A 57,671-nucleotide genomic window follows, 5' to 3' on the forward strand; every position below is an offset into this window, starting at 1 on the left:
CGTTCCTATGTGCGACAGGGGATGATGCAAAGGGCAACGGGTGATGCCCGTTTGTGGAATCCCGCCCATCCGCGAACCGCATGACATAGTGCGTTAGGGGTTGGGTGGGATCGTCGTCAGTTCCTGTGGAGCTTCTCGTTGAGGGCGATGCCGACTTTTCGGTACCGGGCCTCGATCGCTCCGGTGACCGAATTGCGGATGAACAGGATGTTGTTCTTGCCGCTGAGCTCGGCAGCTTTCACCACGTCAAGAGGTTCACCCGCAGCCACCTTCGATTTGTCATGGATGGTGACCTTGGTGCCGGCGGTGATGTACAGTCCCGCCTCGACGACGCAGTTGTCTCCCAGAGAGATTCCGATCCCGGCGTTCGCCCCGAGAAGACTGTGCTCCCCGATGGAGTTCCGCAGCCTTCCACCACCTGACAGCGTGCCCATGATTGACGATCCTCCGCCGATGTCCGATCCGTCGCCCACAACGACGCCTTGCGACACGCGGCCCTCGACCATCGACACCCCAAGCGTCCCGGCGTTGAAGTTCACGAAGCCCGCGTGCATCACGGTCGTTCCCGACGACAGATAGGCCCCAAGCCTCACCCTGTCCGCGTCTCCGATGCGCACGCCCGTGGGAACGACATAATCGACCATGCGGGGGAACTTGTCGACGCCCAGCACGCAGACGGTCTCGGGGGTGGACCGGTTCTCACCACGGGATGCGGCCTCCATCACGGCGAGTCGTCGAAGAGCGAACCCCTCCACCGGGAACGGGCCGTGATCGGTCCACACAACCGTCGTCAGAGCCGAGAAGATTCCCTCGAGATTGATGGTGTTCGGCTTGACGAGTCGTGTGCTCAGCAGATGAAGGCGAAGGTAGGCATCCGCCGCGTTAGTGATGGGGGACTGCAGATCCACGTCGGTGAACACCGGAACTCGTCGCACGCCCCGGTTGTCGAGGTTGGGAAGGACAAGCGCCCCGAAGCCGTGGTCGGGACGGTCGGCCGCCGTCGGTGCCGCCCCCAGATGGGGGTCGGGATACCACGTGTCCAGCGTCGTTCCCTGATCGTCGATCGACGCCAAACCCCAGCCCCATGCGTGGGTAAGTGTGTCCTCTGCCATGCCGTGATTCCTTTCCGCCGGAGGATCGCGTCCGGCGGCCCACGACAGGCCCCGTCGCACGTCCAATTGAGACCAACTGTACAGCTCCGTCATCGACGCGACGAGGAGAATTCCACGATCGTGCGTACAATGGCCGGCATGAGCGACGGCAGGGATGACAGAGAGCGGCGTGAGCGGCGGCAGAGGTTGGTCGCGCGTGTCGTGTGCGTCGTCGTTGTGGCCTCGATGTTTGTGGCGCTGGTTCTTCCCGCCATCTATTCCGGTCTTTGACGGATTTTCGGCATGATGCGGACGCCCGACGGCCCACGGGGCGATGACCGCTGAGGAGTGTGGGCGTGGTGCGATGTGTGGACAGTGGATATGGTGGGCCGGCGGGAAGTCCGGCACGGACGATGACGGAATATGGTGGTGATGATGGCAGATTTTGATTACGCTCAGGAGCTTGCGCAGATCGATGAGAAAAGTGCGATGATGTCGAAGGCGTTGGATGTCGACGAGCTTCGCGACAGCATCAGGAGCCTGGAGGTCCAGGCGGCGGAGCCCGGCCTGTGGGATGATCCCGAGCACGCGCAGAAGGTGACGACGCATCTGTCGGTAGCCCAGTCGCAGTTGAGGCGGCTGGAGGACCTTGCCCGCCGCATTGAGGATGTCCACACTTTAGTGGAGTTGGGCCGTGAGGAATCCGACAAGGAATCCCTTGAAGAGGCGCGGGCCGAGATCACTTCGATTCGTTCCGATCTGGCGGATCTTGAGGTGCAGACGCTGCTCGATGGAGAATACGACGCGCGCTCCGCCGTCGTTACCCTGCGATCGGGCGCCGGAGGTGTCGATGCCGCTGACTTCACCCAGATGCTTCTGCGTATGTATCTTCGGTGGGCGGAGCGTCATGGATACAAAACGACGATGATGGACACCTCGTACGCCGAGGAGGCTGGGATCAAATCCGCCACCTTCCGCGTCGACGCGCCATACGCGTATGGACGGATGTCTGTCGAGGGAGGAACGCACAGATTGGTCCGCATATCGCCGTTCGACAATCAGGGCAGGAGGCAGACCAGCTTCGCGGCCGTGGAGGTCGTGCCACTCGTCGAGGCGACCGATCACATTGACGTGCCCGATTCCGACATCCGAGTCGACACCTACTGTTCCTCGGGTCCAGGGGGACAGGGGGTCAACACCACGTATTCCGCCGTTCGGATCACGCATTTCCCCACGGGGATCGTGGTGACCATGCAGGACGAACGTAGCCAGATCCAGAACAGGGCGGCGGCGATGGCCGTTCTCCAGTCGCGGCTTCTTGTTCTGCGCCATGAGGAGGAGGCGCGGAAGAAGAAGGAGCTCGCGGGGGACATCAAGGCGAGTTGGGGAGACCAGATGCGGTCCTACGTGCTGCATCCCTATCAGATGGTCAAGGATCTGCGCACCGGCTATGAGACCTCGCAGACCCAAGCGGTCTTCGACGGGGATATCGATGCGTTCATCGAGGCGGGAATCCGATGGCGACATGAGCAACGCAAGGCAGAGCAGGCCGGCTCGGATGCCGCCAACGGTTCGACTGGAAAGTAGATTCCACGTGGGAAACGGGAAGGATGACGCGACATGGCGCTGATCACTTTGGACAAGGTGTCGAAGGTCTATCCCAAGGGCACACGCCCGGCGTTGGACGATATCACGCTCCACATTAATCGTGGTGATTTCGTGTTTCTTGTGGGATCGTCCGGCTCGGGGAAGACCACCTTGCTCAGTCTGCTCCTTCGGGAGGAAGAGGCCACCGATGGGGAGATCCACGTAGCGGGCAACGATTTGAGAAGGCTGCCCAACAGGCAGATTCCGCGCTACCGCCGGTCGTTGGGCTTCGTTTTCCAGGATTACAAGCTTCTCAACAATAAAACCGTTTGGCAGAACGTGGCCTTCGCTTTGGCGGTGATCGGCGAGAGCAGGTCCACCATCAGAACGATGGTCCCCAAGGTTCTCGAAACGGTGGGACTGACGGGCAAGGAGCGCAACTATCCCCATGAGCTGTCGGGCGGCGAGGCCCAGCGTGTGGCCATAGCGCGTGCCTACGTCAACCATCCGCAGATTCTTCTTGCGGATGAACCGACGGGAAACCTCGACCCCACAACATCGCTGGGAATCATGGAGGTGCTTGATTCCATCAATCGTCTGGGAACGACCATCGTGATGGCGACCCACAACGAGGAGATCGTCAATTCCATGAGACGACGCGTGGTCGAGCTCCATGAAGGGGTTATCGTGCGCGACGAGGCCCGTGGGTCGTACGACTCGTCCCTGTATTACGAGAAAGAGTCGGCTGTCGCCGAATCATCCCAACCACGGTCTCTAACCATCGATGGCGAGGATGACGGCATCGCACGACTCGCGACCTCCCTGCACTCGGGCAGGGTCGGACGCTATGGTGAGGCCTTCCAGCCAGTCGAAACGACGATGACCTGGGGCAAGGGAATCGATTTGGAATCGCAGGGGGCGGCGGGATCTCAGGAATCACGAGAACAGGAGGATTCGGAGGAGCGGAATCCTCAGGATGGGGTCCAATCAGGGGCTCTTCCGCCATCTCCACCATCTCCGCCAACACCTCCCGAACCGCCGGTTCCTGTCGAACGGTCAGCAGAGGGAGCCCAACAACAGTCCGATGTCGAGCAGGGTTCTGGTATCCAGCGGCCACAGGACGAGATGGACGGCATCGGGGCCGATTCCGCGCGTGAGGCGCCCGCCAAGGAGAGTGGACGATGAGACCACGATTTGTCGTGTCGGAGATATGGACCAGCTTCACCCGCAACATTCCGATGATTCTGTCGGTGACATTGGTCACGTTCATCTCGTTTCTTTTCATCGGCGCGTCCGGGCTTCTTCAACTGCAGATAGTCAAGGCGAAGGGTGACTGGTACGACAAGGTCGAGGTCGTCGTTTGGCTGTGTCCGGACGGGACGAGCCAGTCGGCGAATTGCACCGGAAGCGCGGCCACCGCCGCCCAGATCACTGATCTGGAGAAGACAATCAGGGATGAGCTGTCATCCGACGTCGCAAAAACCACGTTCATGAGCAAGGGGGAGTTCTACAAGAACTCCTTCCTCAAGCAGTACCCCGACGGCGAGTTTCAGGGACGGACGCTCACTGCCAGCGATATGCAGGACTCCCTGTGGTTGAAGCTGAAGAATCCCGAAAGATACAAGGTCGTCGCCGAAGTCCTGTCCGGCAGGGAGGGGGTCGAGGAGGTCAGCGACCAGCGGCAGATATTCGAACCGGTATTCACCGTGTTGAACAAGGCCACCGTCGTGACCATCGCGCTGGCGGTGGTGATGGTGGTGGTGGCGATTATGCTCACCGGCACCACGATTCGGATGTCCGCGGCATCCCGGCGGCAGGAGACCGAGATCATGCGGCTTGTGGGCGCTTCGAATTGGACGATACGGCTGCCGTTCATCCTCGAGGGGGCCATCGCATCGATTCTCGGATCGGTGCTGTCCTGCGTGACATTGGCTGTGGTTGTCAAAGTGTTCATCACGGATTGGCTGGTGGACAACATCTCATGGATGCCGTTCGTTGACCAGACGACTGTATGGACCATATCTCCTATCATCATCGGTGGCGCGGCGGTTCTGTCAATAGCCACCTCGTCGATCGCGTTGCGGCGGTATCTGCGGGCATGATTCCATTCATCCCGTGTCTTAGGACGGACACCGCCTGCTATCGTGGGTGTCACTGACGCAGCTATGGAAAGGAACCCCATCAATGATGAAGGGACGAACCTTGTCGGCGGCGATCGCCGCGGGAATCGTGTGCCTGGGACTCGTTATCCCACCCCTTGCGATGGATGCGCAGCCGGCCTACGCCATCTCCTATAGCGATCTGCAGAGCGCGAAGAACAGCAAGGCAAGCAGCACCGCGCGTGAGGAGGAGCTTCGTTCCCAGCTGTCGGGTGTGAAATCCGATCTCGCGGACAAGATCGTGGAGCTGGATGACATCACCAACACACAGATTCCGGCTGCGCAAAAGAAGGTGACCGCCGCGAATGAGGCGGCCGCCGCCGCGCAGGCCGAGGCGAAAGCGGCAGCCCAGCGGCTTGCCGCGGCGCAAAAAGACAAGACGAATCTGGAGAAGAGCATCGCCAAGACCGGTGTGGACTACGACGATGCGAAGGCCGCCGTCGCCCAGATGGCACGTCAGGATATGCGCGGATCCGACGCTTCGGACATGATGAGCATCGTCACGGGTTCCACAAGCACCAAGGATTTCATCAGCTCGATGCAATCCAAGGACGCCCTCTCCCGCAATGAGTCCAACGCGGCCAGCGACGCCGCCACCACGCTGAGTGTCTCCATGAACCGTGCCCAGCGCCTCGCCGCCATCGAGAAGCGTATCTCCACCCTGAAAACGGCGGCGGACACCAAGGCCGCGGCGGCGAAAGCGTCCGCGGAGCAGGCGCAGAGCGAAAGGGCCAATCTTGACGTCCTCCGGCAGAAGGGCGAGGCGGCCAGGGCTGAGCTGGAATCCCAACAGAGCCAAATCACAAGCGCAGTAGCGGCTCAGGCCGCCAAGACCCTCATGCTTGAGTCGCAACTTGACTCATACAACCGTCAGTACGCCGCCCAGCAGGCGGCCGCGGCGGCCAAGGTCGATAACGGGAAGCAGGGGTCGACGGATTCGTCGTCAAATGGCTCGTCCAGTGGTGGTTCCTCGGGTGGTGGCTCGTCGAACGGTGGTTCCTCGTCGAACGGTGGTTCCTCGGGTGGTGGCTCGTCGAACGGTGGATCCTCGAGTCAGGGCACATCGAACGGCGATTACGGCAACGCCTATGTCGCGGGGCAATGCACCTGGTGGGCGTATGACCGCCGTCGTCAGATGGGAATATCGACGCCCTCGTATCTGGGCAACGGCGGACAGTGGTGGGCGACTGCGCCGAACTACGGTCTCGTCGTGAACCACACGCCTCAGGTGGGGGCGGCCATATCCTTCCTTCCCGGACAGTTGAACGCGGACAGCACCTATGGACATGTCGGCGTGGTGGAAAGCGTGTCCGGCAACACCATCACGATCTCCGAAATGAACTACAAGGGGCCATTCATCGTCAGCCCCAGGACGATCTCCAACGCGTCCCAGTATTGGTATGTGCACTGACGCGCGCTGAGAATCGGAATCGAGGAAGAGGAAGCAATCATGGCAAGGGAGCGGGGGACGTCGCAGATAGCCCAGAACCGCAAGGCGAGGCATGATTTCGATATCCTCGAACGCCTCGAGGCTGGGCTGAGCCTGACCGGGACGGAGGTGAAGTCGTTGCGTGAGGGACGGGCCTCGCTCGCCGAGTCCTTCGTCTCCATAGACAGGCGTGGCGAGATGTGGCTTGAGGGGGCGAACATCCCCGAGTATCTCAATGGCACGTGGACCAACCACGCTCCACGCAGAAAGAGGAAGCTCCTTCTCCACTCGGCGCAGATCGTCAAGCTTTCCCGACAGGTCGAGGCCAAGGGTGTCACAATTGTCCCCCTCAGTCTGTACTTCAAGGACGGTCTGGTGAAGGTCGAGATCGCGGTGGCGCGGGGTCGGCGCGAATACGACAAGCGGCAGGCCCTTCGTGAGCGTCAGGACAACCGTGAGGCTCAGAGGGCCATGAGGCAGCGCAACCTCGAAGCGTGAAAGCCGTCTTCTCCATATGAGAACCGCGTCGCCAGACCAGACGGTCGTGGAACGTCCGTCGAGTGAGACCGGGGAGCCGCACCGGGTTACCTGGTCGTAGCATAAGCCTTCTAGTGTCCCCACTGCACGGTCGGCGGAGGGACCAGAAGGTTCCGACCGGGTCCGAAGGACTTCGACCGAGGCGTCAGAGGAGAGAGAGGACAATATGAGGTTCACACGAGCGACCAGAACGGCCGCCGCCATCATCAGCTCGGTGGCGCTGGTGTCTTTGGCGGGTTGCGGGACAAGCGATTCATCGACATCGTCCTCCTCGTCATCGGGGACCACTCAGGGCTATGACGTCAGTTCGGTGAGCAAGGACTCGTCCATCGCCGCGCTGTTGCCGAAGTCGGTGACGGAGGACGGCAAACTCACCGTGGGAACGGACACGTCCTACGCGCCTGCCGAATTCCTCGCCGAGGATGGCAAAACCGCGGTCGGCTTCGATGTCGACCTTACCAAGGCCATAGCGGCGGTGTTCGGCCTCAAGGCAGTGACGGTGTCGTCGACCTTCGATTCCATTCTTCCGTCCGTGGGCAGCAAATACGATCTGGGGATATCCTCCTTCACCGTGACGAAGGAGCGGATGGACGCCGTCGATTTCGTCACATACTTCCAGGCCGGATCCACGTATGTGGTGAAGAAGGACAATCCAAGCAAGGTCGACACCGGCGATCTTTGCGGAGTCAAAGTGGCGGTGCAGACCGGCACGACCCAGGAGGGGGAGGCCAACAAGGCCAGCGCCGCATGCAAGAAGGCTGGGAAGACGGCCATCGACGTTCTGTCGTACAAGATGCAGACCGATGTGACCACCGCCGTCGTGACGGGGAAGGCCGCAGTGTTCTATGCCGATTCGCCCGTGGCGGGCTACGCGATCAAACAGACCGACGACCAGCTTGAATCCCTTGGCGACCAGACGGGTGTGGCGCCGGAGGCCGTGGCGGTGAAGAAGGGCGACGACGCCACGGCGAAGGCCGTCCAGAAGGCCGTCCAGAAGCTTATCGACGACGGAACATACAAGAAGATCCTCAGCACGTGGGGCGTTGAATCGGGCGCGATCGCCACGTCCCAGATCAATCCCACGGTGGACTGACAGGCGGCCCGCGGTTATGGGCCCACGAATCGAAAGGTGAGATCATGTCACAGCGCGACGACGATTCCTCCGACATGCCAGAACGAATCGAGGCTCTTCCGGTCAGACGGCCGGGTCCTCTGGTCGCCGGAGTCATCGTCGCGTTGCTTGCGGCCATGCTCATCAAGGGCATGATCACCAATGACCGCCTTGATTGGCCGACCGTCTGGCGGTATCTGTTCAACGAGAACGTTCTCGCGAGCATCGGTTGGACGCTTATCCTCACCGTGGTCTCGATGGTGATCGCCATCATCCTCGCGGTGACCTTGGCGGTGATGCGCAAATCCATCAACCCGGTGCTGCGCGGCGTGAGCTGGTTCTATATCTGGTTCTTCCGTGGGACCCCCGTCTACACCCAGCTGATCTTCTGGGGGCTTTTCGCGGTTCTAGTGCCGCAGATATCCTTTGGCGTTCCCTTCACCGACATCACCTGGTGGTCCTTCTCGACGGATTCTCTCAGCAATGTCATCGAGCAGGGATTCATGGCGGCGGTCGTGGGTCTCGCGCTTAACGAGGCGGCCTATCTCGCGGAGATCGTCCGCGCCGGATTGGAGGCCGTCGACCCAGGCCAGGCCGAGGCCGCGAAGGCCCTGGGCATGCGGCGTTCGCTGATCATGCGTCGCATCATCCTTCCCCAGGCGATGCGGATCATCGTGCCGCCCACAGGAAACGAGACCATCGGCATGCTCAAGACCACCTCACTGGTCATGGCCGTGCCGTTCAGCCTCGAACTGCAGTTCGCGACCAACGCCATAGCCAACCGCATATACAAGCCGATACCCCTGCTCATCGTCGCCTGCATCTGGTACCTCCTGATCACCACTGTGCTGATGGTCGGCCAGGCGTATCTCGAGCGTCATTTCGGTAAGGGATTCGATCAGCGCCCTATCGGGGTACGGGGCAAGAAGACCCCACTCCCAGGGAAAACCGTTGGGGAGCACAAGGATGACACCGGAAAGACCAATCAGGCCACCTTCGTGGGTCTGAATGCGTAAGTGAGGCGAGACGATGACGACACAGGACATAAGCGGCGTCCCCATGGAGAGGATTCCCGCGGTGAAAGCCACGGGCGTGCACAAGGTTTTCGGCGACCTGCACGTTCTCAAGGGCATCGATGTGACCGTCATGCCCGGAAGCGTGACCGTGATACTGGGACCCTCGGGGTCAGGGAAGTCGACGTTTCTGCGCCTCATCAACCAGTTGGAGACGCTCACGGCGGGGCGCATCGAGGTCGACGGCGAGCTTGTCGGATACAGGACCGTGAGCCGCAATGGCCGTGACATGCTCCAGCGTCTGGATGATGGTCAGATCGCCCGCCAGCGGTCGAAGCTGGGCATGGTGTTCCAGCGGTTCAACCTTTTTCCGCATATGACGGCTTTGGAGAATGTGATGGAGGCTCCCGTCCACGTTCTGCGCATGTCCAAGGCGGACGCTCGGAACCGGGCGATCGAGGAGCTGTCGCGGGTGGGACTTGAGGACCGTATCGACCATTACCCCATGCAGCTTTCCGGCGGTCAGCAGCAACGGGTCGCCATCGCGAGGGCTTTGGCGATGAAGCCCGAGATCATGCTTTTCGATGAGCCGACGTCGGCTTTGGATCCCGAATTGGTGGGAGAGGTCCTTTCCGTGATGCGCTCGCTGGCGTCGCAGGGCATGACGATGATCGTCGTCACGCACGAGATCGGATTCGCTCGGGAAGTGGCCGACCAAGTGGTGTTCATGGACGGTGGTCTGGTCGTCGAAAAGGGAGGTTCCGACATCATCGACCACCCATCCGAGCCGAGGTTCCAGGATTTCCTCCATCATGTGCTCTGATGCATGCGTGGACCGGAGCTTGTACGATGTCCGTCGGTGCGCGGAATCTACGCGGGTCGTGTAAAGGTCGGCGCGTCATGGGGTGGTCTGCAATACGCCTCGCATAGACTGTGTGGCTATGTGCGGAATAGTGGGATACGCCGGATCCGGACCGGCCTGTGGCAAGCCGTTGGACGTGTGCATGCAGGGTCTGCGGCGGTTGGAATATCGGGGTTATGATTCGGCCGGCGTGGCGTTGGCTGCCCCAGGCATGGATCAGATCGTCGTGCGCAAAAAGGCCGGACGGCTGTCCAACCTTGAGGCGGCGATCGCGGCTCATCCCCTTCCCGACGCGACGGTGGGGATCGGACACACCCGATGGGCCACCAATGGCGCACCTGTGGATGTCAACGCGCATCCCCATGTGAGCGAGGATGGCCATATCGCCATCATCCACAATGGAATCATCGAGAACGCGAATTCCCTGAAATTTGATTTGCAGACTGAAGGATACGTGTTCTCCTCCGGTACGGACACCGAGGTGGCTGCGAAGCTTCTGGGCAAGATAGCCAACGAGATCATTGAGGAGACCGGCCGTCCGGATCTTTTCGAGGCCTTGAGGAGGCTGGCGCGCATGCTCACCGGCGCTTTCACGATTCTCGCCGAGGATGTGCGCCAGCCGGATATCGTGGTGGGCGCCAGACACGACTCGCCTTTGGTGGTGGGGCTGGGCGAGGGGGAGAACTTCCTCGGATCCGACGTGGCGGCGTTCGTGGCCTACACGAAAAGCGCTCTGGAGCTGGGACAGGATCAGGCGGTCTGCATCAGCGGGGATTCCGTTATGGTGACCGATTTCGACGGCAACGTGGTCAACGACGGCAACCGCTTCACCGTGGATTGGGACGCGTCGGCGGCGGAGAAGGGCGGATGGCCATCGTTCATGGATAAGGAGATCCATGAGGAGCCCGAGGCCGTCTCCAACACACTTCTCGGTCGCTTCGACTCCAAAGGGGACATCGTTCTTGACGAGGTTCGGATCGAGCCGGAGGTGCTGCGTTCCATCGACCGCATCGTGGTCGTCGCCTGTGGCACGGCAAGCTACGCGGGGCTGGTGGCTCGGTACGCGATCGAACATTGGGTCCGCATCCCAGTGGAGGTGGAGCTGGCGCACGAGTTCCGCTACCGCGATCCCATACTGACGCCGAGAACGCTCGTCGTCGCCATCTCGCAGTCGGGCGAGACCATGGACACTCTGATGGCCATACGTCATGCGCGGGAGCAGGGGTCCCGCGTGCTTGCGATCTGCAACACCCAGGGAGCGACGATCCCTCGTGAGTCGGATGCGGTCCTCTACACCCACGCCGGCCCCGAGATCGCCGTAGCCTCGACCAAGGCCTTTGTGGCGCAGATAGTCGCGGCCTATCTACTGGGGTTGTATTTCGCGCAGATCAAGGGAACGATGTTCCGCGATGAGATCCACCACATCGTGCAGCAGCTGCGCTCCATGCCCAAGAAGATCCAATGGGTTCTGGACACCCAGAGCGGGGCTGTGGAACGTACGGCCGAGCATATGGTCAACGCCAAGTCGTTCCTGTTCCTCGGCCGCCACGTCGGCTATCCCGTTGCCTTGGAGGGCGCGCTGAAGCTCAAGGAGATCGCATACACCTTCACCGAGGGTTTCGCAGCGGGCGAGCTCAAGCACGGGCCGATCGCCCTTGTGGACTCGGGTGAGCCGGTCGTGGTGATAGTTCCCTCGTCGCGGGGCCGTTCCGTGCTCCACAACAAAGTGATCTCCGGAATCGAGGAGGTCAAGGCGCGTGGGGCGTACACGATCGTCGTCGCAGAGGAAGGCGACCCCGATGCCGAGAGATATGCCGACGCCGTCTTCTGGAGGCCTGTGTGCACCACTCTTCTCAGTCCTCTGGTGGACGTCGTTCCGTTGCAGCTTTTCGCCATGGATATGGCCATGCTCAAAGGATTCGACGTGGACAAACCCCGGAATCTCGCCAAATCCGTGACAGTCGAATAGCGCCGTGTGATGGTGGAGCGACGTCACCGCTGGGTGGTCTCGGAGCCGGACATCCCCTTTCCGCTGGATGTCGTCTTCGAGGATGAGCGGATCATCGTCGTCGACAAGCCGCATTTCCTCGCCACAACCCCCCGTGGGATGTGGTATTCGCAGACCGCGCTGATCCGTCTCAGGACGGCGTTCGGGGAGCCCCTTATCACCCCGGCCCATCGTCTTGACCGCGCCACTGCGGGAATCGTCGTGTTCGTCCGAGACCCCGCGAGCAGGGGAGCCTACCAGACGCTTTTTCAGAATCACCGCGTGTCCAAGACGTATGAGTGTCTTGCGCCGGCCGGTCCGGTGGGAAGGGTTGAGCATGGGGAGGCGAACAGGTTGAGCGAAGGCGCGGATTTTCCCCTGCTTCGGCGGTCGCATATCGTCAAAACCCGCGGAGTCATACAGGCTTTCGAGGATGATGGCCATCCCGACTGCGAGACGCGCATCGACATCGACGGCGGACGCTCGCCAGTGGCGGGCATGCGGCGCTACCGTCTCAGCCCACATACCGGGAAAACCCATCAGTTGAGGGTTCATATGTGCTCGTTGGGATTGCCGATCATGAACGATGATCTTTACCCGGTCATCCGTGACTGCCCGTATGATGACTTTAGCAATCCTCTCCAACTGGTCGCGCGGTCGCTGTCCTTCGTGGATCCCTTCAGCGGACAGACGCGGTTGTTCGTGTCGCGCATACCATTGGATGGCGTCTCGGCCGCGAGACAGGGATCGTGAGGATTACGGATGATGTCCTGGAGGAGGATGCCCGTGCGATGGTGCCGTGTCGTCATCTCATGCCTCGCGTGCATGGTGTTGCTTGTGGCGGCGGGGTGTGGCTCCACCGACACACGGACGGTCATCACGGTGTGGTCGTGGGAGCCAAGCATGTCCACCGTCGCCCGAAATTTCGAAAAAAGCAATCCCGACATCCGCGTGGTGGTCAAATCCACGAGCGGCTACGAGAATCTCAACACGGCCATACAGAACGGCTATGGTCTGCCGGATGTGGTCCAACTCGAGTATTATGCGCTTCCGCAGTACGCGGTGAGCGGGCAGTTGCTGGACATCACCTCTCGCGTGTCGGGAATGAAGAGCTTCTACACGCCGGGGACCTGGTCATCGGTCACACTCAACCACGAGGTCTATGGGTTGCCCATGGATTCGGGGCCCATGGCCTTCTTCTACAACAAGTCGGTTTTCGAGCAGGCCGGAATTGACGCATCGGCGATCAAAACCTGGGACGAGTACTACCAGGCGGCGAAGAAGCTGAAATCCATTGGTGTCTACATCGCGGCCGACGCAGGCGACGCGAGCTTCTTCAACGCCATGGTCTGGCTGTCCGGAGGGCAGCCCTTCCACACGTCCGACGATGGAAAGACCGTCACGGTTAACCTCACGTCTGATGCGGGGACGCGGACCTTCGCCAAGTTCTGGCAGAAGATGATCGATGAGGGGCTTGTGGACACCAGCGTCAAAACGTGGTCCGACGATTGGAAGAAGGCACTGGGAGATGGGACCGTGGCCTCCGTTTTCGCGGGGGCATGGATGCCATCCCTGCTGCTGGCCGACGTTCCCGGAACGGCTGGATTGTGGAGGGTCACGACGATGCCCACCAAGGATGGCTCCACGGCCAACTCCGAGAACGGCGGGTCGGCGCTGGCCGTTCTTCGATCCACCCGCAAGCCGGATGCCGCCTATCGTTTTGTGGAGTATATCTGCCATAATCGCCAGGGGATTGCCACCAGAGTCGCCGGTGGGGCGTTCCCTGCGGATACCGCCACTTTGGGCAGCTCCGCTTTCCTCGGCAAGACGACGGTGACGGACTCTCGCGGTCTGGAGATCCCGTATTTCGGGGGGCAGGAGTTCAATCGCGTTCTGTCGCAGGCGGCCGACGATGTGTCCGTCCGTTACCAGTACCTGCCCTTCGAGGTCTATGCGCGTGGGGATTTCCGTTCGACTGTGGGGACGGCGTATCAATGGTCGAAGGCCAAAATCGCTTTCGACGAGGCCAGCTCCGACTCATCCGACGGTTCGTCGTCCACCGCAAGCAATCCGGGGAAGAAGGTGACGTTGATGGATGGCGTCGCCTTGTGGGAGAAGGACCTCGTCGAATATGGAACCAATCAGGGATTCACCATGCGCTGACCTCGCCTGCCCTGATTCTCCACGGGTCGTGCGGTTGCGTCGGGGGTATCGGCCTCAGCCGCGGCTCTTGCGAGTCTTCGCGTAAATCACGGCCATTCCCTTGAAGATCAGCTCGGGGTCGTAGACATCGATCGCGTCCGTATCGTTGGCGAAGATCCTGCCAAGTCCACCCGTGGCAACCACACGGAAGTTCTCTGCGATCTCCTCGTGGAACTGCTGGATCGTGCGCTCCACCCCGCCAAGGAACCCGTAATAAAGACCGGCTTGCATGGCCTCCCGCGTGTTGCGGGTCATAACCGTTTTCGGCCGCGTGATTTCGACCTCGGGCAGCTGGGCGGTGGAGCTCCACAGGGCGTTGGCTCCCGTGCGGATTCCCGTGGTGATCAGGCCGCTGACGATCGTCCCCGAAGCGTCCACATAGTTGAATGTCGTCGCCGTTCCGAAATCCGCGACCAGAACCGGTCCTCCGTATAGGTAGTACGCGCCCGCGCAGTCCGCGAGGCAGTCCGCACCCAGGGATTTGGGATCGTCGATCGCGATGCGGATTCCGGATCTCACGCCAGGACCCACAATCATCGGATCGACATCGAGATAGGTCACGATGGAGGCACGGAACGAGTGCATGACTTTGGGGACCACCGACGACACTATGACATCGTCGATATCGGCCGCGCCCAGATTGTGGCGTGCGAGAAGCTCCGTGAGCAGCAGCCCATACTCGTCCGCCGTCCGCGGGGTACCCGTCGATATCCTATGCGTGGCGACGATGTCAGGTCCGTCAAGGAGTCCCAGAACGATGTTGGTGTTGCCGATGTCTACTGCGAGAAGCATGGTGTCCCCCCCTGTGATGGATGCGGGTCGTCGTCGGAAGCCGTCGGCCTGCGCGGACGGCGCCATTGAGTGACCATCGTAGTCGTCTCGTGCGGCTCCGGGTATAGTCTGTAGTCGTGGCGGGCGACCCGGTGGGCGTCCAGCCGGATTCATATTTCATAATGCCATGCCGATGGGTCTCGAATCGTGCGCTGCCGCGATCCGTCACCGACGCGCATGAGGAAGGACGAACCCCGATGGCCAGAGGAGTCGATGCGCGTACGGATCCCGACGCGACGTCGCGGGAGGACGGTCCCACGAAGGACAGCATGGGTGACGCTGGCTCGGCCGTCGCCGATTCGGAGTTGGATGCCCGCATGGTCGATCGGCGGACGCGCCGTCGCCGCCGCGCCCTCCTGTCGGCGCTTGTGGCCGTCATCGTCGTCGTCGCAGGGTGTGGGGCGGTGGCCGCTGTGGTGGCGATGCGCTCATCGACGGGGGGAGGACGGGCGGACACGGTGTCCATCGGACTCAAGCTGGCTCCCACGAATCTTGATATCCGCACGCAGTCGGGGTCGGCGCTCGACCAGCTTCTGATCGGCAACGTCTATGAGGGGCTGGTCGCCCGGAATTCGGACAACAAGGTGGTTCCATCCCTGGCCAAATCGTGGACGGTGTCATCCGATGGCCTCACCTACGATTTCATACTCAACACAGGTGAGACGTTTTCCAACGGCGACCAGCTCGATGCCACGGACGTCGTGTGGTCGATTCGTCAGCTTGTGGACAAATCGTATGTGGGATCGGATCTGATGGTCGGCTTCACATCGATTAGCGCCATCGGATCCCATCATGTTCGGATCACGCTGTCGAAGCCCTATTCGAATTTCCTTTGGGTTCTGTCGGGTCGGTCGGGTCTGGTGTTGGATTCCCAGGCGTCGAATGACCTACGAACAAGCGCCGTGGGCTCTGGGCCCTATACTGTGTCGTCTTTCCATCAATCCAGTTCGGTGACGTTGAAGGCGAACCGATCGTATTGGGGTGGCACGTCGCCCCGAACTTCCACCATAATCGTCCGCTACTTCTCTGATGACAACGCCGCATTGAACGCGCTGAAATCCGGGGACGTCCAGGTTCTTGCGCCGATAAGCCAGAATCTGGTCTCCTCGGTGGAATCCGATTCCCGGTACACGGTGTCGGTGGGGAATGGGACGGATAAGTTCGTGCTGGCGTTCAACTCCTCATCAGGACCGACGTCCGACATCAGGGTCCGTCGGGCCATCCGACACGCGATCGACCACAAGGAGCTCATCGTCTCCCGTGGAGGAGTGGACTCGGAGCTGGGAGGTCCCATACCCAGCCTTGATCCGGGATATGAGGACCTCACCGGGATGTACACGTTGGATCGGGCGTTGTCGAAGAAGCTTCTCAAACAGGCCGGATACGACGAGGACCATCCCCTGACGCTCACGTTGGAGTATGCCAACACGTATGGGACCCAGCTCGGGGAGCAGCTCAAATCCCAGCTCGCCACGGTGGGGATACGGTTGACCGTCCACGTTGTGGAGTTCGCCACATGGCTACGCGATGTCTACACGAACCATGACTACGAGCTCTCCTTGGTGGACCACAACGAGAGCCACGACTTCTACCAATGGGCCAATCCCGATTACTACTACGGATACGACAACGCTAAGGTCCAGGCGCTGTATAACGCGGCTATGCGGGCGAAATCGGACGCCGCCCGGGACAAGGCTTTGTCTCAGGCGGCGAGGATCGTCTCGCGGGATGCCGCGGCGGACTGGCTGTTCAATTATCGGATCACAACAGTATGGGCCTCCGGAGTGTCCGGTTTCCCGGTCAACCTCAATCAGACCCTGATGCCTTTGTCCGATGTTGTCTGGACGAAGTCATAACCCTGGGTCCGACCATCACCGGCCGAACAGTTTGCCGAAAAGTCCCGGGCTTGCGGTGGATGACGACTGGCCCGACCCGTGCCTTGCCGAGGCCCCATGCCCGGGGCGCCACTGATCCTGCGGGATTCCCCGCATGACCTGATCGATATGCATGCCGCATCCGGCCCAGGTCTTCTTTCCGCAGATGGGGCAGGTGACTTCGTAGCACATGATGTGTCTCCTTTTGTATGTGGTTGTTGATTGTGGTTGGTTGTTGGCCAATGTTCCGTACGGAACGGTTGTCTACGACAGCGTGAGAAAAAGCTTCTCAAGCTCGTCGATTGTGGGCTGCGAGTCGCCGGTGGATCCGTCGCCGACGCATTCGCGCATGGATGTGGCGATGATGAGGAATCCGACGCGGTCAAGAGCCTTGCTGACGGCGCTGAGCTGGGTGATGGTGTCGGCGCATGGCCGGCCGTCCTCCACGCTCGAGATGACGCCGTTGAGTTGTCCCGCGGCCCGTCTGAGCCTGTTGAGAACCGCGCGTCGCCTGTCGTCGCCCCGCGCGTCCGCTGATGGCGGTGTGTGTTCCGGCGAGGTGCCCGGCGTCGATTTCGTGGTGGGGTCGATGGTTGTTTTTCCGCCATTGTCGGTCATGTCACAGATGCCTTTCCAATGTGGTCATTCCTCCGGAGAGGACGCTTGACGTGATGTCGTTCTGGGCGAGGATCCGCTGCGCGAGATAAGCCCGTTTCCCCGACGCGCAGACCACGAGCACAGGTCGACCGTCGGCGTCCCGGCGGATGGCCTCGATGTTCTCGCGTATCCGTGTGTGCGGGATGTTGACGGCCTGCGGCAGATGCCATTGGTCGAACTCGGCGGGCGTGCGCACATCAAGCACCATCATCGAGCCGATGGTCTCCGGCAGGTCGGTCGCCCGCGATCTGCGCCCCCAGAATGCGTCCGTCGACGCCGATGTGCAGACGCATGTCGAGCGCGCATGCCCCCGGGAAGTATCCCGCATGCTGTGATGGCTGCAGGTGGATGGTCTGGAAGGGGATACCGGCCCGTTTCAGCGCCGTGGAGTTGGCTCCCGTGGCTCCGATCACGCTGTGGCCAATGCGGATGATCGCGGTCCCGAGCGTGGGAGGAAGTGGACGGGCATGGTCGGGGTCGAGGATCGCGTCGGCGACAAGGCGTCCCTCCCTGTTCGAGGGACCCGCCAGAGCCGCTGGATGGCGCTCGCCGGTGACCCGGTCCACGCGCATGGTCACGTCCCCGGCGGCCCAGATTCCCGGAATGCTGGTCGCGCCGTGCTCGTCCACGGTGATCCATCCACGCTCGTTGCGGATGCCGGTCGTTGTGAAGGGCTCCGAGTTGGGCCTTACGCCTGTGGCGACCAGAACAAGGTCGACATCCAGAACCGCGCCGTCCGAGAAAACGACGCGCAATGGCGCTGTCGGATGGTCGCCGGCCGCTGCGGGATTCTCGATGGCCTTCACGGTCGTTCCCATGCGCATGTCCGCGCCGAGTGCGAGCAGGGATTGGGTGGCGTATGAGGCGATGTCGGCGTCGACGAAGCCCAAGGGGTGGTCCCCCCCATCGATGACGCTGACGGAGGCTCCGGCGTCAAGGAGATTCTCCGCCGCCTCCACTCCGATGAATCCGGCTCCTACCACAGCAACTCGGGCGCGATGGCCGTCGGGAAATTCGTCCAGCATGGTCTTGATGGACACGGCGTCCTCGATGGTGCGCAGCGTGCTTACGCCGTCGTGGTCCAGCCCCGGGATCTGGGGTGTGGCCGAACGCGTTCCCGTGGCGATGACAACCGCGTCGTAGGGAACGTCGGACTCGGTTCCAGCCGTTCGCACGCGCACGGTTGCGAAATCGGGGTCGATGCCGATCGCCTCATGACCGAGGCGGACGTCGATGTTCAGGGAGGCGCGCAATGAGTCCGGTGTCTCGACCTCCAGCGCCGCGCGTGTGGGGATGGTTCCGGACAGATGGTATGGCAGTCCGCAGCTGGCGCTTGACACATGGGCGGTTTTCTCCACCACGGTGATGTCGGCGTTCTCGTCCAGGCGTCGGGCGCGGGCCGCGCAGCTCATTCCGGCGGCCGTTCCGCCGATGATGACCAAGTGCATGGGCTGTCCTTTCGTTCACGGCTGTCGTGCGCGGTCGTATGTCCGCATGTCGACAAAAATACCCCTGGGGGTATATTGCGACACGCCGGATGACGCCCGGATGACCGCTGCGATCAATGTCCGCGGCGGTGTGGCACCGTGCAACTCGGTGCCGTTATGGACGAATTCGACGCGTGTTGCTGGGAGCGCGGTACAGTTGGTGGCGTCATCGTGGGCGTGTGGATCGCCGAGCCGGGATTCCGCGCCACTCACTATGGAATGGCCGCCACCGGATGTCGCTTCCGGGGCGGACCGGAGGTGGTGATTCTATGCGTTATGCCGTGCGTCGAACGGTTGCGCTTATCGTGGCCCTGACCGTGTCGTCTATTGCCGTGTTCGCCGCGTTGCGAATCCTTCCAGGGGATTTGGCGACGGTGATGGCGGGGACCGACGCGAGCGCCGAGCGGGTGGCGCAGCTGAGGGTCCAGTTGGGGCTGAACCACACGCTGCCCGATCAATACGTGTTGTGGCTTGGTGGACTGTTGCATGGAGATCTGGGAACGTCCATGCTCACCGGCGCGACCGTGACCCATCAGATTGGATCGCGTGCGTCGGTGACCCTTCCGCTGGTTCTGCTGTCGATGGCCGTGTCGCTGCTTATCGGTGTTCCCGCGGGATGTCAGGCGGCTCTGGCGCGCGGTAAGCGCTCGCGATCCATCATCCACGCGATATCCCTGCTCGGCGGAGCCGTTCCGGCGATATGGGCGGGAATGCTGCTGATCCTTCTGTTCGGGTCCGGGGTTGGCGTGGTGCCGGTTCTGCCGTCACAGGGTTTTCCTGTCGACGGCTGGTCCGCCCCACTCGACGCTCTGCGATCATTGGCGCTTCCCGCGCTGACGGTCGGAATCATCGAAGGGGCCCAAGTCATGCGGTATGTCCGATCGGGATTGTCGGGAGTTATGGACGACGATGCCGTGATGATGGCGATGGCCGGCGGGATGACCAGACGTGAGGCGGCCATGACCATAGGGATGCGGCTGGCCATGCCGCAGCTGGTGTCCGTTGCCGCGCTGGAGCTGGGAAGCATGATCACCGGGGTGATGGTTGTCGAAAGCCTTTTCGCGCTGCCTGGTCTGGGGGCCGGACTGGTGTCCGACGTGGGCAATCGCGATCTGGTCGTCGTCCAGAGCGAGTTGTTCCTTCTCTCCGCTGTTTTCCTTGTTCTTGGCTTCCTGGTCGACATGGCCCACCGGGCCCTCGATCCCCGTGTGGCGGTGAGGTCATGAGGCGGCGCGAAACCATGGGACGGCGTGGAACCATGGGACGGCGCGATGGCAAGGCGGGTCGCGTCGCGCGTCATGTTCTTTCGACCCCATCGGGGATCTTCGCCAGCGTGATGCTCGCCGTGTGGATCGTCGTGGCGGTGGTCTCCCTGTTCTGGACCCCAGTGCCGGTGGGGGATTCCGACGGCTATCACGTCTGGCTGGCTCCCTCGCCAAGCCATTGGCTGGGAACCGACGGGTCGGGGTTCGATGTGTTCAGCTGGCTTATGGCCGGGTCGGCCGTGGAGCTGAGAATCGTCGTGATGGTTGTGGTGCTCGCCGCGATCGAGGGGGGAATCCTCTCCCTGGCGATGACCATGTCATCACCCTACGTGTCCGATGTCGTGGTGGTGGCCGTGGACGCGATGATATCCATACCGGTGGTGCTTCTAGCGCTGTTGTTCTCTGTGCCGTGGAGCGGATCGATCGGTGTGGTCGTCGCCGCGTGCGGAATCGGATATGGATTGAACTTTGCGCGCGTCGTGCGACCTGTGGCGTTGTCGGTGTCCCGGTCGGCCTTCGTCGAGTCGTCCCGCGTCTCCGGAGGGTCGCGATGGCGCGCGTGGCGTTCGCATGTTCTTCCCCACTGCCTCCCCACGGCCATCGTGCAGTTGTCCATGGCGGCGGGAACCGCGATTTTGGCTGAGTCCGGCCTGACGTATTTGGGGGTGGGCGTTCCATCCGGAACCCCCAGTTGGGGACGCTCCCTGTCCGTGTCCTCCCAGCTGATCGCCATACATCCGTTGACCGCGCTCTGGTCGGGGCTGATTGTCACTCTTATGGTGGCGGCCTGCGGATTGTGGGGCGATGCCCTACGTGACGCCATCGACCCGATGGTCAACGTGTCTCTTCGGCTCGATGATGGGGATGGTGAGTGATGGGTGTGAGTATCGAAGGTCTGACGGTGTCGATCGGCGGCAAGGATGTCGTGCGTGGAGTCGATGTGTCCGTCGGACAGGGTGAACGAGTCGGTCTGGTCGGGGCATCCGGTTCGGGGAAAACGATGATATCGAAGGCCATTATGGGGCTTCTCCCCATTCAGGCAGACGTCTCCGGAAGCATCCGCCTTGGAGGGCGTCAGATCGTGGGATGCGCGGACGGCGACATGGCGGATATCAGGGGTCGTGACATCGCCTTGGTGCCTCAGAATCCCATGACTGCGCTCAACCCGGTTGAGCGGGTCGGATGGCAGGTGGGACGCGCCCTGCGGATACACACCGATCTGGATCGAGGCCGCCGCCGGGCATGCGTGCTGCGCGCCTTGGAGTCGGTGGGATTGGACCCGGAGGTCGCGGGCAGATATCCCCATGAGCTGTCCGGCGGACAATGCCAGCGTGTGTGCATGGCTGCGGCGATTGTCACGTCGCCGCGTCTGATTATCGCGGATGAGCCGACGACGGCGCTGGATTCGCTGGCCCAGCGTGAGGTCATCGAGCTTCTTATCCGCCTTGTGGAGAGGACGGGATCGTCTCTGCTGTTCATCACCCACGATTACGCGGTTCTGTCACGGGTGGTGACGCGGACATATGTGGTGGATGGGGGGTGCGTCGTCGAATCCGCTCCCATTGCGGATCTGATCGCGGCCCCGAAAAGCCCCGCTGGAGTCAGACTGGCGAGTGCGGCGCGATTCCTGACATTGGGTCGCGTGTCGGGTGAGGTGGTCTCGCGCTCGCAGAAGCCGGCTATGCGAAGTTCCGTGGAACCGGTTCTGAGCGCGCGGGGTCTGACGGTTTTCCGTGGTGCCGGGCACGCCAGAGTGAGGATTCTCGAGGATGTCGATCTGGACGTCGCATCGGGAAGGGCCCTGGCTGTCATCGGCGGTTCGGGATCGGGGAAGACCACTCTGGTCCGCGCATTGCTGGGGTTGGAGAACGACAGAGGCGGATCCGTGTCATACCGCGGTTTGGCCGTCGCGGAACCGACGTCGCCGGGGTGTCGGGCCTTAAGACGTGAGGCTTCGATGGTGTCCCAGAGCCCCTTCGCATCGCTCGACCCATGGTGGTCGGTGGAGCGAAGCGTGGCGGAGCCATTGCGGATCGCCGGATGGAAGGATCGCGCGAAGATCCGCGCCCGTGTCGAGTGGGCCTTGACCGTGGTGGGTCTGGAACCGAGCCTGTTCATGCGACGGTATCCCGTCGATCTCTCCGGCGGGCAGGCCCAGCGTGTGGCACTTGCCCGGGCCATGTCCACACGGCCGCATGTGATCGTGGCCGACGAGCCGATGAGCGCCCTTGACGTCGTGTCCAGAACGCAGGTGATCGACGCCTTCGCTGCGATGCGGGAGGCGAGTCCCGACATGGCCCTTGTCATCGTCTCGCATGATCTGGGAGTGGTGCACAGGATTGCCGATGACGTGGTCGCGCTTCATGACGGGCGTGTCGTCGAGCGAAATCGGGTGGGTGACCTCATAGCCAAGCCACGGTCGCAGTATGTCCGTTCCCTGGTCGACGCAGCCACCATGTGACCGATATCCGACAACGGAACCGGTCAGACCACCCTGTTGACGGATGAGCCCGTGAAGAATCCTGCGATCGCGCGCACGACCTGATCGCTGAGAGCTCGATATGCCTCGTCGTCGCGCCACGCCACATGCGGAGTGAGGATGGTTCCGGGTGCGGATCGGAGCGGGTCGTCCTGAGGCAGAGGCTCCTTGTCGAACACGTCGAGTCCGGCCAGAAGATCGCCCCGCAGCAGCCGGTCGGCTAGAGCCCCGGGCCGGATTACCTCGGCGCGGGCGGTGTTGACGATGATCGTCCCCGGACGGAGACGGTTCAGATGCTCGGATGTGATGATTCCCCTTGTTGATGTGGTGAGGGGAAGATGGATGCTCACCACATCGCTGTGGTGAAGAAGATCCCCAAGATCATCGACCGGCGTGACGTGGTGGGACGCGACGGCGTCGGCGTGCAGATGCGAGTTCCATACCAACGTCGGCATTCCGAATCCGGAGGCCATGTCCGACACGGCCTGCGCTATGCCTCCGAATCCCACCAGTCCCAAGGTCTTCCCGTGCAGTCCGATGCCGTCGACGCCCGACCATCCTCCGGATCTGACGATGGAGTCGAGTCTTCCGACCTGACGAGACAGCTCCATGATCAGAGCGAAGGCGTGCTCGGCCACCGCATGATCTCCATAGCGCACCACATTCGTCACCGCGATGCCCTGCTCCCTCGCCCGTGCGAGGTCGATGTAGCTCGCCACTCCGGTCCCCCCGAAGGAGAAGCAGCGCACATGGTCCGCCAGACGGGTGAACATCGATTCGGACACATGGAATCCGATGACCATCACGGCGTCGGCGTCCGCGCAGCGGTCCACTATGACGTTCTCGTCGAGCGTCGCATCGTCATGGATGCTGACGCGGGCGATGTCGTGCAGCACCGGAAGTGCGGCTTTGAAAGGCTCTGTCATGGAAGGGATGATGCTCGGCATAACGACCAGGGGGAGGTCGGTTCTATCCGATTGCGTGACGATGAGGCTCATGAGGCACACCATAGAACAAGCGTCGAACCCTTGGACGCATTCCCTCCGCAGAATCTCTGTGTCGGGTTTCGACACGCCGATGTCCGACGTGGTGTTACTCTGAAAAGCATGTTCCATCTTTCATGTTGTTGTCGTTGACCGACGCCTTCGGGCGAACGGCAGGCAACGCATAATTGGAGATGGATTTCAGCTGGTTCTCAGCGCTGGTCAATTGACTATCACGTCCACGCGCATCACAGACGGATCGCAGGCGCATCACAAGATTCGATTGGACGCATGGCGGAATCGTCGGAAGAGATGCCCACAGGGCATGATGAGCGCAAGACGCGATGAGCATGATGTCGGCGGCGATCTGCCGGAGATCGTAGGTGGTCATCGGTTCGGCGGCGGAATTCCACGGGATGTGATCACATCTTCCCTCCTCATTTCATGATTGCCTCCGTGGCCCGGACGCATGGTTGTCGCACTTCTCGCACCGACCTCATCCCAACCGCCACCGTCCATCGCAATCATCAGAAATCGAGCGATTATGAGCATCCATCAATCAATGACCGAACTAATAGGGAACACCCCTCTCGTGGCCCTTCACCACGTCACGGACGATGTTCGAGCGACCATCGCCGTGAAGGTCGAATACCTCAATCCCGGAGGATCCTCCAAGGACCGCATAGCCGAACGCATCATATCCGCCGCGGAGGAGTCGGGGCAGCTCACGCCCGGAGGGGTGATCGTCGAGCCGACCAGCGGCAACACGGGCGTGGGGCTGGCGTTGGTGGCGCAGCAGCGGGGATATCGCACGGTGTTCGTCCTTCCGGACAAGGTATCGGAGTCCAAAAGGGCGGTCCTGCGCGCGTATGGCGCCGAGGTGGTGGTCACTCCCACCGACGTCGAACCCGACGACCCCCGTTCCTACTACAGCGTCTCGGACCGTCTGGCCGCGTCCATCCCGGGCGCCTTCAAACCCAACCAATACGCGAATCCCAACGGCCCATTGAGCCACTACCAGACCACCGGTCCGGAGATCTGGCGGGACACCGAAGGGAAGATCACGCATCTCGTGGCAGGCATTGGAACCGGAGGGACCATATCCGGCACGGGTCGGTTTCTCAAGGAGGCATCCGATGGACGGGTCGTCGTGGTGGGCGCCGATCCCGAGGGGTCCATCTACTCCGATCCTAGCGACGTGCATCAGTACGACATCGAGGGCGTGGGCGAGGACTTCTACCCCCAGGCGTTCGACAGAACCATCACCGACGACATCGTCCGGGTTTCGGACGCAGATGCCTTCGAGATGACACGCAGGCTCGCGTCTGAGGAGGGGCTGCTCGTCGGCGGCTCGTCCGGTATGGCGGTATCCGCCGCGATCGCGTATGCGCGGCGGCACGATCTTGACGAGAACGAGCTTGTGGTGGTGGTTCTTCCGGACTCGGGACGCGGATACCTTGAGAAGATCTTCGACGACGAATGGATGAGGTCGCATGGGTACGGATCCGTGGTCGACCGGACCACGCGGCCGTCGATCGCCGCGGCGCATCTGTGACGCATCCCACCACCCGATCCACACACATCAATCATCATCGTGCCGCGCTCCATCGGGGAGCATCGCGGCCATACCGAAAGGACCATCATCATGACAACCGACAAAACCTCCAAGACATCAGTCCCCGATCTCTCCGCGGCGGGCCTTGCGACACGGGCCATCCATGCGGGTCAGGAGCCTGACGCGGCCACCGGAGCCGTCGTCCCGCCCATCTACATGACATCGACGTTCAAACAGGACGGAGTCGGAGGCCTGCGGGGCGGATACGACTACAGCCGGTCGGTGAACCCCACCCGCGACGTCTTCGACACCCAGCTCGCCTCCATCGAGGGCGCCCGCCACGCGATCGCGTTCTCATCGGGACTGGCGGCCATAGACGTGCTTCTGCGCTCAACCCTGAAACCCGGCGACCGGATCCTTCTTGGCAACGACGTCTACGGCGGCACGTACAGGCTTCTCTCGCAGGTGTTCGTCCCCTGGGGCGTCGGTCTTGGCGTCGTCGACATGACGGATCTCGAGGCCATCTCCCACGCGCTGGAATCCACCGCGTATTCGTATGTGTGGGTGGAGACTCCCAGCAATCCGCTGTTGGGGATCACCGACATCGCGGCCACGTCGGAGGTCGCCCATAACCATGGCGCCAAAGTCGTGGTCGACAACACCTTCGCGTCCCCGGTGCTTCAGCATCCTCTGGATGAGGGGGCTGACGTCGTCGTGTATTCGACGACCAAATACATAGGTGGCCATTCCGATGTCGTCGGCGGGGCCGTCGTGCTCAACGACGACGCGACCAAGGATCGTGTGGCGTTCCTGCAGAACGCGGCCGGGGCGGTTCCGTCACCCTTCGACTCGTGGCTCGACATCCGTGGTCTGAAGACACTCGAACTGCGTGTGCGCCGGCACAGCGAGAACGCTCTGGCCGTCGCGCAATGGCTGGAATCGCGTCCCGAGGTGGAGCGCGTGTGGTATCCGGGGTTGGAATCGCATCCGGGCCACGCCATCGCCGCGCGGCAAATGCATGGCGGATTCGGGGGCATGGTGTCCATTCAGCTGGCGGGCGGCGGGGATGCCGCCAGGGACTTCGCGGGAGCCACGAGGATCTTCACGCTCGCCGAATCACTGGGAGGGGTGGAGTCGCTGATCGAGCTTCCCGCCGCGATGACCCACGCATCCGTGTCGGGGACCACGCTGGAGGTGCCGGCTAATCTCGTGCGTCTGTCCGTTGGAGTCGAGACGGTCGACGATCTGATCGCCGATCTTGGCGACGCCTTCGCCCACATCGACTGACGGCGGGACATTGAACGCACGGTCGTCTAATCTCGCCAGTATGGGTGATTCGAGAGGCAGGGTGCTCGCGGTGCTGCGCCGGTACTGCGGATATGACTCCTTCAGGCCGGGACAGGCGGATCTGGTCGACGCCATCCTTTCGGGACGCGATGTTCTGGGGGTCATGCCCACCGGAGCTGGGAAATCCGTCTGCTACCAGGTTCCTGCCGTGATTCTGCCGGGATTGACGATTGTGGTCTCGCCTCTGGTATCGCTGATGCGCGATCAGGTCGACGCATTGAACGATTCGGGAATCGCGGCGGCCTTCGTCAACGGCACGCAGGACGCCGCGGCGCAGTCGTTGGTTCTCGACCGCGCGTCGGCGGGATCCCTGAGAATGCTTTATGTGGCGCCTGAGAGGTTGGAGACTCCTCGGTTCCGCGAGTTCGCCTCATGCCATGACATCTCGATGGTTGCCGTGGATGAGGCCCACTGCATTTCCCAGTGGGGGCAGGACTTCCGCTCCGCATATCTGGGCATCGCCGATTTTCTGTCGTGTCTGTCACGGCGTCCCGTGGTCGCCGCTTTCACCGCCACGGCCACGGAACGTGTCCGAAGGGACATCATTGGTCTCCTGCGGCTGGACGATCCCATGGTGACGGTCACGGGATTCGACCGTCCCAATCTGTTCTTCGACGTCATCCCCGCGTCGGCCAAGGCCAAAAAAGAGTGGATGGCCCGGTACATCGGAAACCATCCCGGGGAATCGGGAATAGTGTACTGCTCGACGCGGCGGCAGACCGAGGACGTGGCGGCCATGCTCATCCATCGGGGGATCGGGGCGGTCGCCTATCATGCGGGAATGGACGCCGGAGAAAGGGAACGGGCCCAACGCCGTTTCATCACGGACGAGGTCGATGTCGCGGTCGCCACGAACGCCTTCGGAATGGGCATCGACAAATCGAATGTGCGTTACGTGATTCACCATAACCTTCCGGAGAGTCTTGAGGCGTACTACCAAGAGGCCGGACGAGCTGGCAGGGATGGCGAACCGGGCCGGTGCACGCTGCTGTGGAACGAGTCGGACATCGTCACGCGTCGTCGGCTTCTGGAATCGTCCGAGGACAACGACAGGCTCAGCCCCGAGAGCAGGGAACGGGTCGCGGCGTCGCGGCGTCGTCTGCTGGATTCGATGGTGGGATACTGTCGCACCACCCAGTGCCTCCACCGCTATATCAGGCGCTATTTCGACGATGGCGACCCGCACGTCGAGGGAGCTGATCGGAAGTGCGGGATGTGCGTCAACTGCACATCGACTCGGATGACGACGGATGTGACCGGCATCGCCGTCGCCATCAGCCGATGCGTCCACGATCTGGGACAGCGTTACGGCATGGGGCGGATTGCGGACGTGCTCCGCGGCTCAAAGGCGAGGGACGTGATCGACAGGGGATGGGATTCCCTTCCCAGCTATGGTGCGTTGTCGGAGGTGTCGTCCGCAAAGATCAGAGAAGTGGGATACCAGATGGCCTCGGAGGGACTTCTGGCCATCTCCTCGGGGCGTCTTCCCGTCGTGGGGTTTGGACCTCAGGCGGTGAGAACCGTGGATCCCGCTTTCCATCTGGAGATGTCGCGGCTGGAGAGAAGACATGCCGCCGGTTCGGCGGCGGCGTCATCGGGGGGCGGAGCGTCGTCCGGCGACGTCGATGAGGGACTGGTCGAAAGGCTTCGGGCGCTCCGCCGGTCGCTGGCGGCCGAGGCATCGCTGCCGCCCTATATGGTTTTCTCGGACCGCACCCTGCGTGATATGGCCCATATCAGACCGGTGACGGACTCCCAGTTCCTCGCGGTATCCGGGGTGGGGGAGACGAAGCTTGCGCGGTATGGACCGCGCTTCATGCGGCTGATCCGGGACTATGGGACGGGCCATCGCACTGAAGTTGGTGGCGGGGACAGGTGATGTGGCAACAGCTGTGTGGCACCAAGCAATTCGGCGCAGACAATGACGTGGAACAATAGGCACAGGACTAAGGAGAAACCATGAACAACAATCACGATAATGCGCAGAAGAATGAAAGCGCTCCCGTGGTCGAGAGCTTCCAGCTGGACCACACCAAGGTCAAGGCACCATACGTGCGTTTCATCGACACGGAGAAGGGGCCGCATGGTGATGTCGTCTCGAACTATGACCTGCGTCTTGTTCAGCCGAACGAGAACGCGATCCCCACGGCGGCGCTTCATACGATCGAGCACACTCTGGCCGTGCAGATGCGCAGGCGCGTAAACGGATACATCGACTGCTCGCCGTTTGGATGCCGTACCGGATTCCATCTGCTCACCTGGGGGGAGCACAGCACGGTCGAAATCGCCAAGGCGCTCAAAGAGTCACTGGAGTTCATCGCGTATCAGGCCACGTGGGACGATGTTCCCGCGACGACCATCGAAAGCTGCGGTAATTACCGTGACCACAGTCTTTTCGGCGCCAGACAGTGGAGTAGGGACATCCTGGAAGAGGGCATCAGCTCCGATCCGTTCGAGAGAAAGGTTGTGTGAGCGCGTCGTATCCGACGTGGTATTCTTGCGCCCGGCGTGAATCATGAACGAGGGATGATCCGGCGGGAGGCGCGGGTATGACCATGGTGAGTGATGATGGGTTGTCCGTTGTCGACACGACGATTCCCGATGTCACAACGGCCGACGCCCCTCCCTCCGGAGCGTCCTCTTCCGGAGTGTTTCTTCGCAGGGCGATGCGAGCTGACCTTCCGCGCATGATGGACGTTTATGTGCGCGCCCGCAAGGTGATGATGGAGGTTGGCAATCCCACGCAATGGGGAACCCGGTATCCGCTTGCCGAGGTGGTGGCCGAGGATGTCAGACGCGGCCGAGCGCTGCTGCTGGTCGAGGGCGTCGACGGGGAGGGCGGCTCCGGACCGGAGGGGGTTCATGACCGTATTCTCGCCCAGTTCGCGATCTGTGCGGGATCCGATCCGTCGTACACGTCGATTGACGGCGCTTGGATCGACGACGATCCCTACGTCACCATCCATCGCCTCGCATCGTCGGGGATCAGGCATGGCTCGGCCCGGCACTGTCTGATGTGGGCGGTGCGGCGGTATGGGAACGTGCGTGTGGACACCCATCGAAACAATGGCCCGATGCTTCATGTCCTTGCAGAGTCGGGCTTCACCCGATGCGGTGTCATCACGACGGTCGGAGGCAGAAGGGATCCACGCCGTGTGGCGTTTCAGCGGCATGACGCCATCATCGTTGTGTGAGACTTTTCTGGTGAGTCCTTGCCCGCGCGTGATCGTTTCTACGAAGACTCGTTTCTACGCAAGCTCCGGTTTGAGGATGGGGCCGTTCTCGTCGTGGCCGCTCCCGGGGGCCTCCGGCGTTGTGGTCGTGTTCGCGGGATCAAGTTTTGAGCGCTTCCTGCTGTATGCGAAGTACACAAGCATTCCCAGGGCGAACCAGACGACGAACCGTACCCAGGTCTCCCAATTGAGGCCGGCGATGAGAACCAGACAGAAGGCGATGGAGAGGATGGGGGTGAAGGGCACACCCGGCGCGCGGAATCCACGATGGGCGTCCGGCTGCGTCCGCCGCATGCGCATCACACCCGCCGAGACGATGATGAAGGCCGTCAGCGTGCCGATATTGACCAGCTCGAAGAGGACGTTGATGTTGATGAATCCTCCGGCCAGCGCGGTGAGGATGCCAAAGAACCAGGTGCCTTTGAACGGTGTGCGGTACTTCGGGTTCACCTCGCCGAAGAATTTGGGGAACAGCCCGTCGCGGCTCATCGCGTAGCAGATGCGCGACTGTCCGTAAAGCTGGACGAGCATCACCGTCGTCATGCCGAGAAGCGCCCCGAGATTCACGACCACGGCGAGCCAGTTCAATCCGGTGGCGAGGATGACGCCGGCGACCGGAGCGTTGATGAAGTTGGCGAACTGCTTGTAGGGAACCACGCCCGTCATGATGAGTGTCATGATCACGTAGAGGACGGTGGAGATTCCCAAGGAATACAGAATCCCACGCGGAAGCGTGCGGTTGGGGTCGATGGTCTCCTCGGCGGACGACGAGACGGCATCGAAACCGATGAAGCTGAAGAACACGATGGACGCCGCGGGCAGGATTCCCATAGGTTGGGTCGATCCCGGCTGGAAGGAGTACAGGCCGTAAGGTGAGAAGGGCTTCCAATTCGAGGGATTCACGTACCAGATGACGCACACGATGAACAGGGCGATGATCGCGAGTTTGATGATCACCATCACATCGTTGGTGCGCTTCGTCTGGTTGATGCCAATGGACAGGATCCAGGTGATCAGGAGCACGATGACGAATCCCGGAAGGTTGAAGTACGTCGTGACGCCCTCGGTGGTTCCCCAGGCGGCGGTCAGTTCGACGGGAAGGTGCAGGCCGAACCCGTCAAGAAGTTTGGTGAAATACCCCGACCATCCCGCCGATACCGTGGCGGCCTGAAGCGCGTATTCGAGGATGAGGTCCCATCCGATGATGAAGGCGATGATCTCGCCGAACGCGAGGTACGCGTAGGAATATGCGGATCCCGACACCGGGGCCATGGATGCGAACTCCGCATAGCACAGACCCGCGAAGCCACAGCAGATCGCGGCCAGAATGAAGGAGACGCTGATGGCGGGGCCCGCGGTGAGCGCGCCTTTGCCCGTCAGCACGAATATTCCCGTGCCGATGATCGCGCCGATGCCGAGCATCGTCAGATCGAAGGTTGCCAGAGTCCGGCGTAGTGGTGTGGATTCTTGGACCAGTTGGTCCACGGTCTTCTTGCGCAGCAGGTTCATGGTGCCCTTCGATGTTCAATGGTGGAATGGCATGCGGATGCCCAACGTCGAGACGCATCGCGTGCGTGCCACATCATAGTGGGTCATGAACCGCAACGCCGCTATATGGTCGTCATGCAGACGCGCGACAATGGTCGTATGGCATCTCTATCGGGTTTCGAACCGGATTTCTCCTCACCACAGGGGCGTGAGCGCTACGACGAGGCGTTGCGGTCCTATCCAGGGCAGGCGATCGTCGATCTTCGGACGATGCGTGACAATATGCGCCGTCTGGTCGATCTGTGCGGCGGCGATGGTGGGCACGCCGATGTGATGGGCGTGGTCAAAGCGGACGCGTACGGGCATGGATTGATCCCCTCGGCGTTGGCCGCGCTCGCCGGCGGCGCCACCTGGCTGGGAACCGCGCAGTCGCATGAGGCGCTGCTTCTTCGGCGCGCGGGCATAGGCCCGGACCGCTGCCGTGTTCTCACCTGGGTCTACAACGGCCGCCGGGCGCCTTTCGCCGAACTCATCATGAACGACATCGACATCTCGGTCGGGTCGTTGGATAGCGTGGATGCCGTGGGCGCCGCCGCCCGGAGAACGGGCCGCCGGGCGCGTGTCCACGTCAAGGTAGACACGGGCTTCGGACGTAACGGATTCACCCCCCAGGCCTTCGACGAGGCGCTTCGTCGGCTTCGGCTGCTGGTGGATGAGGGACTGGTCGAGGTCGTGGGACAGTGGAGCCATCTTGCTGTGGCGGACAGTCCCGATGTTCCCGAGTTCGTGGCCTCCACTGATCGCCAGATCGCGTCGTTCCACGAGTTCACGCGGCGCATGTCCCAGGCGGGAATGCCTCCCGTTGTGCGTCATCTGGCCAACACAGCGGGAACCCTGTCGCGTCCGGACATTCGATTCGAACTGACCCGGCCGGGAATCGGGTTGTACGGCTACGAGCCCGATCCGGCTATGGGGGTGCCGTCGACGTACGGCCTGCGCCCCGCGATGAGACTCCAGGCCCAGCTGGCGACGGTCAAGAAGGTGGAGGCCGGTCACGGAATCTCCTACGGGCGAACGTATCTGACGCCCGACGCCACCAGCACCGCGATCGTCCCTCTGGGATACGCCGATGGCATCAACCGGGCGGCCTCCGGATTCGACATGCAGGGCGCGCGGCACATCGATAAGCCCGGAGGCCCTGTCCGTGTCCAGACCACAGCGGGACCTCGGATATTCCACGTGTCGGGCCGCGTGTGCATGGACCAGTTCATCATCGACCTGCATGGCGATGCCGATGCCATGGGAGTCCATGAGGGCGACACCGTCCGGCTTTTCGGTCCGGGGCGGGGGGAGGCGTACGACGAGCCCACCGCCGACGATTGGGCCCGCGCGGGCGAAACTATCAGCTATACGGTGTTCACCTGTCTGAGCAACCGCATTCCCAGACTGTATGAGCATGCCTATGAGGTCCTTTCGGATCGGGACATCGCCCTGCTGGATGAGGGGTCCCTGCTGTAGGTGGCGCTTCCTTCCTGAGTATGTTCCCTATGCGTGCGTGGAAACGCTTGACGCGAAAAGACTTGCGCGTGGTGCTCGGTCGTGGTGTCATGGGCGCATGACTACTTATCAGGGCCATGAGCCCAGCACCATCGCGTACACCGCCACCGCGCAGATCACAGGTGGCCGCAACGGCCATGCGGTCAGCCACGATCCCGACCTCTCCCTTGATCTGGACACCCCGGTCGCGATGGGGGGGAAGGGCGAGGGCACGAACCCCGAGCAGCTTTTCGCCATCGGCTGGGGGGCGTGCTTCCAAGGTGCCCTGGGCCTGGCGGCCAAGGAGCTTCGCATGGCGGCCACGAAGCTTGCCACATCCAAGGTGCGCACCCACATCTCCTTGGGCGATGAGGGCGAGTCCTTCGGGATCAGCGCACGCATCGAGGTCTATCTTCCCGATGTCGACAGGGATCTGGCCATCCGTCTTGTCGAGCGCACGCAGCAGCTGTGCCCCTATTCCAAAGCCACGGCGGGCAACGTCCCCACGAGGGTCGATGTTGTGGATTCCCTCGACTGATTTTGGATCGACGCATTGAAGCAGAACCGGCACCAGGATGATGGGATGCGGACGCCTCCTGACCTGACGGGTGGGCCGCGCCGGCGGCAGGGGCTCTCCGTTGGTCCTCTTCCGGTCGGCTACTCCGCTGAGGATGAGGAACGTTGGATTCCCGAACCTCCGAAGTCGGCATCGCGAACGGCGTTCCAGCGTGACAGGGCTCGTCTGATTCATTCCTCGGCGCTGCGGCGGCTTGGAGCCAAAAGCCAGATTCTTGTGGCCGGCACCGATGATTTCGCGCGCACTCGTCTGACCCATACGCTCGAGGTCGCCCAGATCGGCCGGCAGATCGCAGCCATGCTCGGCTGCGATCCCGATGTCGTCGATTGCGCCTGTTTGGCCCACGATCTGGGGCACCCTCCTTTCGGACACAATGGCGAGCGCGTGCTCTCGGACATCGCCAAGGACATCGGAGGCTTCGAGGGCAACGCGCAGACACTCCGCATCCTCACGCGCCTCGAGCCCAAGGTGATGACCGATGATGGCCGGTCGGCCGGCGTGAACCTCACCAGAGCGGCCCTTGATGCGGCCGTCAAATATCCGTGGCCGCTGTCGCAGGCATACAGGCATCCCAAGGGAGAGAGAAGCGCGAAGTTCTGCGTATATCCGGATGATATGGAGGTTTTCCGCTGGCTCAGACGGGGGGCTCCCGAGGATGTGACCCCCATGGAGTGCCAGGTCATGGATCTGTCCGACGACATCGCCTACAGCGTGCATGACGTCGAGGATGCCATCGCCACCAATGCCTTCAATCCTTTGGCGCTGCGCGACCCCACCGTCATCGATTCCATCGTTGATGTCACGCGTCGCTGGTACGGCTCCTCATGGAACTCCGACCTCCTTCTTCAGGCGTTGGGGCGTCTGCGCTCCAAAGGCGCGTTCCCCGAGCATTTCGACGGATCACGGCGGGCCCTGGCCCATTTGAAGAACATCACGAGCGCGCTCATCGGTCGTTTCGCCGTCTCGGTGGAGAGGGCCACCCGTGAGGCGTATGGGAGCGGGCCGCTGACCCGATATGGAGCTCGCGTGGTCATACCTGCGGACACGTCGTACGAGATCGTGGCGTTGAAGGGAATCGCGGTGTATTTCGTCATGGAGCCCAGGGAACGGGAGCCCCTGCATGATGAGGAGCTGAGAATAGTGCGGGACCTCGTCGACGTTCTGATGGCCGACTCGCCGCGGGCGAGCGACGCGCTTGAACCGGTGTTCCTTCAGGACTGGAACGATGCGGCGAATGACGGCGAGCGTCTGCGTGTCGCGGTGGACCAGGTGGCGAGTCTGACGGACGGATCGGCCATGGCGCTGCACGCCATACTGTGTTGATGGCTGGCCATTCCCTCTCCTGCGCTAGTGTGGGTGCCTATGGCCGGGATGATCGATAAGCAGGATGTGGAGAAGGTTCGCGCCGCGGCGGACCTGTACGACATAGTGTCGTCCTCGGTGACGCTCAAGCCCTCGGGAACCGGGACCTTCGTAGGTCTGTGCCCCTTCCACGACGAGAAGACGCCAAGCTTCAACGTCCGTCCCTCGCTTGGCGTCTGGCACTGTTTTGGATGCGGACAGGGTGGCGATGTGTTCGCGTATGTCCAGCAGCGCGAGAATGTGGATTTCCGGGAGGCCGTCGAACTTCTCGCCGATCGCTACCGTATCGAGCTCCACTACGCGCAAGGCGGCTCGGAACGCGTCGAGGGTCAGGGATCCAAGCGCACCAGGCTGCTGGACGCGAACGAGGAGGCGCAGAGATTCTTCGTCGAGCAGCTGTCCGGGGACGATGCCGCCGCCGCGCGGTCGATGCTGTCGGGAAGGAACTTCTCCCGGGAGGATTGCGGACGCTTCGGATGCGGATACGCCCCCCGTGGCTGGGACAATCTTGTCCGGCATCTCGCGCAGAAGGGCTTCACGCACAAGGAGCTGATCGACGCGGGACTGGCACGACAGGGGCAGCGGGGGATCTACGACTACTTCCGTGGTCGTGTGACGTGGCCCATACGGGACTCTACCGGACGGACTTTGGGTTTCGGCGCGAGACGCCTGTACGACGACGACGTGATCGAAGCGAAGTACATCAACACCCCCGATACCATCCTGTACCGCAAAACTCAGGTGCTCTACGGTCTTGACCTGGCTAAGAGGTCGATAGTTCGCAAGCGGCAGGCGGTCATCGTCGAAGGATACACGGATGTCATGGCCTGCCATCTCGCCGGAGTCGACACCGCCGTGGCGACGTGCGGAACCGCGTTCGGTGCCGAGCATGCGAAGATCGTCCGGCGCCTGATCTCGGACGACTCGCTCGGGGCAGTCCAGTTGGTGGGGCCGCACAAGGTCGACGGTCAGCAGCTCAGCTCACGTATCGTCTTCACTTTCGACGGTGACGCCGCAGGACAGAAGGCGGCCGTCCATGCGTTCGGGCTGGATTCCGCGTTTCTTTCGCAGACTTTCGTCGCAGTCGCCCAGGACAATCTCGATCCGTGCGATCTGCGCATTCGGCAGGGGGACGAGGCCGTGCGGTCACTGGTGGAGACGGCCAAGCCCCTGTACGATTTCGTCATCGATACGGCCATAGAGCGTTTCGATATGGGCTACACCGCGGGGCAGATGGGGGCCGTGAAAGCCGTGGCCCCATTGATCGCGCAGATCCGGGACAAATCCCTTCTCGACATATACACGCGCAAGGTCACGCGCCGCATCGGTGTGGATCTTGATCTGATGCGCGACGAAGTCGGTTCCGCCCGCAGAAGGATGCGCATAATCGCCGATGACGCGTACGCGTCGCCGCGCAGGGGAGAACCCGCGGGACGAGGCGCTGGCGTGCGCGAAGAGGTGGACGAGAGGGTCGAACGTGGAAGGATCCAGCGTCGGGACGCGGCGGAGCAGTCCTACCATCGCATCGATGATGCCGTTTTCATTTGTGAGCAGCAGTTCATGGCCGTGGTGATTCAGCAACCCGATGCGATCGACCCGGAGGCGTTCTCACAGCTCACCTTGATGAATTTCATCACGCCGGTGTTCCGCTCCTTGTTCCAAGCCATCGCCGCTGCCGGTGGGCTTCCGGCTGGAGGGGTCCCACAGGGACTGTGGATGCATGAGATCTCCAAGGCCGCTGGTCCCCTTCTGCAGCCGGTGGTCGATGAGCTGGCCGTCATGCCTCTGCCGCTTCCTCGCACCGCTGAAGGCGACGGTGGCGCCACGTCCGCGGATTCGGGACCCAGCGCGGCGGAAAGGCGCTACGCATCAGAGTTGATGGTGCGTCTTATGGATCTTGGCTATATGAGGAGAATAGGGGCGGCGAAGCGCCGCATGGCGCAGCTTGGGTCCGACAGTCCGCAGGGGATAGGGCTTCTGGGCGACATCGCGGGACTGGAGAAGGCGAGACGCGAGTTGCGCGACCAGATTTTCGGCAACGCGCTATGAGCCTATGTCCGAACGAGACGTCGATGCGAGGATGCTCTAGGCGAGGGACTTCTTAGACAAGGGAGTATCGCGCGGCGCGGGATCGTCCATGCATGGTGATTCGACCATCCTTGGCCAGTCTTCGGAGCACGTGGGCGGTCTGGTTCTTCGTAAGACCAAGCCGCGTCTGTATCTCGGCCCTACTAAGCGTTGTGTTGCTCGCGGCCAGAAGCCGGAGCGTCACATCCTCGAGCGGGGCCAGTGTGGCGGCCATCGGAGTGAGAACGCGTCGCGCATCCCCTGATGGCGCGCCCGGAGGACGAAGAAGGACCACCCTCGGTCCTGCGGTGTCTAATCCTGTGGCATCTGATTGAAGAGGGTCTCCGAAGGTCGTCCTTTCCAGACTTGCGGATGTCTGGAGCGGCATCCGACCGCGACGTTCGCCATGGCCGATCGGCGTGGTGGATTCGTTTGCCGTGTCGTCGGTTGGCGCGGTGGTGGGAATCTGGCTGGGAAAGGCGTAGCGCCGTGCCGTGTGTCCGGAACCGGGCTTCCGGAAGCGCCCGCCACCCGTGCCGTCATGGCCAGGGGAAGCGTTGTGGAGGGGTTCATCCGTCCATGGGATGCGCCGGGGCAGAACAATGGCCACGGACGCGGACGCGGCGCGTAGGTGGGGGCTTCGGGCGCAGTCGGCATAGGATTCCATGATGCGTTGAATGCCCAGACCGGCGTTCTCGCTCAGTCCAAGCGCGCCGAAGGCCCGTGCGAGCTCGGGATTGCGGGGCTGGCATATTCCGTTGAGAACATCGTCGGCGTGGAGCCCCGCGCTGAGCCCGCCCAGGGATATCACCTCAAGACGGTCGTCGAAGCGGTGAATAACCGTTGGCCCGCTGAAATCATAGTCACGGTGCATGTACGCGTTGGCAAGGCTCTCACGCACCGCATCCATCGGCCATATGCTATGCGTGGTGGGTTTGGCGGATTCGGTGGGTTTGACGGATTCTTCGGATTCCGCGGTGGATGTCTCGTCTTTCTCGGCGGCGCCGGGTTGAGCATCGACAGCGTTGTCGGTCCCGAGCAGAATGCGCAGCGATTCATCAAGCTGCTGAAGAATCGATCCGCGTCGGGTGATGACCCGTCGCGGCGAGGATGCGTCGGAGCCGTCCACGAGGACGATTCTGGTGGTGAACGGACAGTCGTCGGACAGTATCAGACCCGTGCGGCTGGGTTCTCCCGAATCGTTCTCGAGATGAAGAAGAGCGCGGGTGGCGTCGTCCCACGCCAGTCCGTGCGATTGGGCCACGTCGCGAAGATAGGTGAATGGCAGAGACGGGTCCGCGTCATGCTTTGGAGTGTTTTCTCCGGTCCCGTCATTCCCTCTCACCATGCCTGCATGGTAACGGCAGCTTGAGACACGGGAGCATCGCATAACATCGCATAACATCGCACTCGAATTCGCTTGGTGCCGGTGACCTGCTATCCGACGATTCTCGCCCCGCTGGGGACATGGTCGAACGTTTTCCCACAAGACACGCATGTGAACATGGTCTTGGTCTTGCCCAGGCCCGCCGCGCCGCCGACCGCGCCGATAGGGCCGAGAAGCAGGCCTCCGATGATGCCCTTGGTGACGGACAGCTTCTTCTTCTGGCCGGCCACGACCACTTCGCGATGATTGCAGAACATGGAACCCCTCCCAGATCGGCGTGTGCACGGGAAATTATAGGCCTCGCGCATCGATTTCCGGGCGGGGCGGGGCATAACAGCCGGTGGTGAGAACCGTGGGATCCGCGAACCCCTCAAACTCCAATGTCTCCTCAGGTTCGGAGTGACCCCGGCCGGATTCGAACCGGCGACCTACAGATTAGAAGTCAGTTGCTCTATCCAGCTGAGCTACGGGGCCAAGACAACGAGACGACATTCTACCAGTGTGGAGGACTTATGTCGCGGTGTGCCGCACTGCTGGTCGGCTATCGTGGGATTGGATCGGACGATCACTTCCGGCGTTGGCCGGCGCATGGTCGTCGGGCGGGATTCCCGCGGCGCACGTTGGCGAGGGAACTTAATCGAACGTAGAAACTCACAGGACGAGAGACACGATGGATAAGAAAACAATGAGGGAACTACGGTCGCAGGCGCAGAGCATGTCTGTGGTCGTATGGATCGGGCGCAACGGTGTCACGGATGCCGTGGTCTCGCAGGTGTCCGAAACCTTGGACTCCCGTGAGCTCATCAAATGCGCAGTGCAGGACGGATGTCCGGTGGATGCGCGGGAGGCGGGGGAGGAGGTCGCCGGTCGCGTGGGTGGCGAACTGGTTCAGGTGATTGGCCGGCGCTTTGTGCTTTTCCGGCCGATTCTCGACGACAAGAAGCAGGCGGCATCCAAGAAGCAGGCGGCCTCTCGGACAAGGTCTTCATCGCGTGCGCAGGCGTCATCAAGGCCGGGAAAGGGAGCTCGGAGGTATTCCGGGAGGTTATGACGTCTCGATGGCGCTACTTCTCGCAGGTAGTGCCACTTCTCGTCGGTGAGGGCCGATTCGCTTCCAGTTCCCGCATAACCCGTGCCGCCAGCGCATCCGCGGTCAAGCCATAGCGCCGCTCAAGTTCGGCGAGTGGCACGCGATTGGCGATTTCCTTGTCGGCGCCCAGGCACACGACGTGTGGCCGGGCGTGGCCATCGTCCGGTGATGAGTCGATTCCCGCCGCCACATGCTCGCCCCACCCGCCGTCGAGCTGGCCGTCCTCCACGGTAAGGATGAGATGGTGGTCGGTGGCGATTCGGCTCAGCGTCGCGCAGTCCACGGTCGAGGCCTGCCTGGGGTCGATGATGGTGGGGTTGACTCTTCCCTCGGACGATTTCTCCACAAGCGTCGCTGCCCGCTCCACCACCGGAAGCATGTCGCCCAGTCCGATCAACGCGACACCATGGCCGCGTTTGGTTATGCGGTATGTCGTGTAAGGGTTCCTTTCCGTGGGTTCGTGGGCGGAACCGGATTCATGCGCGGGAAGAGGGGGTGCCGTCATGGTGGGGGCATCTGCTCCGAACGCGTCTGCGGAGAGCCCGCGCTCCTTGGCGAGCACCCGCTCTCCGGGCACGCGGATGGCGACGGTGCCGTGGGCGCGGGCGCGGGTGGACCAATCGAGCATGTCGAGGAAATCCGCCGAGCTCGACGGCACCAGATATGTCATACCGGGAATGGTGGAGAACATCGCCACGTCCAGACTTCCCGAATGCGTGTGGTCGGTTCCCGATATCCCCGTCGAGAAGACGAGCAGCGTCGAAGGCAGTCCATTAAGCGCCAGCTCCTCGACCAACTGGTCATAGGCGCGCTGGAAGAACGTTGCGCTGGTCACCAGAACAGGGGTTCCGCCGCCGCGTGCTATCCCCGCGGCGAACGCCGCCGCGTGATCCTCGCTGATGGCGGTGTCGACGTAATGGGAGCCGGCACGGGCGCGGAATTCGGGAGTGATCCCATTCGACCGCGCCGTGGCCGGGGATATGACTATCAATCCCGGTTCGGACGCGAACCGCCTCTCGAGTTGCGACATGGCCAACGAGCCGAACGCCTTGCGCGACCCCATCGGACGGCCCTCCGCGCTGAAGGGGTTCTGCCAATGGTTGAACTCGTGCCTGCCTTCGAGAACGCCATGGCGGGCGTCCTCCTCGTCAAGGCCGAGGCCCTTGGTGGTGTGGATGTGCACGACGATGGGATGGTCGATGTCCTTCACGTCGGTGAGGGCGGTTACAAGATCCGACACGTCATTACCGTGTTCCACATAACGGTAGTCCATGCCCAGCGCCGTGAAGATGTTCGGCTGGCCGTGTCCGCCGCTTTCTCGCAGCCGAGCGAGGCCCGTGTAGAGACCTCCGTGGTTTCGGTCGATGGACATCTCGTTGTCATTGACGATGACGATGAGGTTGCCGCCCTGTTCCGCGGCGTCGCTCAGACCCTCCAGCGCCACGCCGGAGCTCAACGCGCCGTCGCCGATGATGGCGATGACGTTGCCCGAGCCGGCTCCGTCCGTGAGATGCCGCATGTCCCGGGCCTTGGCCATGCCGCAGGCTAGGGAGATCGAGGTTCCCGTATGCCCTAGGGCGAAAAGGTCGTGCTCGCTTTCCTCCGGATTGGTGAACCCCGTCACCGAGTCGTACCTGTCGGACTGGATGAAGGCGGGTGCCCGTCCGGTGAGCATCTTGTGCACGTAGCTCTGGTGCGAGACATCGAAGATGATGGCGTCCCTGGGGGAGTCGAAGACGCGATGGAGAGCCACCGTGAGCTCCACCACGGCGAGATTCGATCCGATGTGCCCACCATGGCGCTTGCCGTACTCCACCAGCGTCGACCTCAATTGAGCGCAGAGGGGGACAAGCTCGTTCGGGTCGAGCTCGCGCACGTCGTCGGGGGAGAGGATCCGACCCAGTGGTCCGCTCGTGGTTCTCATGCGCTGTGCCCCTTTCGACATTCCCTCGGGGGATATTACGCGGATTCACGACCAATGGGGAGGGTGCGGAGCCGACTTCCCCAACATCTTCGTATTACGAAGGGCTTTGTGGAAATACGGCGGGCGGCGGGTTGGCGTGGTCTTGGAACGAGGGGCTCTTCCATGCGGCTGCCCTCCGACGGCGTGTTGGAACGCCTTGCGGGGAGGCATGGCGGCCTCGGTGTTTTCGCACGCCGTGCGTAGAGTGGAGACGGTTCCACAAGGGAGGTACATATGGTGGTTGACGCGCCCAAGGTCGCGGTGGTCATGGGGTCGGCAAGCGACTGGGAGACGATGAGGAACGCTTGCGACATTCTTGACCGTTTCGGAGTCTCCTATGTCAAAAAGGTGGTGTCCGCCCACCGCACCCCCGATCTTATGGCCGATTTCGCGCATGAGGCGCGCGGCCGTGGTTTGCGGGTGATCATAGCCGGAGCCGGGGGAGCCGCCCACCTTCCTGGCATGATCGCGGCGCAGACGACGCTTCCCGTCATTGGGGTTCCCGTCCGTTCGCATGCGCTGTCCGGTTGGGACTCGCTGCTGTCCATCGTCCAGATGCCGGCGGGCGTTCCGGTTGCGACGACCGCGGTGGGCAATTCCGGCGCCACCAATGCAGGTCTTCTGGCCGTGAGCATCCTGTCCATCGATGACGGCGATTTAGCGACGGCGTTGGATGAGTATCGGGAGAAGCTGAGGGAGGAGGTCGAGCTTTCCAATGCCAAGCTTGTCTGAGGAGACCCATGGAAAGGTCGACCATCTTCTTCCCGGGGCGACGATGGGCATCGTCGGCGGAGGCCAGCTTGGCAGGATGATGGCGCTTTCGGCGCGGTACCACGGTTTGCGCATCGGGGTGCTTGATCCCACCCCGGATTGCCCCGCGGCCCAGGTGGCCGACTTCCAGATCACGGCCGAGTACGACGACCGCGCCGCCATACGGGAGCTCGCCCGACGGTGTGACGTGCTGACGTACGAGTTCGAGAACGTCGATGCGGATGCGTTGGACGCGGTTCGTGACATTGTTGCCATTCCACAGGGAACCGATCTTCTGCGCGTGACCCAGGACCGGGTGCGGGAGAAGACCTTCATCAACGATCATGGCATCGAGACGGCTCCGTGGCGGCAGGTGGACGGACTGGACGATTTGCGCTCCGCCATCGAGCGAATCGGATATCCCAGCGTCCTCAAAACTCGGTGCGGCGGATACGATGGGCATGGTCAGAAGGTTCTGCGGGGGCCGGAGGATTTTACCGAGGTCGAACGCGCTGTTGGCGCCGGCGATCCGCTTCCTCCCAGCATTCTTGAGGGCTTCGTCGATTTCTCGTTCGAGGCGTCCATACTCGTGAGTGGCAATGGCGTGGATTTCGTCACCTTCCCGATTGTGCGCAATGAGCACCGACACAACATCCTTCATATGACGCTGGCCCCGGCCGATGTCGACGAGGCCGTGGCCGGTAGGGCCGAAAAGCTGGCGGTGAGTCTGGCGAAGGGATTCGAGCTCGCGGGAACGCTCGCCATCGAGCTGTTCGTCATGCCCGATGACGGTCTCATCGTCAATGAGCTGGCTCCGCGGCCGCATAATTCCGGGCATTACACAATAGAGGCGTGCTCCATCGATCAGTTCGATGCGCATGTCCGGGGCATAGCGGGTGTTCCATTGCCGCAGCCACGACTGCTCAGCCCCGCGGTAATGGTCAACGTGCTAGGTCAGCATGTGGCACCCACACGTGCCCTTATCCCCGACCATCCCGAATGGAACGTCCACGACTATGGCAAGGCCGACATCATCAGAAACAGGAAGATGGGACACATCACCGTTCTGACGGACGACCCGGCCGCCGAGGCACGGAGGTTGGATGACACGGGATGCTGGGACGACGTTGAGGAGGCGGGGCATGAGCGGGATCTCTGATTCCCGGGATTCCCGGTCGGCCAAGGAAGAGGATGATTCCATGGATCGTCCCCTGGGTGGCGCGGCCCGTCGCACATGGCAGCGCCGGGCGGTTCTCGAGCAACTGCGGGGATGCGACGATTTCGTCTCGGCCCAAGGGCTCCATCGACTTCTTGAGGCATCGGGAACATCCATAGGACTATCCACGGTCTATCGGCAGCTGAACTCGCTGGCCGAGGCGGGTCTTGCGGACACGATCAGACTCAACGAGCGTCAGATGTTCCGCGTCTGCGAGGACGGGTCGAAGCACCACCATCATCTGGTCTGCGAGCGGTGCGGGAAGACCTTCGAGATCGAGCCGCCCGATCAGGACTGGTTCGCCTCGGTCGCGCGACGCCACGACTTCATCGTCACCTCCCACACGATGGAGGTTTTCGGGCTGTGCAGCGAGTGCCAGGCCGAGCGGACGACGGTCTGACTAGAGTGCGCGCCACATGCAGGGCCTCCGCCGCGTCCAGCGACGGAACATAGGCCTCCATGACGGCGAAGGCCAGCGCCGGCATTCTGGTGACATCCGGGATGCACACGTACACCGGATCCGGAACCGGATGGAATTTGCCTTTGAAGGCGTAGAGCGACCGGAATCCATAGGCTGGTTCGAGCATGTCCGACACGAGGGACAGCGCGTGGGAAACGATGTCGGCGTTCGGATGCGTGGATTCGTCCGTCTTGTCCGACGCAGTCTTGTCCGATTCCCCGTCGTCCAGTCCAGCAAGGGGGGCTGTCGACAGGCTCATGAAGGAGACGGCATTCTCAGGTGAGTCGATTCCCTGATCCCTCAGACGTTCAGCCATCCTCGCGATGAGGAATTCCATGATTCCGTTGGGGCTGTCGGGACGATGACGCATGAAGTCGAGCGTCCATCCCACCACCACGCCGTCGCGGTAGGTCGGCAGCCAGCTTGTGACCCCCTGCACGATTCCCGACGAATCGATCGCGAGAAGAAGAGCGACCCGGGGATCCTCCAACTCGTCGACGCCCCCCAGTGTGAAGCGCATCTCCGGCAGCGATTTGGTCTCTGCCCACTGCTCGGAGATCTCGACTATCTGCCGCCGGACATCCTCGGAGGCCTCGGGGAATGTGGTGAGCACATCGGCGATGCCCAACTTCGCGGCCTTGTTGATGGCCGTGCGGATGTCCTGCCATTTCTTGCCGCGTGTCTGCCATTCGGAGGGACGGACGACCATCTCCGTCCCTATATGGATCGAAGTGCAGCCTTCCTCCTCCATAATCGTCCGTTCGTCGTCATGGACCGCATAGAAAGCGGGAACCCATGAGCGCTCGGCGCAGAACCCCATGAATCCGCGGATGCATTCCCTTCGCTCCGATAGATCCCCGATGGGTCCGGTGACGGTCAGGGCGATGGAATGAAGCACCCTGTAGGCGATGGCCGAGCGTCCGGTGGGGGAGATCCAGTATCCGTTGCCCTCCCAGGTGGTCATGAACGACATCGAGTTGCCTCCCTGCATCACCAGGGAGTTCGCTGTAACTCTGGCGTCCTCGTCAAGTCTCGCCTCGTCCTTGAGAAGCCATAGAAGCACCACGAACAGGGTCACCCATGGCACCAGCGCGGTGATTTGCGTGGCGGCGTTCGACAAAGGGGTCGATGCGACCAGAGGGGATGCGAACAATCCGCCGAGGTTGAGAGGAAGGAGCGCGTGGATCAGCGTCAGGGCCGCCAGAGCGGGGGTCGCCGTCGGAGCGAAGGACTTGGGGAAAAGGGATGTGACGGCGAGGAATCCTATTGCTGCCGCGACGATGCCAGCTCCCACGGCGGCGGCTCCCGTAATCGCCTTCCGGGGGTTGGTGCGTATGGGGAAGCGGCGGAAGTTCAATGCGATGGCCACGGCGATGGACAGGGTGGGTATGGCCGTCGTCAGCAGGGAGGCCGTCATGGATCCCACGGATGCGGGAAGATGGCCGTCCAGTCCGATCGGCGTCAGATAGTAGAGGGCTGCGAAAACCGCCAGGCCCACGTTGATGATGACGCTCAGCGCCGCCGCAAGTCGACGGCCTCGGTGCAGCCCCCAGGCGAGGACGGTCATGACGGCGACGGGGATGAGAAGACGCAGCCACATTCCGGCGGTGATGGCATGCCTCATGCCGATCAGACTGACGCAGCTTTGCATGACATAGCTGGAAAGGCATCTGTCCAGCATCGCTGATCCCTCGTTTGTGGAGAGAAGCAGTCCCAATCGCGTCAGGGGTCCAGCATGGGACGTCGACGTGATGGCCACCAAAGGTCCCAATGCCAGGGATAGTTGCAGATACGAGAGAAGACGTCGGATCTCGTGGTCGGTTCCGCGACGCCATGACGCGCGTGGGGAAGCACGGTGGGGCATGGCCAACCCGCAGAGCTGTCCGACGATCGCAGCCGACAACAGGCAATAGTCGGCGGGATTCCCGGCGAAAAGAAGCGTGGAGAGGATGGCCGTGTATCCGATTGTGAGAATCCGACGTCTGTGCAGCAGCGGCGCCATGTAGGCCGAGGCCATCAATGGGCCGACCGCGAAAATCAGAGGTGAGAGATGCACCGGCATGTTTCGGATCCATTCCCCGGTGGACACATGGTCGGATATGAGCAGGGAGACTCCCAGTCCTGCGGCCGTGCCGCCGACGGACGATATGAGTGCGACGAGCACCGTGCGGATTGACCCCAGGCGGGTCTCCGCCAGCGCGAGGACGGCGATCAGGACGATCGAGACGATCAGAAGACCAACGAATCCATGGACGATGACCATTGAGAGTGCCATTCGGGGCAGCCGCGACGAATGGGTGACGACCTCCTGGGACCACAAGGCCTTGCGCCGCAGCAGGTGGATGATCATAAGGATCAGATTCGTCACCACAAGCAGCACCGTGGCGATGAGGGAGACTGGATGCGAGCGGATCCACCGTGCCCCGTCCTCGGCCAATGGATGCCATCCATGGTCGGCGTCGCCATCGCCGTTCCCGGATCTTGATGGTGAATGGTCTTGTGTCGCGGCTTGTGCTGGTGCTTGCGGCGGTCTCTCCGGCAACGGCGATTCCTCCGGTGTGGTCCCGTGCATGTGTGATGGTCCTTCTGACGTTGGTGTGTGGTTCTGGATTGTGCGTCTGCCGCTCATGGAGGGCCTGTCATTGGCCGGATCCTGTGATGATGGAGATCTGATCGTCGCGGGACGCCGACCATGTCGATGCGCCTAGACCTGTGCGATGTCCGAAATCGTCGACCACGGGGACAAGACCATTGATAACCGTGTGCCAGTCGTGTCCGGATCTGCGGCTGATCATGACTGTCACGCGCATTCCTGCGGCTTTGGCCGCTTTGGCGATTCTCGCCTGGTTGCTTCTCGCATCCGCGTCCCACTCTCCGGACACCATCATCAGCGTCTGCGACGAGGGAGAGTGCCGAGCGATGATCGCTGTGGGCACATGCGCGTCGAACGCCTTCTCATCGCCGTTGAAGAAGCGGTCGATGGTCCGTTTCCGCGATCCGTCGCTGGGGGCGATCTCCGTGGAGGCCGCGAAGATGGACCCGAAGATCTTCGGATGGGCAGGACCTATCTGGACGCTGCATGTCCCGCCCTGAGAGAATCCGCCGATAAGCCACTGGCTGGAGGATGTCGACACCGGAAGTGTGTCGCGTATCCAGCGCGGCACATCCGTTGTCAGATAGGTCTCGGCCTCCCCATACACCGAGGTGTCGGCGCAGAGGGAGTTGTGGGTGAAGGCGCCGTTCTGATCGGGGGAGACGACGATGGGCGCGAGTCCATCATGGTGCGCCGCATACTCGTCCATGATGGCGGCGATCTTTCCGGCCGCCATCAAACGGGTGGGACTTCCCGGTTGTCCGGCAAGAAGAACCATGACAGGAAGCCGGGGAGGAGTGGCCGACAGTGCGGCCGGGGGGAGATAGACGGTTGCCATGCGCGTCTGGAAACCGGACTTGGTGGCGGGTATGTGCACAGTCCTGACTATGCCGTGGGACGCCAGGGCACCATGAAGCTCGTCATGCGCCGCCAGAAGACGCCATTGGCGCACGCTCATCACAGGGCGTGATATCGACGAGGAGTCCAGCATCGGATAGGGGTTGAATCCCAGGGCGGATCCCACGGTCGTGTACTCGCCGTAGACCATATTGATGCTGGTGGCGCAGGTCAACACGACAAGAGGCACCAGCATGATGGCGACCACGCGTCGCGCCGATCTCGACCTGCGGATGGTGATAAGCGCGAAGGCCACCAAGGACACCGTCGCGGCGACCACGGTCATGACCATCCACCCCACGCTGACACCGAAAGCCATCACAACGTCCGACAGGAACCATACGACCGCGTATCCGATGGCTCCTGCGGCGATGGTGGCGGCGGCGATGGTGGCGGCGGACGAGGCGGATCCCTTCCCCGGGGTCGTTCCTGATCGCCGAGGCTCGGGGAGAGCGGCCACAAGCGCCAGACAGACGACCACGGTCGCCGCGAGTAGGGAGGGAAACCATCCCGACAAAAGGGGTATACGCATGAGCACGTCCATCACGGCACCTCTTTCCCTTTTCCCGTTGCGATGTTACGTGGCGCCGAAATGGCTGGACATCGTTCGCGCGGATGAAGTGGGGGGTGCGGGTCATCCCATGGATGGGGTTCCAGCGGGTGGCGTATCATCGACAGGTATGTCGAAACGCCCCTTGCGGATGACGGATGCGCGCCATGCCGTGATTGGCGGGATAGGAATGGTTCATGGATGTTGTGACGAAGGATTCCCAGGGGGATTCCAATAAGGAGAAGATCGACGCCACGGTTGTCGTCGATTCTGCTGCCGTTGCCGCCGATGTCGCTGCCGACCCTGCCAGTATCGACGGCCACGCTGCTGACGCTGTCGATTCAGCGATTGCCGATCCCACCGGGTCCGGGAAATCTGAGACGTCACGGGAGTCTGAGGAGCCTGAGGAGTCTGGGGACTCCGAGGAATCTGGAGGCGCGGCGCAATCCGTGGATGTCGGTGGGGAAGGCGCCGCCAACGGCGATGGCAGTCAGCCAGCGCCCGTGGACGGCTCCCACTCATCGGACACGGTTGACGGTGGCGGCGCGAGTGATTCCGGCGACGAAAATGCGGCGTCAGAAGGTTTTCCGGTATGGGCCTATGTCCTGACCTTCCTTCTCGTGGACGTACTGTGCATTGCCATCATGCAGTGGGGCGTGACGCAGGACAGTTCGACCGCGGATCTCTCCAGTCCGATCGTCGGTTTCTGGGGCATGGTCGCCAAGATGTGGACGAGCCTCAACTTCGTCTTCGTGCTCAACATGATCATGGTGGGCGTCGCCTATCTGGCCATATTGATGATCACCAACAGGATATGGGTGGCCTCCCCGATCGTCATCGTCGTGGCCACCATCATCGGCGTGGTGGAACGTTTCAAAGTGCAGATCCGCTATGAGGTGATTAACCCCGCGGACTTCAGTTTCCTGGGATCCGACGCCGGCAACCTCGTCAGCTTCATGCCGTCCGGTGCCCCTTTGGTGATAGCGGGCGCGGTGGCGGGCTTCGCCGTCCTCACTGTCATATTCGTCGTCATCGCACGGAAGGACGCGCGCGGAGGACGGATGATTCGATGTGAGAACGCCGGATTGGAGGCCGTCATCCGGCTTCTTCTCATCATCCTGCCAATCATGGTCGTCAGCCTGCACACGGCGACTGTCGGCATGGTCGACTCGGTGGCGAACAAGGTGTCGACGGCGATGGGGGACACGCCATCCATGTGGGATTCGGTCTATGACGCCCAGCGCAATGGCGTCGTCGTCTCGTTCCTTCGGCAGCTCAATCCGAAGATTATGGATGAGCCCTCCGGATACAGCGAAAGCACCATGAAGAAGATCGCCGCCAAGTACGCGAAGAAGGCCACGTCCATCAATAAGACGCGCACCAGCGAGCTGTCCAACAGCACGGTAGTCTTAATCCTCTCCGAATCGCTCTCCAATCCCGAACGTGTTCCGGGGCTAAGCCTGAACAAGAAGGTGATTCCCGAGATCGACGAGATCAAAAGCTCGACCACCAGTGGTCTTATGCTTTCGTCGGGGTACGGCGGAGGAACGGCGAATCTGGAGTATATGGGTCTGACGGGCCTGAGCATGGCCAATTTCGCGTCGTCTCTCACCAGCCCATACCAGCAGTTGGTTCCGACCGAGTCGTGGACACCGACGTTCAATCGCATATGGGGGTCGTCGTCGAACTCGATCGCCTTCCATCCCTATGAGCCTTCGATGTACTCGCGTGAGAGCAATTATGTGAAGTTCGGCTTCTCGAAGTTCTACACTTTGGGAAGTCCCCGGATCAAATACACCGCGAAACTGGGCGACTCCCCCTACGTTTCCGATGAATCGGCCTACAAAAGCGCGTTGGAGGAGATATCGTCGACATCCAACAACCAGTTCGTCCAGATCATCACTATGCAGAACCACATGCCATACCACGATTGGTATGCGAACAACGAGTTCACCGTCACCAGCACCGATTCCAGCAAGGAGCTCGGGGACGACGAGACGACGTCCATCGAGACCTACGCCAAAGGGGCGAGCATCACCTCGAAGGCCACGAAGAAGTTCCTCGATCAGTTGGATTCCCTCGACAAGCCCGTCACTGTCGTATTCTATGGGGATCATCTTCCGGGGATCTACTCCACGGCAAGCGAGGACAGCTCGAACTCCCTCGCCCTGCATCTGACGGACTACTTCATCTGGTCGAACAAGGCGTCGACGAGCAGTGGCGTCAAGGACGATGACGCGGCTTACACCTCACCCAACTTCTTCATGGCCCAGACGGCCGAGCATATGAACGCCAGAGTGTCCCCGTACCTCGCGTTCCTCACCACGCTCCACAGCAAAATCGCGGCCATGGAGCCTCCGCTCGTCAACACGATCCAGGGATGGTCGAGAATTCCCGAGGGCCAGTCGCTCTATCTCAACCAGAAGAGCGAGCCGCTGTCGAGCGTGGACTTCGACGAGGGAACGAAGACGCTTCTCAAGGACTACAAGCTGATCCAGTACGACATCACGGCAGGAAAGGGCTATCTGCGGTCGTTGGGCTTCATGACGGTGCCGTAATCGAGGCGGATCAGCGGACGCCTCCCGATGAGGCGTCTGTGCCGGCTATACGTGTCAACGCTGATACGTATAAAACTCAGTGAAGGGCCTTCGAGCCGATGTCGTGCCGGTAGAAGAGTCCCGGCATCTCCATGCGGTCCAATATGCCATACGCGCGATTCTGCGCATGCGCTATATCCGCGTCGTTTACGGTGAGAACGGCGACTCTGCCTGACGACGAGACAAGCCCGCCCTCCGTGCCGGTCGCCACGCCCGCGTAATACACATGGTCGTCCTCAGTGGCCGGAATCGGCGGAACCGTGGCCCCGGTCACGGTGTTCTGCGGATACCCGTCCGACGCGACCACCACCGCCAGTGTGGATCCTGTGGTCCTCCAGGTGAATTCCGGTTCCTCTCCGTGCAGGATGGCCGCTATGGCCTGTCCCAGATCACTGGTCAGGCGCGGAAGGACGACCTCGGTCTCGGGGTCTCCGAAGCGCGCGTTGAATTCGATCACACGGGGACCGTCCGCGGTGGCGATCAGTCCCGCATACAGGATTCCGGTGAATGGAGTGCCCTCGTCGGCCATGGCCCGCACTGTGGGACGGACGATGGAGTCGATCGCGGCGAGCACCACGTCATCGCCGATCTGTGGAACCGGACTGTAGGCCCCCATGCCTCCGGTGTTCGGACCCCGATCGCCGTCATACGCTCGCTTGTGGTCCTGCGAAATGGGCATGGGCCAGAAGTCCGTTCCGTTGACGAAGCTCATGAGGGAGAACTCCTGGCCTTCGAGATAATCCTCGATGACAACCTTGGCGCCGGCGTTCCCAAAACGATGGTCGATGAAAATGTCGTCCAGAGCCGCGATGGCGGTGTCCAGATCCATCGCGACGGTCACGCCCTTTCCCGCGGCGAGTCCGTCCGCCTTCACCACGATGGGTGCTCCATGGTCGTGGACATAGCGGGAGGCCTGATCGAGGTCGTCGAAGGTGCGGTATCCGGCGGTGGGGATGTTGTGGCGGATCATGAGCTGCTTGGCGAAATCCTTGGACCCCTCGATCTGGGCGGCGGCCTTCGTCGGACCGAACGCCGGGATACCGGCATCGGCGAAGTCGTCGACCAGTCCCTCGATGAGGGGGACCTCGGGGCCGACGATGACCCAGTCGTAGGAGTTGTCCTTGACGAAGTCGATAAGCGCGGCGTGGTTGGACGGGTTCAGCTGCGTGGTGAGTATGCCGTCACCGCGCATGCCAGGGTTGCCGGGGGCCGCCGTGACCTCATCCACGCTTTCGCCCCTGAGAAGGGTCTGCGCGATGGTGTGCTCGCGCGCGCCTGATCCTATGACCAGAACCTTCATGCCCATATCCATGTCCTTCCGTTGCCTGTCATGAGAATGCCGACGTTCATCGCAGCTCGACGTCTGCGTCCGTGCGGGTGACCACATCGCCGATCACGAATCCGGCGACGCCGCTGCCGTGGAGAAGCGCGAGGGTCTCGTCGGTCCGTGCCGCGTCCACGGCAAGGACCATCCCCACACCCATGTTGAAGACGTTGAACATCTCCGCGTGTGGAATCGAACCGGCGCCCTCGATAACCGAGAAGATCGGCGGCACATTCCATGATGATGTGTCGATCCGCGCGGCGAGCGAGGATGGCAGCATGCGTGGGATGTTCTCGATGAATCCGCCGCCGGTGATGTGTGCCACGCCTTTGACCAGACGGGCTTTGAACAGTGGCGCCAGCGCCTTCACGTAGATGGTCGTCGGGGTGAGGAGAACGTCTCCCAGGGTGCGGCCGTCCAATGCGTCCAGTCTGGTGGAGGCGTTGTACCCGGCGACGTCGAAGAGCGCGTGGCGGACCAGGGAGAATCCGTTGGAATGCACTCCTGATGACGGCAGCGCGATAAGGGCGTCGCCGTTGGCGATGGCGGAGCCGTCGACAATGGACGACCGCTCGGCTACGCCCACGGAGAATCCCGCGAGATCGTACTCGTCGGGCGAGTACATTCCCGGCATCTCCGCCGTCTCACCGCCGATCAGGGCGCATCCCGCCTCGACACATCCGTCGGCCACGCCCGAGACCACCTGTTCGAGAAGACGAGGATTGTTCTTCCCGCAGGCGATGTAGTCGAGGAAGAACAGCGGCTGCGCCCCCTGCGCGGCGATGTCGTTCACGCACATGGCGACGCAGTCGATTCCGATCGTGTCGTGCCGGCCCACCATCGAGGCGAGCATAAGCTTCGTCCCGACGCCATCGGTGCCGGAGATGAGGATGGGGTCCGAATATCCTAGGGACGCGAGGTCGAAAAGACCTCCGAACCCTCCGATACCGCCCATCACTCCGGGGCGACCGGTGCGCTCCACGTGGGATTTGATGCGTCGGACGACCTCATAGCCCGCTTCGACGCTCACTCCGGCTTCCTCATAGGCCTGTGGCATGGCACGCTACCTTTCGCTTGTGGTTGATGATGGGCGGACGGGACAGGAGTCCGTCGGATGGTGTGAACCCGCTGTCATGCGTTGGCATGGGCGGGGGAGTCGACGTGCGCCGTCATGAACTCGTTGCCTTGGTACAAGCTCGACTCGCTGGCGAAACGTGGTATGCGGACCTGATCCTCGGGCGTGAGCGACTTGAGGAAGTCCTCCTCGTAATCGTCGAGCGCCGTTGGGTAGTCGCCGTTGAAATACGCCACGCACAGGCCGCCGTACGGAGCGTCGGCATGAAGTCCGATGGCCTGGATGAGGCCGTCGAGCGAGAGAAAAGCCAACGAGTCGGCTCCGATGTACTGCCGGATCTCCTCGACGGATTTCTTCGCTGCTATCAGCTCCTTCGTCGTTTGGATGTCGATTCCGTAGAAGCAGGGGTATTTTAGGGGTGGCGACGAGATGCGCATGTGCACTTCGCGGGCACCGGACTCGCGCAGAAGCTTGACTATGCGTCGGGAGGTCGTGCCACGGACTATGGAATCGTCCACCACGACGACGCTTTTCCCTTCCACGACGCCGCGGACGGCCGAGAGCTTCATCCTCACGCCCTGCTCGCGAAGCTCCTGGGTGGGTTGGATGAACGTTCTGGCCACATACTGGTTCTTGATCAGACCCATCTCGTTGGGAAGACCGCTGGCCTCCGCATAACCCGACGCGGCCGACAGCGAGGAGTTGGGAACGGCGATCACCATGTCGGCGTCCGCCGGCGACTCCTTGGCAAGCAGCGATCCCATCCGTTTGCGCGCGGAGTGAACGTTCACGCCATAGATGTTCGAATCAGGACGTGCGAAATAGATGAACTCCATCGAACAGATGGCCAGCTGGGTGTTGTCGGTGTAGCGCTCGATCCGGTATCCGGAGTCGTCGACCACAACGATCTCGCCGGGGCGGATATCACGCACGAGACGGGCTCCGACGATGTCCAGAGCGCAAGTCTCCGACGCGAGGACATACGATCCGTTCCTCATACGACCCAGGGACAGAGGACGGAATCCATTGGGGTCGAGCGCGCCGATCATCTCCGTGGATGTCATCAGGAGATACGCGAAGCCGCCGTGGACGATGTTGAGGGCTTCCTTAAGACGGTCCATGAACGTGGATTTGGTCGAGCGCCGAATCAGGTGCATCAGGACCTCGGTGTCGGAATTGGAGTGAAAGATCGCTCCCTCGTCCTCGAGTTTCTCCCTGAGGCTCACGCAGTTCGTGAGATTGCCGTTGTGGCTCAGCGCCACGTCGCCATCATGGAATCGGAACAGGAACGGCTGGATGTTGTCCACGGAGCTTGACCCGGAGGTCGCGTAGCGGACGTGTCCGATGGCGCGGTCGCCTTTTAGCCTGGCGATTTCCGACTCATCGGAAAAAACCTGGGTGAGAAGCCCCAGACCCCGGTGGCCATAGAGCCTTCCGTGGTCGTTCGAGACTATGCCGGCCCCCTCCTGACCGCGGTGCTGCAGGGCGTGCAATCCGAAGTACGTCAGACGAGATGCGTCCGGATGCCCCCACACGCCAAAGATCCCGCACTCTTCATGGATATCCTCGAGTTCAGCCGACAACCTAGGCTCCTTCCACAACCGTGGTCAACGGGGAATCGCACTACCGGCTCACCATACCAACGGCGGACTACATTGACGCGTGCGTCGTCAGCGGAAAGCGATGTTCCGGCTATGTATCCTTTCCGACTGATAAAATCGGCCACGGGCATGACGGTGGGCGAAGGATCGAAAGGAACGGGGAATGAGCATGACATGGACGCCATCCATTCAGGATCGACCGGGGGAGTCTGATGCGCGATCCGGGAGCGATGACTGGGGTTCCAATGAGATCTGGCATTCCCTGGACGCGGAGCGCTCGCTGTCGGCATTGAGAACGACGGATAGGGGGCTGTCCGATGACGAGGCCGCCGGACGGCTGAAGGTCTTCGGCAGGAACCTCCTGCATGAGGCGAGTTCGATTCCCGGATGGCGCCGGTTCCTTGGACAGTTCTCCAGTCCTCTTATCCTTGTCCTCATCGTGTGCGGCGTCATCACCATCGCGCTGGACCATTACGTCGACGCCATCGCGATTTTCATCGTTCTGCTCTTCAATGCCATTCTGGGCTTCTATCAGGAGGACAAGGCGGACAAGGCGGTGGAGGCGCTGTCCTCGCTGTCCACTCCCATGACGCGGGTTCTGCGTTCGGACTCGATGCGGTCCATATCCACCGAATCCGTAGTTCCCGGCGACATCGTGCTGTTGGAGAGCGGCGACCGTGTACCCGCCGACCTGCGCCTCATCGAGGTCAACAACCTTCGGATCAATGAATCCATGCTTACGGGAGAGAGCGACGACGCCAACAAGTCGACCTCCGCGTGCCCGCAGGACGCTCCTTTGGGGGACCGCACGTGCATCGCGTTCTCCGGCACCCTTGTCACAAGCGGACGGGGACGGGGCGTCGTCGTCGCCACCGGCTCGGACACCGAGCTGGGTGAGATCAACGATCTGGTCAACGACACCGACACCATTGCGCCGCTGGAAAGGATCATGCACCGTACCGAAAGGGGCATAGCCTTCGCGGTGATCGTTGTCGCGGCGTTCGTCTTCATCGCCGGAGCCGTGCTGAAGAACGATCCGGCTGGAGCCTTCCTGTCCGCGGTCGCCCTCGCGGTGGCGTCCATGCCCGAGGCGCTGCCCATCGTCCTCACGGTGGCCATGGCCCTGGCCGTGTCGAGGATGGCCAGCCATCACGCCATAGTCCGGACGCTGCCTGCCGTGGAGACGTTGGGGGCCACCACGGTCATCGGCTCCGACAAGACCGGCACCCTCACCCAGAACCGTTTGACGGTCGAATCCTGTGCTCTTGGCACGACGAGTCTGTCGTCGTACGAGGATGTGTCCGGAATTCTGCGAGGAGACGAATCCGCGTCGGATGCGTCCCAAGCGGTGACGGAGGCATGGAGGGGTCTGCTGCGTGCGGCGGCTTTGACCAACGAGGCGGTCCGCTCCACGGGTGATGACGGCGCCCTGCGCTACGAAGGCGATGCGGTCGATGTAGCCATGGCCCGGGCCGCCGATCTGGCCGGAGCGGTGGGAGCCGGCGATTTGGACGCGGATATCGTGCATGAGACGCCGTACGAGCCGGAACTGCGCTATTCCATGACGATTCGTCGGGGGAGCGACGGCGTGCTGACCCAGTATGTCAAAGGCGCTCCCGACAGCATCATCGCCATGTGCACCAGCATGGTCGACGGCGACGGCGTTCGTGTGGATATCGACGTCGATGGACTGCACTCCATGAACATGCGTATGGGTGAGCAGGGGCTGAGGGTTATCGCGGTGGCGTCCCGGACACTCGCGTCCGAGGATGCGGTCGAGGCCGCGGTGCAGCCGTCGCAGCTGTGCTTCCTCGGTGTCGAGGGGATGCTCGATCCTCCTCGTCCGGGCGTGCGCGAGGCCATCGAGGACTGCCGAAAGGCCGGCATCGAGGTGAAAATGATCACCGGAGATCATCCCGTCACGGCAAAGGCCATAGGGGACAGACTCGGTCTTTCGCATACGGAAGAGGCGATCACCGGAGCCGAGATGCTTACCCTCGACGATGAGCAGCTGCGGTCCAGGCTGCGCAAGACGTCCATCGCGGCTCGCGTGTCCCCGCAGGACAAGCTGCGCATTGTGGAGGCTCTGCAGGATGAGGGCGAGACGGTGGCGGTCACCGGTGACGGGGTCAATGACGCTCCGGCGTTGAAGGCCGCCTCCGTGGGCATTTCCATGGGGGAGTCGGGGACCGATGTGGCCCGGGAGGCCAGCGATGTGGTGCTGACCGACGACAATTTCGTCACGATCACCAAGGCCGTAGCCCAGGGACGCGTGACTTTCAAGGCCATCCGAGGATCGGCGTTCTTCCTTCTGTCCACTGCGGTGGCCGCGATGATCGCTGTTGGTGTGAACGTCGTCTCCGAAATGCCCTTGCTGTTCATGCCGCTGCAGATGCTGTGGATCAACATCGTCACAAATGGCGTGCAGGACATAGCATTGGCCTTCGAGCCGGGACAGGGGGACGAGCTTGACCGGCCGCCTCGGGGACGGTCGGAGGGACTGCTGTCCTCGGCGCTTTGGGGTCGGACGGCCATATGTGGGTTGTGGATGGGAATGAGCATCCTTGTTCTCTTCCGCGTTCTGATCGACAGAGACTACGATGACACCACCGCGAGAACGATGGCGTTGACGTTGCTGGTGCTCTTCAACTTCTTCATGTCGATGTCCGCGCGGTCGGAGACCAGATCGGTGTTCGTCATGAATCCCCTGAAGAATCCGTTCCTTCTTACCGCCGCGGTTATGGCTCTCATTCTTCACGCGGTGGCCATGGTGGTTCCCGTGATGGCGTCCGCTCTGGGCATGACGGCATTGACGGGGGCCCAATGGGCGGTGTGCTGGGCTCTGGGCGCGACGGTGCTGATATTCAGCGAGGGCGACAAGGCCGTCAGAGCGTTCCTCGCCCGGCGTGGCCACGACAGCGCGCGTTCCGGAATGAAGGCGGTGGGACGGGTGGCGCACCGCAACATCGTGGCCATGCTCCGCGGGGATGCGCGCTGACCGCTGATCTCGCGCAGCGCCTGGTCCGCGCGTCTGACGAGCCACGTCAGCGAGGCGTGGAGCGGCATGGCGGATGGTAGGTAGTCGTGAGATACGCGGAGCCCGCTTCACATTGCTGAGTGAAGCGGGCTCCGCGCGGACTTGAAAAGGTTGTCTTGTTTTGAACCGTCAGGCTGCGAAGTACCGCACTCCCGCCTCGAACAACGGCTGATGGATGTCGCCGGGGACGTTGCGGTATAGGTCCTTGCCGGTCCGTTCCGAATGTCCCATCTTGCCGAGCACGCGGCCGTCCGGGCTGGTGATGCCCTCGATGGCGAGAAGCGAGCCGTTGGGATTGACGTCAAGGTCCATACTGGGCAGGCCATCCGCGTCCGCGTACTGGGTCGCGATCTGTCCTCCCTCGACGAGCGAGCGCAGCATCGGTTCATCCGCCACGAACCGTCCCTCGCCG

General features: G+C 62.1%; 48 protein-coding genes, 1 tRNA gene and 1 pseudogene (2 of these 50 cut by a window edge). 32 read left to right on the top strand and 18 right to left on the bottom strand.

Annotated elements, in window-relative coordinates; translation table 11 throughout:
• Positions 1-25, top strand: the 3' end of a protein-coding gene (locus tag Q1X90_RS01260; protein ID WP_300765847.1) for a citrate synthase. 1,271 nt of this gene lie to the left of the window's left edge; 25 of the gene's 1,296 nt are visible here — the last part of the coding sequence; its start codon lies beyond the left edge, outside the window; the stop codon is at positions 23-25.
• A 91-nt stretch (positions 26-116) separates the two neighbouring features.
• On the opposite strand, the gene dapD is transcribed toward Q1X90_RS01260, so the two are convergent.
• Entirely contained in the window at positions 117-1,112 is a 996-nt protein-coding gene (gene dapD, locus Q1X90_RS01265; RefSeq protein ID WP_300765848.1) for a 2,3,4,5-tetrahydropyridine-2,6-dicarboxylate N-succinyltransferase, read from the bottom strand.
• 138 nt (positions 1,113-1,250) lie between these two features.
• Here dapD and Q1X90_RS01270 point away from each other — a divergent pair, with 138 nt between their 5' ends.
• The 12 genes from Q1X90_RS01270 to Q1X90_RS01325 all read left to right on the top strand — a co-directional run bounded on the left by Q1X90_RS01270 (position 1,251) and on the right by Q1X90_RS01325 (position 13,939).
• Complete coding sequence (locus Q1X90_RS01270) at positions 1,251-1,382, top strand: hypothetical protein (RefSeq protein WP_300765849.1); 132 nt, start codon at positions 1,251-1,253, stop codon at positions 1,380-1,382.
• Between the two features lie 144 nt (positions 1,383-1,526).
• Positions 1,527-2,678 carry a peptide chain release factor 2 gene (gene prfB / locus Q1X90_RS01275; protein ID WP_300765892.1) on the top strand — a complete coding sequence of 384 codons (1,152 nt, stop codon included), beginning with the start codon at positions 1,527-1,529 and terminating at the stop codon, positions 2,676-2,678.
• Positions 2,679-2,711: 33 nt separating this feature from the next.
• Complete coding sequence (ftsE, locus tag Q1X90_RS01280; RefSeq protein ID WP_300765850.1) at positions 2,712-3,863, top strand: cell division ATP-binding protein FtsE; 1,152 nt, start codon at positions 2,712-2,714, stop codon at positions 3,861-3,863.
• Positions 3,860-4,780, top strand: a complete 921-nt coding sequence (ftsX, locus tag Q1X90_RS01285; protein WP_300765851.1) for a permease-like cell division protein FtsX — start codon at positions 3,860-3,862, stop codon at positions 4,778-4,780. Before ftsE ends, ftsX begins: the two co-directional genes overlap by 4 nt.
• Positions 4,781-4,940: 160 nt before the next feature.
• Complete coding sequence (locus tag Q1X90_RS01290) at positions 4,941-6,248, top strand: CHAP domain-containing protein (protein ID WP_300765893.1); 1,308 nt, start codon at positions 4,941-4,943, stop codon at positions 6,246-6,248.
• A 39-nt stretch (positions 6,249-6,287) separates the two neighbouring features.
• On the top strand, positions 6,288-6,764 hold the full coding sequence (gene smpB / locus Q1X90_RS01295; RefSeq protein ID WP_300765852.1) for an SsrA-binding protein SmpB: 477 nt from the start codon (positions 6,288-6,290) through the stop codon (positions 6,762-6,764).
• 205 nt (positions 6,765-6,969) lie between these two features.
• On the top strand, positions 6,970-7,896 hold the full coding sequence (locus Q1X90_RS01300; RefSeq protein ID WP_300765853.1) for an ABC transporter substrate-binding protein: 927 nt from the start codon (positions 6,970-6,972) through the stop codon (positions 7,894-7,896).
• A 44-nt stretch (positions 7,897-7,940) separates the two neighbouring features.
• Positions 7,941-8,930 (top strand): amino acid ABC transporter permease, encoded by a 990-nt coding sequence (locus Q1X90_RS01305; RefSeq protein WP_300765854.1) that lies wholly within the window; start codon positions 7,941-7,943, stop codon positions 8,928-8,930.
• Positions 8,931-8,943: 13 nt separating this feature from the next.
• Positions 8,944-9,750 (top strand): amino acid ABC transporter ATP-binding protein, encoded by an 807-nt coding sequence (locus tag Q1X90_RS01310; RefSeq protein WP_300765855.1) that lies wholly within the window; start codon positions 8,944-8,946, stop codon positions 9,748-9,750.
• Positions 9,751-9,868: 118 nt separating this feature from the next.
• Positions 9,869-11,758, top strand: a complete 1,890-nt coding sequence (gene glmS / locus Q1X90_RS01315) for a glutamine--fructose-6-phosphate transaminase (isomerizing) (protein ID WP_300765894.1) — start codon at positions 9,869-9,871, stop codon at positions 11,756-11,758.
• Between the two features lie 9 nt (positions 11,759-11,767).
• Positions 11,768-12,529, top strand: a complete 762-nt coding sequence (locus Q1X90_RS01320) for a pseudouridine synthase (RefSeq protein WP_300765856.1) — start codon at positions 11,768-11,770, stop codon at positions 12,527-12,529.
• Between the two features lie 72 nt (positions 12,530-12,601).
• Positions 12,602-13,939, top strand: a complete 1,338-nt coding sequence (locus tag Q1X90_RS01325) for a sugar ABC transporter substrate-binding protein (RefSeq protein ID WP_300765895.1) — start codon at positions 12,602-12,604, stop codon at positions 13,937-13,939.
• Positions 13,940-13,993: 54 nt separating this feature from the next.
• On the opposite strand, the gene Q1X90_RS01330 is transcribed toward Q1X90_RS01325, so the two are convergent.
• Positions 13,994-14,770, bottom strand: a complete 777-nt coding sequence (locus tag Q1X90_RS01330; protein ID WP_300765896.1) for a type III pantothenate kinase — start codon at positions 14,768-14,770, stop codon at positions 13,994-13,996.
• Positions 14,771-15,078: 308 nt separating this feature from the next.
• Between Q1X90_RS01330 and Q1X90_RS01335 the strand changes: the two genes are divergently transcribed.
• Positions 15,079-16,665, top strand: a complete 1,587-nt coding sequence (locus Q1X90_RS01335) for an ABC transporter substrate-binding protein (protein WP_300765897.1) — start codon at positions 15,079-15,081, stop codon at positions 16,663-16,665.
• A gap of 15 nt (positions 16,666-16,680) precedes the next feature.
• Here Q1X90_RS01335 and Q1X90_RS01340 read toward each other — a convergent pair whose 3' ends face one another.
• From Q1X90_RS01340 to Q1X90_RS01355, 4 genes and pseudogenes are all read right to left on the bottom strand, one after another.
• Positions 16,681-16,875, bottom strand: a complete 195-nt coding sequence (locus Q1X90_RS01340; RefSeq protein ID WP_300765857.1) for a hypothetical protein — start codon at positions 16,873-16,875, stop codon at positions 16,681-16,683.
• Between the two features lie 72 nt (positions 16,876-16,947).
• Positions 16,948-17,187, bottom strand: a pseudogene (locus Q1X90_RS01345) (metal-sensitive transcriptional regulator); the annotation flags it as partial.
• A gap of 115 nt (positions 17,188-17,302) precedes the next feature.
• Entirely contained in the window at positions 17,303-17,536 is a 234-nt protein-coding gene (locus Q1X90_RS01350; RefSeq protein ID WP_300765859.1) for a rhodanese-like domain-containing protein, read from the bottom strand.
• Position 17,537: 1 nt separating this feature from the next.
• Complete coding sequence (locus Q1X90_RS01355) at positions 17,538-18,788, bottom strand: FAD-dependent oxidoreductase (protein ID WP_300765860.1); 1,251 nt, start codon at positions 18,786-18,788, stop codon at positions 17,538-17,540.
• A gap of 308 nt (positions 18,789-19,096) precedes the next feature.
• On the opposite strand from Q1X90_RS01355, the gene Q1X90_RS01360 reads away from it, so the two are divergent.
• The 3 genes from Q1X90_RS01360 to Q1X90_RS01370 are packed head-to-tail and all read left to right on the top strand — an operon-like array spanning position 19,097 to position 22,553.
• Complete coding sequence (locus tag Q1X90_RS01360) at positions 19,097-20,053, top strand: ABC transporter permease (protein WP_300765861.1); 957 nt, start codon at positions 19,097-19,099, stop codon at positions 20,051-20,053.
• A 32-nt stretch (positions 20,054-20,085) separates the two neighbouring features.
• Positions 20,086-20,967: an ABC transporter permease gene (locus Q1X90_RS01365; protein WP_300765862.1), complete on the top strand. Its 882-nt coding sequence runs from the start codon at positions 20,086-20,088 to the stop codon at positions 20,965-20,967.
• A complete protein-coding gene (locus Q1X90_RS01370; protein ID WP_300765898.1) occupies positions 20,967-22,553 on the top strand; it encodes an ABC transporter ATP-binding protein in 1,587 nt (528 codons plus the stop codon). The genes Q1X90_RS01365 and Q1X90_RS01370 overlap by 1 nt, the downstream gene beginning before the upstream one ends.
• Before the next feature lie 23 nt (positions 22,554-22,576).
• Here Q1X90_RS01370 and Q1X90_RS01375 read toward each other — a convergent pair whose 3' ends face one another.
• Positions 22,577-23,569 carry a D-2-hydroxyacid dehydrogenase family protein gene (locus Q1X90_RS01375; protein ID WP_300765863.1) on the bottom strand — a complete coding sequence of 331 codons (993 nt, stop codon included), beginning with the start codon at positions 23,567-23,569 and terminating at the stop codon, positions 22,577-22,579.
• A gap of 529 nt (positions 23,570-24,098) precedes the next feature.
• Between Q1X90_RS01375 and Q1X90_RS01380 the strand changes: the two genes are divergently transcribed.
• From Q1X90_RS01380 to Q1X90_RS01400, 5 genes are all read left to right on the top strand, one after another.
• On the top strand, positions 24,099-25,109 hold the full coding sequence (locus Q1X90_RS01380) for a pyridoxal-phosphate dependent enzyme (protein ID WP_300765864.1): 1,011 nt from the start codon (positions 24,099-24,101) through the stop codon (positions 25,107-25,109).
• A gap of 90 nt (positions 25,110-25,199) precedes the next feature.
• A complete protein-coding gene (locus tag Q1X90_RS01385; protein WP_300765865.1) occupies positions 25,200-26,396 on the top strand; it encodes a cystathionine gamma-synthase in 1,197 nt (398 codons plus the stop codon).
• A gap of 40 nt (positions 26,397-26,436) precedes the next feature.
• Positions 26,437-28,335, top strand: coding sequence for a DNA helicase RecQ (gene recQ / locus Q1X90_RS01390; protein WP_300765866.1), 1,899 nt, complete (start codon positions 26,437-26,439; stop codon positions 28,333-28,335).
• A gap of 80 nt (positions 28,336-28,415) precedes the next feature.
• Positions 28,416-28,928: an S-ribosylhomocysteine lyase gene (locus Q1X90_RS01395; RefSeq protein ID WP_300765867.1), complete on the top strand. Its 513-nt coding sequence runs from the start codon at positions 28,416-28,418 to the stop codon at positions 28,926-28,928.
• A gap of 77 nt (positions 28,929-29,005) precedes the next feature.
• Positions 29,006-29,650, top strand: coding sequence for an N-acetyltransferase (locus Q1X90_RS01400; RefSeq protein ID WP_300765868.1), 645 nt, complete (start codon positions 29,006-29,008; stop codon positions 29,648-29,650).
• A 54-nt stretch (positions 29,651-29,704) separates the two neighbouring features.
• On the opposite strand, the gene Q1X90_RS01405 is transcribed toward Q1X90_RS01400, so the two are convergent.
• Positions 29,705-31,198 (bottom strand): amino acid permease, encoded by a 1,494-nt coding sequence (locus tag Q1X90_RS01405; protein WP_300765869.1) that lies wholly within the window; start codon positions 31,196-31,198, stop codon positions 29,705-29,707.
• A gap of 138 nt (positions 31,199-31,336) precedes the next feature.
• Here Q1X90_RS01405 and alr point away from each other — a divergent pair, with 138 nt between their 5' ends.
• The 4 genes from alr to dnaG all read left to right on the top strand — a co-directional run bounded on the left by alr (position 31,337) and on the right by dnaG (position 36,701).
• Positions 31,337-32,695 carry an alanine racemase gene (gene alr, locus Q1X90_RS01410; RefSeq protein WP_300765870.1) on the top strand — a complete coding sequence of 453 codons (1,359 nt, stop codon included), beginning with the start codon at positions 31,337-31,339 and terminating at the stop codon, positions 32,693-32,695.
• Between the two features lie 97 nt (positions 32,696-32,792).
• Complete coding sequence (locus tag Q1X90_RS01415) at positions 32,793-33,251, top strand: Ohr family peroxiredoxin (RefSeq protein ID WP_300765871.1); 459 nt, start codon at positions 32,793-32,795, stop codon at positions 33,249-33,251.
• Positions 33,252-33,296: 45 nt separating this feature from the next.
• Complete coding sequence (locus Q1X90_RS01420; protein WP_300765872.1) at positions 33,297-34,613, top strand: deoxyguanosinetriphosphate triphosphohydrolase; 1,317 nt, start codon at positions 33,297-33,299, stop codon at positions 34,611-34,613.
• 39 nt (positions 34,614-34,652) lie between these two features.
• A complete protein-coding gene (gene dnaG / locus Q1X90_RS01425) occupies positions 34,653-36,701 on the top strand; it encodes a DNA primase (RefSeq protein ID WP_300765873.1) in 2,049 nt (682 codons plus the stop codon).
• 52 nt (positions 36,702-36,753) lie between these two features.
• Here dnaG and Q1X90_RS01430 read toward each other — a convergent pair whose 3' ends face one another.
• From Q1X90_RS01430 to Q1X90_RS01440, 3 genes are all read right to left on the bottom strand, one after another.
• Complete coding sequence (locus Q1X90_RS01430; protein WP_300765874.1) at positions 36,754-38,067, bottom strand: ATP-binding protein; 1,314 nt, start codon at positions 38,065-38,067, stop codon at positions 36,754-36,756.
• Between the two features lie 89 nt (positions 38,068-38,156).
• Complete coding sequence (locus Q1X90_RS01435) at positions 38,157-38,363, bottom strand: hypothetical protein (protein WP_300765875.1); 207 nt, start codon at positions 38,361-38,363, stop codon at positions 38,157-38,159.
• Between the two features lie 143 nt (positions 38,364-38,506).
• Positions 38,507-38,580: transfer RNA gene (locus Q1X90_RS01440), tRNA-Arg, on the bottom strand.
• A gap of 196 nt (positions 38,581-38,776) precedes the next feature.
• Here Q1X90_RS01440 and Q1X90_RS01445 point away from each other — a divergent pair.
• Positions 38,777-39,157 carry a YhbY family RNA-binding protein gene (locus Q1X90_RS01445; RefSeq protein WP_300765876.1) on the top strand — a complete coding sequence of 127 codons (381 nt, stop codon included), beginning with the start codon at positions 38,777-38,779 and terminating at the stop codon, positions 39,155-39,157.
• A gap of 13 nt (positions 39,158-39,170) precedes the next feature.
• Here the strand turns inward: Q1X90_RS01445 and Q1X90_RS01450 are convergent, their stop codons facing one another.
• A complete protein-coding gene (locus Q1X90_RS01450) occupies positions 39,171-41,120 on the bottom strand; it encodes a 1-deoxy-D-xylulose-5-phosphate synthase (protein WP_300765877.1) in 1,950 nt (649 codons plus the stop codon).
• Positions 41,121-41,393: 273 nt separating this feature from the next.
• Between Q1X90_RS01450 and purE the strand changes: the two genes are divergently transcribed.
• Genes purE through Q1X90_RS01465 form a run of 3 tightly spaced genes read left to right on the top strand, consistent with a single transcriptional unit; the run spans position 41,394 to position 43,525 of the window.
• Positions 41,394-41,891, top strand: a complete 498-nt coding sequence (purE, locus tag Q1X90_RS01455; protein ID WP_300765878.1) for a 5-(carboxyamino)imidazole ribonucleotide mutase — start codon at positions 41,394-41,396, stop codon at positions 41,889-41,891.
• Positions 41,875-43,068, top strand: coding sequence for a 5-(carboxyamino)imidazole ribonucleotide synthase (gene purK / locus Q1X90_RS01460; RefSeq protein WP_300765879.1), 1,194 nt, complete (start codon positions 41,875-41,877; stop codon positions 43,066-43,068). The genes purE and purK overlap by 17 nt, the downstream gene beginning before the upstream one ends.
• A 40-nt stretch (positions 43,069-43,108) precedes the next feature.
• Complete coding sequence (locus Q1X90_RS01465) at positions 43,109-43,525, top strand: Fur family transcriptional regulator (RefSeq protein WP_300765899.1); 417 nt, start codon at positions 43,109-43,111, stop codon at positions 43,523-43,525.
• On the opposite strand, the gene Q1X90_RS01470 is transcribed toward Q1X90_RS01465, so the two are convergent.
• The gene (locus tag Q1X90_RS01470; protein ID WP_300765880.1) at positions 43,458-46,022 is read right to left on the bottom strand and encodes a bifunctional lysylphosphatidylglycerol flippase/synthetase MprF; all 2,565 of its coding nucleotides are present in this window, start codon (positions 46,020-46,022) and stop codon (positions 43,458-43,460) included. The two genes, Q1X90_RS01465 and Q1X90_RS01470, sit on opposite strands and share 68 nt — an antisense overlap.
• 202 nt (positions 46,023-46,224) lie before the next feature.
• Positions 46,225-47,619, bottom strand: a complete 1,395-nt coding sequence (locus tag Q1X90_RS01475) for an alpha/beta hydrolase-fold protein (protein WP_300765900.1) — start codon at positions 47,617-47,619, stop codon at positions 46,225-46,227.
• 203 nt (positions 47,620-47,822) lie between these two features.
• On the opposite strand from Q1X90_RS01475, the gene Q1X90_RS01480 reads away from it, so the two are divergent.
• On the top strand, positions 47,823-50,183 hold the full coding sequence (locus Q1X90_RS01480) for an LTA synthase family protein (RefSeq protein WP_300765881.1): 2,361 nt from the start codon (positions 47,823-47,825) through the stop codon (positions 50,181-50,183).
• Between the two features lie 76 nt (positions 50,184-50,259).
• On the opposite strand, the gene purD is transcribed toward Q1X90_RS01480, so the two are convergent.
• The 3 genes from purD to purF form a co-directional block, all read right to left on the bottom strand.
• Positions 50,260-51,528: a phosphoribosylamine--glycine ligase gene (gene purD / locus Q1X90_RS01485; RefSeq protein WP_300765882.1), complete on the bottom strand. Its 1,269-nt coding sequence runs from the start codon at positions 51,526-51,528 to the stop codon at positions 50,260-50,262.
• A 40-nt stretch (positions 51,529-51,568) separates the two neighbouring features.
• Positions 51,569-52,603, bottom strand: a complete 1,035-nt coding sequence (purM, locus tag Q1X90_RS01490) for a phosphoribosylformylglycinamidine cyclo-ligase (protein ID WP_300765883.1) — start codon at positions 52,601-52,603, stop codon at positions 51,569-51,571.
• A 74-nt stretch (positions 52,604-52,677) separates the two neighbouring features.
• A complete protein-coding gene (purF, locus tag Q1X90_RS01495) occupies positions 52,678-54,204 on the bottom strand; it encodes an amidophosphoribosyltransferase (protein WP_300765884.1) in 1,527 nt (508 codons plus the stop codon).
• 181 nt (positions 54,205-54,385) lie between these two features.
• Here purF and Q1X90_RS01500 point away from each other — a divergent pair, with 181 nt between their 5' ends.
• Positions 54,386-57,220: an HAD-IC family P-type ATPase gene (locus tag Q1X90_RS01500; protein ID WP_300765885.1), complete on the top strand. Its 2,835-nt coding sequence runs from the start codon at positions 54,386-54,388 to the stop codon at positions 57,218-57,220.
• Positions 57,221-57,388: 168 nt separating this feature from the next.
• Here the strand turns inward: Q1X90_RS01500 and Q1X90_RS01505 are convergent, their stop codons facing one another.
• A protein-coding gene (locus Q1X90_RS01505; RefSeq protein WP_300765886.1) for a phosphoribosylformylglycinamidine synthase crosses the window boundary here: on the bottom strand, positions 57,389-57,671 show its end. The gene runs 3,488 nt beyond the window's last position; the window shows 283 of its 3,771 coding nt (coding positions 3,489-3,771); the start codon falls outside the window, past its right edge; it ends in the stop codon at positions 57,389-57,391.

Origin of the sequence: uncultured Bifidobacterium sp. (assembly GCF_949292005.1) — a bacterium.
GTDB lineage: Bacteria > Actinomycetota > Actinomycetes > Actinomycetales > Bifidobacteriaceae > Bifidobacterium.

Coding starts and splice junctions, on each gene's coding strand:
- Q1X90_RS01415 (WP_300765871.1), top strand. CDS start 32,793: ATGACTACTTATCAGGGCCATGAGCCCAGCACCATCGCGTACACCGCC.
- Q1X90_RS01395 (WP_300765867.1), top strand. CDS start 28,416: ATGAACAACAATCACGATAATGCGCAGAAGAATGAAAGCGCTCCCGTG.
- alr (WP_300765870.1), top strand. CDS start 31,337: ATGGCATCTCTATCGGGTTTCGAACCGGATTTCTCCTCACCACAGGGG.
- Q1X90_RS01500 (WP_300765885.1), top strand. CDS start 54,386: ATGAGCATGACATGGACGCCATCCATTCAGGATCGACCGGGGGAGTCT.
- Q1X90_RS01365 (WP_300765862.1), top strand. CDS start 20,086: ATGGGACGGCGCGATGGCAAGGCGGGTCGCGTCGCGCGTCATGTTCTT.
- Q1X90_RS01325 (WP_300765895.1), top strand. CDS start 12,602: ATGGTGTTGCTTGTGGCGGCGGGGTGTGGCTCCACCGACACACGGACG.
- Q1X90_RS01290 (WP_300765893.1), top strand. CDS start 4,941: ATGGATGCGCAGCCGGCCTACGCCATCTCCTATAGCGATCTGCAGAGC.
- dapD (WP_300765848.1), bottom strand. CDS start 1,112: ATGGCAGAGGACACACTTACCCACGCATGGGGCTGGGGTTTGGCGTCG.
- recQ (WP_300765866.1), top strand. CDS start 26,437: ATGGGTGATTCGAGAGGCAGGGTGCTCGCGGTGCTGCGCCGGTACTGC.
- smpB (WP_300765852.1), top strand. CDS start 6,288: ATGGCAAGGGAGCGGGGGACGTCGCAGATAGCCCAGAACCGCAAGGCG.
- Q1X90_RS01355 (WP_300765860.1), bottom strand. CDS start 18,788: ATGCACTTGGTCATCATCGGCGGAACGGCCGCCGGAATGAGCTGCGCG.
- Q1X90_RS01330 (WP_300765896.1), bottom strand. CDS start 14,770: ATGCTTCTCGCAGTAGACATCGGCAACACCAACATCGTTCTGGGACTC.
- prfB (WP_300765892.1), top strand. CDS start 1,527: ATGGCAGATTTTGATTACGCTCAGGAGCTTGCGCAGATCGATGAGAAA.
- Q1X90_RS01335 (WP_300765897.1), top strand. CDS start 15,079: ATGGGTGACGCTGGCTCGGCCGTCGCCGATTCGGAGTTGGATGCCCGC.
- Q1X90_RS01435 (WP_300765875.1), bottom strand. CDS start 38,363: ATGTTCTGCAATCATCGCGAAGTGGTCGTGGCCGGCCAGAAGAAGAAG.
- purE (WP_300765878.1), top strand. CDS start 41,394: ATGGTGGTTGACGCGCCCAAGGTCGCGGTGGTCATGGGGTCGGCAAGC.
- dnaG (WP_300765873.1), top strand. CDS start 34,653: ATGGCCGGGATGATCGATAAGCAGGATGTGGAGAAGGTTCGCGCCGCG.
- purM (WP_300765883.1), bottom strand. CDS start 52,603: ATGCCACAGGCCTATGAGGAAGCCGGAGTGAGCGTCGAAGCGGGCTAT.
- Q1X90_RS01445 (WP_300765876.1), top strand. CDS start 38,777: ATGGATAAGAAAACAATGAGGGAACTACGGTCGCAGGCGCAGAGCATG.
- Q1X90_RS01320 (WP_300765856.1), top strand. CDS start 11,768: ATGGTGGAGCGACGTCACCGCTGGGTGGTCTCGGAGCCGGACATCCCC.
- Q1X90_RS01400 (WP_300765868.1), top strand. CDS start 29,006: ATGACCATGGTGAGTGATGATGGGTTGTCCGTTGTCGACACGACGATT.
- purK (WP_300765879.1), top strand. CDS start 41,875: ATGCCAAGCTTGTCTGAGGAGACCCATGGAAAGGTCGACCATCTTCTT.
- Q1X90_RS01450 (WP_300765877.1), bottom strand. CDS start 41,120: ATGAGAACCACGAGCGGACCACTGGGTCGGATCCTCTCCCCCGACGAC.
- glmS (WP_300765894.1), top strand. CDS start 9,869: ATGTGCGGAATAGTGGGATACGCCGGATCCGGACCGGCCTGTGGCAAG.
- Q1X90_RS01340 (WP_300765857.1), bottom strand. CDS start 16,875: ATGTGCTACGAAGTCACCTGCCCCATCTGCGGAAAGAAGACCTGGGCC.
- ftsX (WP_300765851.1), top strand. CDS start 3,860: ATGAGACCACGATTTGTCGTGTCGGAGATATGGACCAGCTTCACCCGC.
- ftsE (WP_300765850.1), top strand. CDS start 2,712: ATGGCGCTGATCACTTTGGACAAGGTGTCGAAGGTCTATCCCAAGGGC.
- Q1X90_RS01305 (WP_300765854.1), top strand. CDS start 7,941: ATGTCACAGCGCGACGACGATTCCTCCGACATGCCAGAACGAATCGAG.
- Q1X90_RS01480 (WP_300765881.1), top strand. CDS start 47,823: ATGGATGTTGTGACGAAGGATTCCCAGGGGGATTCCAATAAGGAGAAG.
- Q1X90_RS01370 (WP_300765898.1), top strand. CDS start 20,967: ATGGGTGTGAGTATCGAAGGTCTGACGGTGTCGATCGGCGGCAAGGAT.
- Q1X90_RS01430 (WP_300765874.1), bottom strand. CDS start 38,067: ATGGTGAGAGGGAATGACGGGACCGGAGAAAACACTCCAAAGCATGAC.
- Q1X90_RS01385 (WP_300765865.1), top strand. CDS start 25,200: ATGACAACCGACAAAACCTCCAAGACATCAGTCCCCGATCTCTCCGCG.
- Q1X90_RS01300 (WP_300765853.1), top strand. CDS start 6,970: ATGAGGTTCACACGAGCGACCAGAACGGCCGCCGCCATCATCAGCTCG.
- Q1X90_RS01360 (WP_300765861.1), top strand. CDS start 19,097: ATGCGTTATGCCGTGCGTCGAACGGTTGCGCTTATCGTGGCCCTGACC.
- Q1X90_RS01380 (WP_300765864.1), top strand. CDS start 24,099: ATGAGCATCCATCAATCAATGACCGAACTAATAGGGAACACCCCTCTC.
- purD (WP_300765882.1), bottom strand. CDS start 51,528: ATGGGCATGAAGGTTCTGGTCATAGGATCAGGCGCGCGCGAGCACACC.
- Q1X90_RS01475 (WP_300765900.1), bottom strand. CDS start 47,619: ATGGACGTGCTCATGCGTATACCCCTTTTGTCGGGATGGTTTCCCTCC.
- Q1X90_RS01310 (WP_300765855.1), top strand. CDS start 8,944: ATGACGACACAGGACATAAGCGGCGTCCCCATGGAGAGGATTCCCGCG.
- Q1X90_RS01270 (WP_300765849.1), top strand. CDS start 1,251: ATGAGCGACGGCAGGGATGACAGAGAGCGGCGTGAGCGGCGGCAGAGG.
- Q1X90_RS01375 (WP_300765863.1), bottom strand. CDS start 23,569: ATGAGCCTCATCGTCACGCAATCGGATAGAACCGACCTCCCCCTGGTC.
- Q1X90_RS01420 (WP_300765872.1), top strand. CDS start 33,297: ATGCGGACGCCTCCTGACCTGACGGGTGGGCCGCGCCGGCGGCAGGGG.
- Q1X90_RS01405 (WP_300765869.1), bottom strand. CDS start 31,198: ATGAACCTGCTGCGCAAGAAGACCGTGGACCAACTGGTCCAAGAATCC.
- Q1X90_RS01465 (WP_300765899.1), top strand. CDS start 43,109: ATGGATCGTCCCCTGGGTGGCGCGGCCCGTCGCACATGGCAGCGCCGG.